General features: G+C 63.9%; 52 protein-coding genes, 2 tRNA genes and 2 pseudogenes (1 of these 56 running past the window's edge). 35 read left to right on the top strand and 21 right to left on the bottom strand.

Annotated elements, in window-relative coordinates:
• From ACZXDY_RS24195 to ACZXDY_RS24185, 3 genes are all read left to right on the top strand, one after another.
• Positions 1-317: the 3' end of a COG4223 family protein gene (locus ACZXDY_RS24195; RefSeq protein ID WP_464347220.1), read on the top strand. Its footprint begins 952 nt before the window's first position; 317 of the gene's 1269 nt are visible here — the last part of the coding sequence; its start codon lies beyond the left edge, outside the window; the stop codon is at positions 315-317.
• A 7-nt stretch (positions 318-324) separates the two neighbouring features.
• Complete coding sequence (locus ACZXDY_RS24190; RefSeq protein WP_464347219.1) at positions 325-2106, top strand: heme biosynthesis HemY N-terminal domain-containing protein; 1782 nt, start codon at positions 325-327, stop codon at positions 2104-2106.
• A 90-nt stretch (positions 2107-2196) separates the two neighbouring features.
• Positions 2197-2272 (top strand) — tRNA-Thr (locus ACZXDY_RS24185).
• A gap of 94 nt (positions 2273-2366) precedes the next feature.
• On the opposite strand, the gene ACZXDY_RS24180 is transcribed toward ACZXDY_RS24185, so the two are convergent.
• Positions 2367-3416 (bottom strand): polysaccharide deacetylase family protein, encoded by a 1050-nt coding sequence (locus ACZXDY_RS24180; protein WP_464347218.1) that lies wholly within the window; start codon positions 3414-3416, stop codon positions 2367-2369.
• 283 nt (positions 3417-3699) lie between these two features.
• Between ACZXDY_RS24180 and ACZXDY_RS24175 the strand changes: the two genes are divergently transcribed.
• Positions 3700-3924 (top strand): hypothetical protein, encoded by a 225-nt coding sequence (locus ACZXDY_RS24175; protein ID WP_464347217.1) that lies wholly within the window; start codon positions 3700-3702, stop codon positions 3922-3924.
• Between the two features lie 59 nt (positions 3925-3983).
• Here the strand turns inward: ACZXDY_RS24175 and ACZXDY_RS24170 are convergent, their stop codons facing one another.
• A complete protein-coding gene (locus tag ACZXDY_RS24170; protein WP_464347216.1) occupies positions 3984-5675 on the bottom strand; it encodes an MFS transporter in 1692 nt (563 codons plus the stop codon).
• 250 nt (positions 5676-5925) lie between these two features.
• Between ACZXDY_RS24170 and ACZXDY_RS24165 the strand changes: the two genes are divergently transcribed.
• From ACZXDY_RS24165 to ACZXDY_RS24145, 5 genes are all read left to right on the top strand, one after another.
• On the top strand, positions 5926-7311 hold the full coding sequence (locus ACZXDY_RS24165) for a cytochrome P450 (RefSeq protein ID WP_464347215.1): 1386 nt from the start codon (positions 5926-5928) through the stop codon (positions 7309-7311).
• 46 nt (positions 7312-7357) lie between these two features.
• The gene (locus tag ACZXDY_RS24160) at positions 7358-8767 is read left to right on the top strand and encodes a DUF5939 domain-containing protein (RefSeq protein ID WP_464347214.1); all 1410 of its coding nucleotides are present in this window, start codon (positions 7358-7360) and stop codon (positions 8765-8767) included.
• 235 nt (positions 8768-9002) lie between these two features.
• A complete protein-coding gene (locus ACZXDY_RS24155) occupies positions 9003-9506 on the top strand; it encodes a tellurite resistance TerB family protein (protein ID WP_028165197.1) in 504 nt (167 codons plus the stop codon).
• 229 nt (positions 9507-9735) lie between these two features.
• Positions 9736-10515: an SDR family NAD(P)-dependent oxidoreductase gene (locus ACZXDY_RS24150; RefSeq protein ID WP_464347213.1), complete on the top strand. Its 780-nt coding sequence runs from the start codon at positions 9736-9738 to the stop codon at positions 10513-10515.
• Between the two features lie 127 nt (positions 10516-10642).
• Positions 10643-11446, top strand: a complete 804-nt coding sequence (locus ACZXDY_RS24145; RefSeq protein ID WP_464347212.1) for a glutamine amidotransferase — start codon at positions 10643-10645, stop codon at positions 11444-11446.
• A 154-nt stretch (positions 11447-11600) separates the two neighbouring features.
• On the opposite strand, the gene ACZXDY_RS24140 is transcribed toward ACZXDY_RS24145, so the two are convergent.
• Positions 11601-11676: transfer RNA gene (locus tag ACZXDY_RS24140), tRNA-Ala, on the bottom strand.
• Positions 11677-11856: 180 nt separating this feature from the next.
• Between ACZXDY_RS24140 and ACZXDY_RS24135 the strand changes: the two genes are divergently transcribed.
• From ACZXDY_RS24135 to ACZXDY_RS24125, 3 genes are read left to right on the top strand one after another with little or no spacing between them, the layout of a single operon-like run.
• Positions 11857-12147, top strand: coding sequence for a YggT family protein (locus ACZXDY_RS24135; RefSeq protein WP_028165194.1), 291 nt, complete (start codon positions 11857-11859; stop codon positions 12145-12147).
• Between the two features lie 25 nt (positions 12148-12172).
• Positions 12173-12502 carry a DUF167 domain-containing protein gene (locus ACZXDY_RS24130; protein ID WP_464347211.1) on the top strand — a complete coding sequence of 110 codons (330 nt, stop codon included), beginning with the start codon at positions 12173-12175 and terminating at the stop codon, positions 12500-12502.
• Between the two features lies 1 nt (position 12503).
• The gene (locus tag ACZXDY_RS24125; protein WP_464347210.1) at positions 12504-13388 is read left to right on the top strand and encodes a bifunctional methylenetetrahydrofolate dehydrogenase/methenyltetrahydrofolate cyclohydrolase; all 885 of its coding nucleotides are present in this window, start codon (positions 12504-12506) and stop codon (positions 13386-13388) included.
• 142 nt (positions 13389-13530) lie between these two features.
• Here the strand turns inward: ACZXDY_RS24125 and ACZXDY_RS24120 are convergent, their stop codons facing one another.
• The 3 genes from ACZXDY_RS24120 to ACZXDY_RS24110 form a co-directional block, all read right to left on the bottom strand.
• Positions 13531-15012: a M20 family peptidase gene (locus ACZXDY_RS24120; RefSeq protein ID WP_464347209.1), complete on the bottom strand. Its 1482-nt coding sequence runs from the start codon at positions 15010-15012 to the stop codon at positions 13531-13533.
• Positions 15013-15075: 63 nt separating this feature from the next.
• The gene (ppa, locus tag ACZXDY_RS24115; protein WP_464347208.1) at positions 15076-15603 is read right to left on the bottom strand and encodes an inorganic diphosphatase; all 528 of its coding nucleotides are present in this window, start codon (positions 15601-15603) and stop codon (positions 15076-15078) included.
• Between the two features lie 168 nt (positions 15604-15771).
• On the bottom strand, positions 15772-16281 hold the full coding sequence (locus tag ACZXDY_RS24110; protein ID WP_028165189.1) for a GNAT family N-acetyltransferase: 510 nt from the start codon (positions 16279-16281) through the stop codon (positions 15772-15774).
• Between the two features lie 272 nt (positions 16282-16553).
• Between ACZXDY_RS24110 and ACZXDY_RS24105 the strand changes: the two genes are divergently transcribed.
• Both ACZXDY_RS24105 and ACZXDY_RS24100 read left to right on the top strand, forming a co-directional pair.
• Entirely contained in the window at positions 16554-17450 is an 897-nt protein-coding gene (locus tag ACZXDY_RS24105) for an alpha/beta hydrolase family protein (protein ID WP_464347207.1), read from the top strand.
• A gap of 44 nt (positions 17451-17494) precedes the next feature.
• Positions 17495-17902, top strand: a complete 408-nt coding sequence (locus tag ACZXDY_RS24100) for a thiol-disulfide oxidoreductase DCC family protein (protein ID WP_464347206.1) — start codon at positions 17495-17497, stop codon at positions 17900-17902.
• A 220-nt stretch (positions 17903-18122) separates the two neighbouring features.
• On the opposite strand, the gene ACZXDY_RS24095 is transcribed toward ACZXDY_RS24100, so the two are convergent.
• The 3 genes from ACZXDY_RS24095 to ACZXDY_RS24085 all read right to left on the bottom strand — a co-directional run bounded on the left by ACZXDY_RS24095 (position 18123) and on the right by ACZXDY_RS24085 (position 22451).
• The gene (locus ACZXDY_RS24095; RefSeq protein WP_464347205.1) at positions 18123-19373 is read right to left on the bottom strand and encodes a flavin monoamine oxidase family protein; all 1251 of its coding nucleotides are present in this window, start codon (positions 19371-19373) and stop codon (positions 18123-18125) included.
• A gap of 152 nt (positions 19374-19525) precedes the next feature.
• A complete protein-coding gene (gene typA, locus ACZXDY_RS24090) occupies positions 19526-21352 on the bottom strand; it encodes a translational GTPase TypA (RefSeq protein ID WP_028165184.1) in 1827 nt (608 codons plus the stop codon).
• A gap of 337 nt (positions 21353-21689) precedes the next feature.
• Positions 21690-22451 carry a Crp/Fnr family transcriptional regulator gene (locus ACZXDY_RS24085; protein ID WP_028165183.1) on the bottom strand — a complete coding sequence of 254 codons (762 nt, stop codon included), beginning with the start codon at positions 22449-22451 and terminating at the stop codon, positions 21690-21692.
• A 200-nt stretch (positions 22452-22651) separates the two neighbouring features.
• Here ACZXDY_RS24085 and ACZXDY_RS24080 point away from each other — a divergent pair, with 200 nt between their 5' ends.
• Positions 22652-23032 carry a response regulator gene (locus ACZXDY_RS24080; protein ID WP_464347204.1) on the top strand — a complete coding sequence of 127 codons (381 nt, stop codon included), beginning with the start codon at positions 22652-22654 and terminating at the stop codon, positions 23030-23032.
• A gap of 99 nt (positions 23033-23131) precedes the next feature.
• On the opposite strand, the gene ACZXDY_RS24075 is transcribed toward ACZXDY_RS24080, so the two are convergent.
• Positions 23132-24679 carry an alkaline phosphatase D family protein gene (locus tag ACZXDY_RS24075; protein ID WP_464347203.1) on the bottom strand — a complete coding sequence of 516 codons (1548 nt, stop codon included), beginning with the start codon at positions 24677-24679 and terminating at the stop codon, positions 23132-23134.
• 258 nt (positions 24680-24937) lie between these two features.
• Positions 24938-26380, bottom strand: a complete 1443-nt coding sequence (locus tag ACZXDY_RS24070) for a TAXI family TRAP transporter solute-binding subunit (protein ID WP_464347202.1) — start codon at positions 26378-26380, stop codon at positions 24938-24940.
• Positions 26381-26552: 172 nt separating this feature from the next.
• Here ACZXDY_RS24070 and ACZXDY_RS24065 point away from each other — a divergent pair, with 172 nt between their 5' ends.
• Both ACZXDY_RS24065 and ACZXDY_RS24060 read left to right on the top strand, forming a co-directional pair.
• Positions 26553-26852 (top strand): 4a-hydroxytetrahydrobiopterin dehydratase, encoded by a 300-nt coding sequence (locus tag ACZXDY_RS24065; protein ID WP_028165179.1) that lies wholly within the window; start codon positions 26553-26555, stop codon positions 26850-26852.
• Positions 26853-26963: 111 nt separating this feature from the next.
• Positions 26964-27353 (top strand): YkvA family protein, encoded by a 390-nt coding sequence (locus tag ACZXDY_RS24060; RefSeq protein ID WP_028165178.1) that lies wholly within the window; start codon positions 26964-26966, stop codon positions 27351-27353.
• 82 nt (positions 27354-27435) lie between these two features.
• Here the strand turns inward: ACZXDY_RS24060 and ACZXDY_RS24055 are convergent, their stop codons facing one another.
• From ACZXDY_RS24055 to ACZXDY_RS24045, 3 genes are all read right to left on the bottom strand, one after another.
• Positions 27436-28611 carry a TAXI family TRAP transporter solute-binding subunit gene (locus ACZXDY_RS24055; RefSeq protein ID WP_464347201.1) on the bottom strand — a complete coding sequence of 392 codons (1176 nt, stop codon included), beginning with the start codon at positions 28609-28611 and terminating at the stop codon, positions 27436-27438.
• 18 nt (positions 28612-28629) lie between these two features.
• Complete coding sequence (locus tag ACZXDY_RS24050; RefSeq protein WP_464347200.1) at positions 28630-29496, bottom strand: hypothetical protein; 867 nt, start codon at positions 29494-29496, stop codon at positions 28630-28632.
• Positions 29497-29849: 353 nt separating this feature from the next.
• Positions 29850-30824 carry an NADPH:quinone oxidoreductase family protein gene (locus ACZXDY_RS24045; protein WP_130227337.1) on the bottom strand — a complete coding sequence of 325 codons (975 nt, stop codon included), beginning with the start codon at positions 30822-30824 and terminating at the stop codon, positions 29850-29852.
• Between the two features lie 89 nt (positions 30825-30913).
• Here ACZXDY_RS24045 and ACZXDY_RS24040 point away from each other — a divergent pair, with 89 nt between their 5' ends.
• From ACZXDY_RS24040 to ACZXDY_RS24005, 8 genes are all read left to right on the top strand, one after another.
• Complete coding sequence (locus ACZXDY_RS24040) at positions 30914-31753, top strand: SDR family oxidoreductase (RefSeq protein ID WP_464347199.1); 840 nt, start codon at positions 30914-30916, stop codon at positions 31751-31753.
• A gap of 191 nt (positions 31754-31944) precedes the next feature.
• Entirely contained in the window at positions 31945-32496 is a 552-nt protein-coding gene (locus ACZXDY_RS24035; RefSeq protein WP_409334772.1) for an invasion associated locus B family protein, read from the top strand.
• A gap of 65 nt (positions 32497-32561) precedes the next feature.
• Positions 32562-33776: a dual-specificity RNA methyltransferase RlmN gene (rlmN, locus tag ACZXDY_RS24030; protein WP_464347198.1), complete on the top strand. Its 1215-nt coding sequence runs from the start codon at positions 32562-32564 to the stop codon at positions 33774-33776.
• A 142-nt stretch (positions 33777-33918) separates the two neighbouring features.
• Positions 33919-34410, top strand: coding sequence for a hypothetical protein (locus ACZXDY_RS24025; RefSeq protein ID WP_456644728.1), 492 nt, complete (start codon positions 33919-33921; stop codon positions 34408-34410).
• 179 nt (positions 34411-34589) lie between these two features.
• Positions 34590-35345, top strand: coding sequence for a phosphatase PAP2 family protein (locus ACZXDY_RS24020; RefSeq protein WP_028165171.1), 756 nt, complete (start codon positions 34590-34592; stop codon positions 35343-35345).
• Positions 35346-35446: 101 nt separating this feature from the next.
• Positions 35447-36784 (top strand): argininosuccinate synthase, encoded by a 1338-nt coding sequence (gene argG / locus ACZXDY_RS24015; RefSeq protein WP_464347197.1) that lies wholly within the window; start codon positions 35447-35449, stop codon positions 36782-36784.
• 193 nt (positions 36785-36977) lie between these two features.
• The gene (locus ACZXDY_RS24010; protein WP_464347196.1) at positions 36978-38735 is read left to right on the top strand and encodes an alkaline phosphatase; all 1758 of its coding nucleotides are present in this window, start codon (positions 36978-36980) and stop codon (positions 38733-38735) included.
• Positions 38736-38960: 225 nt separating this feature from the next.
• The gene (locus ACZXDY_RS24005) at positions 38961-39896 is read left to right on the top strand and encodes a homocysteine S-methyltransferase family protein (RefSeq protein WP_464347195.1); all 936 of its coding nucleotides are present in this window, start codon (positions 38961-38963) and stop codon (positions 39894-39896) included.
• Between the two features lie 226 nt (positions 39897-40122).
• On the opposite strand, the gene ACZXDY_RS24000 is transcribed toward ACZXDY_RS24005, so the two are convergent.
• Positions 40123-41046: an OmpA family protein gene (locus tag ACZXDY_RS24000; protein ID WP_464347194.1), complete on the bottom strand. Its 924-nt coding sequence runs from the start codon at positions 41044-41046 to the stop codon at positions 40123-40125.
• A gap of 283 nt (positions 41047-41329) precedes the next feature.
• On the opposite strand from ACZXDY_RS24000, the gene ACZXDY_RS23995 reads away from it, so the two are divergent.
• The gene (locus ACZXDY_RS23995; RefSeq protein WP_464347193.1) at positions 41330-41686 is read left to right on the top strand and encodes a hypothetical protein; all 357 of its coding nucleotides are present in this window, start codon (positions 41330-41332) and stop codon (positions 41684-41686) included.
• A 115-nt stretch (positions 41687-41801) separates the two neighbouring features.
• Positions 41802-42398: a hypothetical protein gene (locus ACZXDY_RS23990; RefSeq protein ID WP_464347192.1), complete on the top strand. Its 597-nt coding sequence runs from the start codon at positions 41802-41804 to the stop codon at positions 42396-42398.
• 197 nt (positions 42399-42595) lie between these two features.
• Here ACZXDY_RS23990 and ACZXDY_RS23985 read toward each other — a convergent pair whose 3' ends face one another.
• The 4 genes and pseudogenes from ACZXDY_RS23985 to ACZXDY_RS23970 all read right to left on the bottom strand — a co-directional run bounded on the left by ACZXDY_RS23985 (position 42596) and on the right by ACZXDY_RS23970 (position 46520).
• Positions 42596-42838: a hypothetical protein gene (locus ACZXDY_RS23985; RefSeq protein ID WP_464347191.1), complete on the bottom strand. Its 243-nt coding sequence runs from the start codon at positions 42836-42838 to the stop codon at positions 42596-42598.
• Positions 42839-42970: 132 nt separating this feature from the next.
• Positions 42971-43351, bottom strand: a pseudogene (locus ACZXDY_RS23980) (VOC family protein); the annotation flags it as partial.
• Positions 43352-43368: 17 nt separating this feature from the next.
• A complete protein-coding gene (locus ACZXDY_RS23975; protein ID WP_464347190.1) occupies positions 43369-44304 on the bottom strand; it encodes a glutathione S-transferase family protein in 936 nt (311 codons plus the stop codon).
• A 71-nt stretch (positions 44305-44375) separates the two neighbouring features.
• On the bottom strand, positions 44376-46520 hold the full coding sequence (locus ACZXDY_RS23970) for a hybrid sensor histidine kinase/response regulator (protein WP_464347230.1): 2145 nt from the start codon (positions 46518-46520) through the stop codon (positions 44376-44378).
• A gap of 225 nt (positions 46521-46745) precedes the next feature.
• Here ACZXDY_RS23970 and ACZXDY_RS23965 point away from each other — a divergent pair, with 225 nt between their 5' ends.
• From ACZXDY_RS23965 to ACZXDY_RS23930, 8 genes are all read left to right on the top strand, one after another.
• A complete protein-coding gene (locus ACZXDY_RS23965; protein ID WP_028165160.1) occupies positions 46746-47219 on the top strand; it encodes a nuclear transport factor 2 family protein in 474 nt (157 codons plus the stop codon).
• Positions 47220-47492: 273 nt separating this feature from the next.
• Entirely contained in the window at positions 47493-47771 is a 279-nt protein-coding gene (locus ACZXDY_RS23960) for a hypothetical protein (protein WP_028165159.1), read from the top strand.
• Between the two features lie 264 nt (positions 47772-48035).
• Entirely contained in the window at positions 48036-48920 is an 885-nt protein-coding gene (locus ACZXDY_RS23955) for a LysR family transcriptional regulator (protein ID WP_464347189.1), read from the top strand.
• Positions 48921-49033: 113 nt separating this feature from the next.
• Positions 49034-49468 carry a cupin domain-containing protein gene (locus tag ACZXDY_RS23950; RefSeq protein ID WP_464347188.1) on the top strand — a complete coding sequence of 145 codons (435 nt, stop codon included), beginning with the start codon at positions 49034-49036 and terminating at the stop codon, positions 49466-49468.
• 317 nt (positions 49469-49785) lie between these two features.
• On the top strand, positions 49786-50157 hold the full coding sequence (locus ACZXDY_RS23945; RefSeq protein ID WP_464347187.1) for a hypothetical protein: 372 nt from the start codon (positions 49786-49788) through the stop codon (positions 50155-50157).
• 97 nt (positions 50158-50254) lie between these two features.
• The gene (locus ACZXDY_RS23940) at positions 50255-51130 is read left to right on the top strand and encodes a hypothetical protein (protein WP_464347186.1); all 876 of its coding nucleotides are present in this window, start codon (positions 50255-50257) and stop codon (positions 51128-51130) included.
• Positions 51131-51224: 94 nt separating this feature from the next.
• Positions 51225-54569 carry an adenylate/guanylate cyclase domain-containing protein gene (locus ACZXDY_RS23935; RefSeq protein ID WP_464347185.1) on the top strand — a complete coding sequence of 1115 codons (3345 nt, stop codon included), beginning with the start codon at positions 51225-51227 and terminating at the stop codon, positions 54567-54569.
• 144 nt (positions 54570-54713) lie between these two features.
• A complete protein-coding gene (locus ACZXDY_RS23930; RefSeq protein ID WP_464347184.1) occupies positions 54714-55796 on the top strand; it encodes a GGDEF domain-containing protein in 1083 nt (360 codons plus the stop codon).
• Here ACZXDY_RS23930 and ACZXDY_RS23925 read toward each other — a convergent pair.
• Positions 55793-55882 (bottom strand): annotated as a pseudogene (locus ACZXDY_RS23925) (hypothetical protein); the annotation flags it as partial. The gene ACZXDY_RS23930 and the pseudogene ACZXDY_RS23925 sit on opposite strands and share 4 nt — an antisense overlap.
• A gap of 107 nt (positions 55883-55989) precedes the next feature.
• Positions 55990-56163, bottom strand: coding sequence for a hypothetical protein (locus ACZXDY_RS23920; protein WP_464347183.1), 174 nt, complete (start codon positions 56161-56163; stop codon positions 55990-55992).
• Positions 56164-56312 lie beyond the last annotated feature (149 nt).

Genomic DNA, 56312 nt, shown 5'->3' with positions numbered 1-56312 from the left:
CGCCCCCGCCGTCGGCCGCGGCCACCACCGGCACCGGCATCGTCGATCGCCTGCAGGCCGGCGCGGCCAAGCTCGTGCGCATCGAGCGCACCGATGCGACGGGTACCGATCGCGGCAGCGTGGTTGCGCGCATCACCCAGGCCGCACTGCGCAACGATCTCGGCGAGGCGCAGCGCGAACTGAAGACGCTGGCGCCCGCCGATCGCGCGGCGGCGCAAGCGTGGCTCGAAAAAGTCGAAGCGCGCGCCGCAGCGCTGGCGGCCTCGCGAACATTTGCCGACAACGCCATGGCTGGGCTCGCGAAGGCCGGACAGTAGGTTCTCCATGATCCGGATCATTCTGTTTCTCGTATTGATCGCGCTTGCCGCGGCCGGCGCGGCCTGGGTCGCCGACCAGCCCGGCGATGTCGTGCTGTCCTGGGGCGGCGGGCGCGCGGTAACCACGCTGCCCGTGTTTGCGCTGGGGCTCGGCATCGTCGCGGTCGTGGCCGTCATCGTCTGGTCGATCCTGTCCTGGCTGTGGCGGGTGCCGGCCCGCATCCGGCGCGGCCGGCGCGAGCGCCGTCATGCCCGTGGCCGACATGCGATCACTCAAGGGCTGCTCGCGATCGGCCATGGCGATTCGACGGCGGCGCGGCACCATGCGGAAACCGCGCGGCGTCACGCCGGCAGCGATCCGCTGACGCTTCTCCTCCATGCGCAATCGGCGCAGCTCGATGGCGATCGCGAGGGGGCGCAGCGCGCGTTCCGCGCAATGGCCGAGCGCGAGGATACGCGGCTGCTCGGCCTGCGCGGCCTGTTCATCGAGGCGCAGCGTTCGGACGATGCGGTCGCCGCGGTCATGATCGCGGAAGAGGCGCTGAAGGTTTCGCCGTCCTCGTCATGGGCCTCGCAGGCCGTGCTCGGCTTCTGCTGCGCCAAGGGCGACTGGGCCGGCGCGCTTTCGATCCTCGACAACAACCAGAGCTCCGGCCTCATCGACAAGGCGACCTATCGGCGGCAGCGCGGCGTGCTGCTCACCGCACGCGCGCTGGAGTTCGAGACCGTCGACCGCGATTTGTCGCGCGAGAGCGTGATGGAGGCGATCAAGCTCGCGCCGACGCTGATCCCGGCCGCGGCGCTTGCCGCCAAATATGAGAGCGAGGCGCATCAGGTTCGGCGCGCGATGAAGATCGTCGAGACCGCGTGGCTGTCGCAGCCGCATCCCGAGCTCGCCGATGCCTATGCGCATGTGAAGCTCGGGGACTCCGCGCGGCAGCGGCTGGTGCGGGTCGAGACGCTGGCGGCGAAGACGCCTGATAATATCGAGGGCGCGCTCGCGATCGCGCGCGCGGCGATCGACGCCGCCGAATTCGCCAAAGCACGCGAGGCGCTGACGCCGTTCATCGCCGCGCCGACCCAGCGCGTGGCGCTGTTGATGGCCGAGATCGAGCGCACCGAGCATGGCGACAGCGGCCGGGCCCGCGCCTGGACCTTGCGCGCGGTGCGCGCGCTGCACGATCCGGCCTGGACCGCGGACGGCTATGTCAGCGACCGCTGGCGGCCGGTCTCACCGGTCACCGGCCGGCTCGATGCCTTCCAGTGGCAGACCCCGGTCGCCGCACTCCCGTCCGACAAGGGCCCGGCGATCGAATCCTCGCCGTTCGAGGAAGCGATGCTGGCCTCGAAGCGGATTGAGCTGCCGAAGGAAGCCCCGCCCGCCCCGCCCGCGAAACCGCTCGAGCGAGTGGCCGAAAAGCCGGTCGACATCATAAAACCGGTTGAAGCAGCGCCGCCCGCCCCGCAGGACAACACGCCGCCGGCCGCATCCCCGGCCCCGGTGGAACCAGCGCCCGCCGCCCCGTCGGTGACGGCATCCGCCCCGCCAGCTCCACAGCCGGCCCCAGCCGAATCATCGCCCGAAGCGGTGGCGCCATTGTTCCGCGACCGCCAGGACATCCCCAAAACGCCGCCGGCGCCGATTCCGGCGGTAATTCCCATCGTCCGCGCCCCCGACGACCCCGGGATCGAGGAAGACGGCACCCGCGACGAATTTTCCGAGCAGATCGGGCCGCCAAAGGCCCAGGCCGGCGGCTGGCGCGGATTTCTGTCCCGCTGGGGGAGCTGAGACGCGGTCAAATGGCCGCGTCAATCTTGCCAATCGGGGCTACGCCCGATATCAGTGCGCACGCTTTCCGGCTAAGTTGCCGAACGGTTCGCCGCAATAGCTCAGTTGGTAGAGCACGTCATTCGTAATGACGGGGTCGGGGGTTCGAGTCCCTCTTGCGGCACCATCGCTCAAAAACATTTTCGATATTTCCGAGCGCCCTCAAAAACGTGGATGGCCGGGACGAGCCCGGCCATGACGACGATACGCTATTCGATCGGTTACTGCTGGGACACCGTCTGCACCACGCTGGAGAGCGGGCGGGCGCTTACTGCCGGGACCTTCATGTCCTTGACCATGAGGGCGTCGTATTCGGGCAGGGTTTCCAGCGGCTCCTTCGCCTTCATCTGGACGACCTTGTAGCCGCCGGCCTTCAGGCGACGCAGCAGCGTCGGCAGGGCTTGCGCGGTGTGCTTCTGCAGGTCGTGCATCAGGATGATGCCTTTGCCCTGCTTGTCCAGCTTGGTCATGACGGTCTGGATCACCTGGTCAGGCGAGCTGGACTTGAAGTCCAGGGAATCGACGTCGACGGAGAACATCGCGATGTTTCGGGAGCCGAGATAGCCGAGCGTCGCCTGGGTGTGGGCGAGCGCGGGGAAGCGGAAGAACGGCGAGGGCGCGGTGCCGAGCGCCATCTTCACGGCGCTGAATCCCTTTTCGATCTCGTCCTTGGCCTGCTGCTCCGTCAGCTTTTTGCTGTCGAGATGCGCGTGCGACCAGGTGTGCGAGCCGATGGTGTGGCCGGCGGCGGCGACCTGCTTCAGGATCTCCGGATGATAGGTGGTGTGCAGGCCGATCGGGAAGAACAGCCCCTTGGTGCATTCGTCCGCGAGCGCCTTCAGCACCGCCGGCGTGGTCGGCCACGGGCCGTCGTCGAAGGTCAGCACGACCTCCTTGTCGGTCAGGAAGTCGAACTGCTTGTACTGCAGGAAGCCGAAGCCCGGGCCGCCGGTGGTGTCGATGACGACCGTGCGGCTGACGCCGAGCGCATCGGGATTGGTGCAGGTCGATTTCGCCTGCATCGGGGTCGGCGCGGGAGCAGGGGCGGGCGCCGGCGCGGCAGCCGCCTGTTTGGACACCGTGGCGGTGGTTTCGACATCGTCCTTGGCGGCCGATTTCGCGGCGGCTGGCGGCAGCGAATCCGCCGGCCGGGCGGCGACGGTTTGCGGCGGCGCCGCATCGGCCCGCGGCGCGGCAGTCCAGAACCACACTCCGGCGATCACGACCGCCGCAACAACAACGGCCAGCATCAGGCCTATCGGATTACGCATCGCTACTCTCTTGGGAAACTCGGGGCTCGCTCGTAACGATCCATTAGTGCCAACGAGGTCTTAACGCGATCCCAACGCGCTTGCCTTTGCCGAAGAAATTTAGGCTGTTGTTCTGCGTGATGGTCATCACAGACGCTTGCGGCGATGCAGCACAGCGTCTTTGCAGGCTCGTCCGTTCGGCCGGAACCGAGCCGCGGGTGCCGTCGTTTGAACCTTTCTTCGAGGTGCGTGAACAATATAGCACGCCGTTGTCCTGCCTATTGCCAATATGAAGGCTTGAGAAATGACCAGATTGCTGTTCGTCATTCCGCTGCTTCTGGTGGCGTCCGCGGCCTCGGCGCAGCAGCAGCAGCAGCAGCAGGGGCGGGAAGCCTGCACGCGCGACGCGTCGCGATTCTGCCGAGCGTATCTCGACAAGGGTGATGATGCCGTGCTGGCCTGCCTGAAGGAGCACCGTGGCCGCCTGACCAAGGCGTGCCAGCAGACGCTGACCGCGCACGGGCAGTAACGGCTCCTGTCATTCCGGGGTTCGCGTCTTCGACGCGCCCCCGAAATGACGGCAAGGGGTCAGGTGCTGCTGCCGGCCGCCGTCGCGACGACCGGCAATACTTCGGTGGCTCCGGGGTCGGGCGTCTCGTCTTTCCAGCGCACCGAGCCGAACGGGCGCTCCAGCATGCGGCGCACCCGTATCGGTTCGGGACCGAGATGGAAGGCGATCGCCTTCAGATGCAATTCGCGCTCGGACTGGGTGGCGCGGTTGCGCTGGCGCAGGTAATCGAGCCAGGTCGGGCAGTGATAGCGCTCGGTCCACAATTCGGGATCGGCGATGTCGCGCGCGATTGACCAGCCATAGGCGCCGTTGCGCTGCCGGCTGAGCTGCACCTCCAGCATCACATTGTGGAAGGCGCGGGCGCTCTCTTGTGCGACGCGGTACTCGATCTCGACCACCAGCGGCCCGCTGCGCGGCGTGAGCGGCATGCGGACCTCGGGATCCGCGAGCATCTCGGTGGCGTCCTCATTGCGGGCGCCGACCGGTGGCATCCTGAGCCATAGTCCCAGCAGTGGCGACAGCAGCATCAAGGCGGCGGAGACCAGCAGCGCGATCTCGACGCCGGCGGCATCGGTGAGCCGGCCCCAGCCCCAGCTTCCGATCGCGATTCCACCGGCGATCGCGGCCTGAAACGCCGCCAGCGAGCGGCCGGCGACCCAGCGCGGCGCCGAGAGCTGCACGCCGATATTGAACAGCGCGATCGCCATCATCCAGACCGCGCCGGCCAGCACCAGCGCCGCGGCGGTCACCACCGCCAGCTTGCTGATCGCAACCGCGGCGATCGCGCCCGCCATGGAGATGGCGCAGACGCGCACCGCCGCTTCGCCGCTCATCCGCTTGCGCACCTCCCCGATATTGAGGGCGCCGAGCACCGCGCCCATGCCGAAGGCGCCGAGCATGATGCCGTAGGTCTGGGCGCCGCCATGCAAGAGGTCGCGCGCCACCAGCGGCATCAGCGCGGAGACCGAGCCGCCGATGATGCCGGTGACCAGCGTGCGCGTCAGCACGATCTTGATCGACGGCGAATGATTGATGTAGCGCATGCCCGAGACGATGGCGCGGTTGAGCCGCTCGCGCGGCAGCCGCGACGGCTCGCTGACGCGGTCCCAGAGGAACAGCACGATCAGGAGCGGCAGATAGAACAGGGCGTTGAGCGCAAAGGCGGCCACCGCGCCCGCGGCTGCGACCACGATGCCGCCGATCGCCGGCCCGAAGCTGCGGGCGATGTTGTAGCTGATGCCGTTCAGCGCCACCGCGGCGGGCAGCGTTTCGGGCGGCACCTGCTCGTTGACCGAGGACTGCCAGGCCGGGCCGAACAGCGCCATGCCGCTGCCGACGATGAAACAGAGCGCGAGCAGGATATTCGGTGTCACCAGGTCGAGCCAAGCCAGCGCGGTCAGAACCGTGGCGCCGACCAGCGCGATCAGAAGCGACACCATCGCCACAATCCGGCGGTCGTGCATGTCGGCAATGGCACCGGCCGGCATCGAGATCAGCATGACCGGCAGCATCAGGGCGGTCTGCACCAGCGCCACCTTGTCGGCTGCGGATGTCATCTGCGTCATCGCCCAGGCGGCACCGACCCCCTGGATCAGGATCCCGAGGTTGGAGAGCAGGCTCGCCAGCCAGATGCGCCGGAACACTGAATGCCGAAGCGGCGCCAAGATGCCGTCGGAGGCAGGGCTCGGGCGTCGCGGCGATGCTGTCATGGTGGTTCCGTGGTCCTCTGTTGGTTGGCTGTCTGATTCCGGCCGCCGAGTGATGCCCGTCAAACGCCCGCATTGTCCAGTCGTCATGCTGTCATTTCCGTTCCGCAAAAACACGGCCTGGGAGCGAGGAGCGGTCGCGAGGTAACAAATGCGCGTGTTCGGCGAACTCTCCCCGAGAACGCTGTTTTACGTCTTCATCACCCCCGGATGGAGAGCGTAGACTCGGTGGATCGAGACTGGAGCAAGCACCATGAGCATGGCCGAAGTCTACGAGCTGCCGCTTGCGCGAAACCGGCTGGTGCCGCCGGCTCCGCCACGGGCGCCCGACGATTTGTCCGCCTTCAGGCGCATGACGCTGATCAGCCGCAGCCCGATCGCAAGCTGGAGCCAGCGCGCCTATGAGGAGGAGATCGTCCGCGGCCGCTTCTTCGGCCGCAGCAGCTTCATCCTCAACACGCCCGATGCGATCAGGCATGTGCTGGTCGACAATTATGAGAATTATACGCGCACGCCGGCCGCCTTCCGGGTGTTGCGCCCGATGCTTGGCGAAGGTCTTCTGATCGCCGAGGGCCGTGCCTGGAAACATCAGCGCCGCACGCTCGCGCCGGCCTTCACGCCGCGCGCGATCACGCCGCTGGTGCCGCACATGGTGGCCGTGACCGACGAGACCATCGCAAAGCTCAGGGCCGCGAGCCATGGTCCGGTAGACCTTCGCGAGACGATGCAGCGGATGACGCTCGAGATCGCCGGCCGCACCATGTTCTCGTTCGGCATGGATCGCCATGGCGGCATCTTGCGCGATTTCGTCGTGGAATATGGCGAGCGATTGGCGCGGCCGCGCTTCCTCGACATGCTGCTGCCTTTGAGCTGGCCGAGCCCGCAGGATTTGGCGCGCGCCCGCTTCCGCAAGCGCTGGACCGCGTTCGTTGCCATGCTGATGGCGGAGCGCCGTGCCGCCGGCAAGACCAGCGATGCGCCGCCGCGCGATCTGTTCGATCTGATGGTTGCTGCACGCGACCCCGAGACCGGTCAGGCCTTTAGCGACGCGCAGCTCGGCGACGAGATCGCGACCATGATACTGGCCGGCCATGAGACGACCGCGACCGCGCTGTTCTGGGCGCTCTATCTGCTTTCGCTCGATCCGGCGACGCAGGAGGAGCTTGCCGCCGAGGTGAAGGCGGTCGCCGCAAGCGGTGGGCTCGAGATCGAGCGGTTGAAATTCACCCGCGCCGTCATCGACGAGACCATGCGGCTCTATCCGCCGGCCTTCCTGATCGCGCGCGCCGCAGCGGGGGCGGATACGATCGCCGGCATGCCCGTGAAGAAGCATGACGTGGTGATGATCGCGCCATGGCTGCTGCACCGGCATGAGAAGCTCTGGCACGATCCGGCGGCATTCGTGCCGTCGCGTTTCCTGACCGGCACGCCGCCCGATCGCTTTGCCTATCTGCCGTTCGGTGTCGGCGCACGGGTCTGCATCGGCGCGCATTTCGCCCTTGTCGAGGCGACGCTGGCGCTGGCGAAACTGATCGGCGCCTTCCGTATCTCGCTGGGCGACAGACAGCCGGTGATGCCGGTCGGGGTGGTGACGACCCAGCCCGACCGCTCGCCGATGTTCACGATCAAGCCGAGATAGCCAGACCTTGCGTTTCGGCGCGGGTCATCTCATCTAAGGTTGCGCCATGAGCGATACCCAGGCCCAGTTTGCAGTGTTGAAACAAACGGCCGATCCGGCCGTCGTCGACGAAATCGCGCGGCTGATTGCCGATGGCGATGATCGCGATCTCAACCGCATCAACGCTTTGGACTTCGCCGGGCGTACCGGGCTCGACGAGGAAAAGGTCATTTCCGGTTTCCTCCACTCGTCACGGCTCGGCCTGTTCGACATGAGCTGGAACGTGCTCTGTCCCGGCTGTGGCGGGGTGCTCGATGCGCACTCGACGCTCAAATCGCTGCGTCACGACGATTACAATTGTGCGCTCTGCGCCGCCGGCTACGAGGCTTCGGTCGACGAAATGGTCGAGGTCGCCTTCACCGTCAGCCCGCGAGTCCGCCGCATCGGCGCGCATGATCCTAACACGCTGCCGCTCTGGGACTATGTGCGGCAGATGTTCTGGAGTTCGGGTGTCGACATCAACGACGAATCGTTTTCGCGCCTGATCAACGAAGCGACGCTCGAAGCGCTGGAACTGCCCGCCGGCGAGAAGGCGATCCTGTCGCTGAACTTGCCCAGCCAGTACGTCATCGTGTTTGAGCCGGTGACGCATTCGGCCCACTTCCTTGACATTCAGGGCGAGCCGACCACCGATCGCCAGCAGCTTTCAATCGTCTACAACAAGTTGAAGGCGCCGACCGGCACGACGGTGCTGCGACCGGGGCCATTGCGGCTCACACTGGAAAACCAGGCCGGCGTCCGCGTGCTGCCATCGGTCTGGATTGCCGGCGACGCGCTGCACCAGATGCTGGGCAGGCGCAAGCCGATCCTCACGGCGAAGCGGATGCTGAGCAATCAGACCTTCCGTGATGTCTTCAAGGCTGACAATCTCAACGTCGACCAGCGATTGAAGATCACCTCGCTGACTTTTTTGTTCACGGATCTCAAGGGCTCGACCGCGCTTTATGAGCGGGTCGGCGACCTCGCCGCTTTCGATCTCGTGCGTGCGCATTTCCATGCGCTGCTCGAGATCATCGCGTCCGAGCACGGCGCCGTGGTGAAGACCATTGGCGATGCCGTCATGGCGACCTTCATCAAGCCTGAACATGCGCTCGCCGCCGGTCTACGCATGCGCGCGGCGATGAAGAAGCTCAACGACGAGCGCGGCAAAGAGGACCTGATCGTCAAGATCGGGATTCACGAAGGTCCTTGCCTCGCGGTGATGCTGAACGAGCGGCAGGATTATTTCGGCCAGACCGTCAACATCGCCGCGCGTGTTCAGAGCCTGTCGACCCAGCAGGAAATTCATATCACTGCGCCGGTGATCGATTCGCCGGAGGTGCTCTCCATTCTCAGGAATGCGGAGATCCGGCCGATCCAGAAGGAAGCGGCACTGCGCGGCATCGCCGACAAGATGGTGGTGTACGAGATACCGTGACGCGCTTGTCGTCCCGGCCTTGAGCCGGCACCCATACCTCGTGATCTATCTGTGAGGCGATCTGCTCGACGCCTTCGCCAAGTAACCGCTCCTTGTGGTTATGGGTCCGTCTTCGCGGGGACGACAAGGGAACAGATTGCCTAAACGTAATGCAGGCCGCAGAACCGGCGCGATTGCGCGGGTCGGGTTTCCACGCCATATAGGTCCCGTACCCTGTCAATCGATAGAGGCGTTGATGCTTGACGGACTTCGCCAGTTCATTGCCGATATTGTGTCGCCCGACGCGCAGGCGGATCGGGCATTCGATGACAATGATTATCGTCTTGCCGCCACTGCGCTGCTCGTCCACGTCGTCTCGATCGACGGCGAGCCGAGCGCGAACGAGAAGCGCAAACTGCACAGCCTGATCGAAAGCCGCTTTGGACTCGATCGTGGCACCGCGGACAAATTGATCGCGTCCGCAACGCGGATCGAAGGCGAAGCGGTCGATCTCTATCATTTCACGAGCGTCATCATGCGGCAGGTCAACGAGGAGGGGCGCCTGCGCATCGTCGAGATGATGTGGGAGTTGGTTTTTGCCGACGGCCAGGTCAGCGAGTTCGAGGACAACGTGGTGTGGCGAGCGGCGGATCTCCTGGGTGTCTCCTCGCGTGATCGCATCGATCTCAAGCGCCGCGTAGGCGAAAAGCAGGCGAGCCTGCCCCGGGGTCCCTGGGGTGTTGCCGACGCGGCAATCTGACACTGCGTTCGCGGGCTGTTCGCTTCCCGCCGTGCAGATGACGAAACTTTAATGTACATCGCGCAACCGGCCGGTTTGCGCGCTAAGCCCCAAAATGATGCATTCCGATCGCGAAAGCGGCCGGCGCTGCATGCGGATATGCCCGCGGGTGGCTTGCGCCCGACCACAAGCCTATGCTCTCGTTCGGCCGTTCGTAACGGGCCCTGTGATTCATTAAGAGCATTCGATCGTGACCGAGTGTGTGACGCTGATTACCGGTGCATCGGCGGGTATAGGCGCCGAGCTGGCGCGTGTTTTCGCATCCAACGGTCATCGTGTGGCGTTGGTGGCGCGCCGCGCCGATCGCCTCACGGCGCTCGCCAGTGAAATCGCTGGCAAGGGTGGTGCAGCGCCGATCGTGATTCCGTGCGACCTCGAGCAGCCAGATGCCGGGGACAAGATCGCCGCCGCGCTGGCCGAGGCCGGCGTCGAGGTCGAATATGTCGTCAACAATGCCGGCTTCGGCGTGTTCGGCTACGCGAACAAGCGCGACCGGGCCGACCAGCTCAACATCATCAACGTCAACATCCGCGCGCTGACCGATCTGTCGCTGCGATTTGCCGATTCGCTGATCCGCCATCGCGGCGGCATCCTCAATGTTGGTTCGATCGCGGGCTTCCTGCCGGGGCCGGGCATGGCGGTCTATTACGCTTCCAAGGCCTATGTGCTGTCGTTCACGGAGGCGCTGCGCAAGGAGCTCGAGCCGCACGGCGTCCGTGTCACCCTGGTCTGTCCGGGGCCGGTGCCGACGGAATTCCAGGCCCGCGCCGGCTTCGCACCCGGATTTGATTCCGCGATCCTCAATGTCTCGCCGGCGGAGGTCGCGCGGCAGGCCTATGGTGGCTTGATGGCAAACAAGCGGGCGGTGCTGCCCGGCCTCTTCATCAAGGTGGTGCCACTGCTGCTCCGATTTTTCCCGCGGTCATTCATCCTGACGGCGGTCGGCGGTTTCCAGCTACGTCGGCGCTGACGCAAACCAAAGGGCTCCAATCTGGCCCGCGATTTGCTTTAAAATTTTCGATGAGTTGGCGTGAACTCACCCGAAATTAAGAATTGCTTAGGCATGCTGCCAGCTTGCTGCATGCCGCTTGAGGTCGATGTCGTCACGATCTGAAAAAGCCAATGTCGTGCTGCCTTTCCTCGATGGAAGGCGCGCAGCCGTCACCCCAACCGGACCTGCCTCCCTGCTGCCGGTCCTGATCGTCCTGCACCAGGAGACTTCCAAGCCCGGCCGCGTCGGCAACGCCTTGCGCGCGCTCGGCCATCCCCTGGATATCCGCCGCCCGCGGTTCGGCGATGCGCTTCCCGAGACACTGGATGAGCATGCGGGCGCCATCATCTTCGGCGGCCCGATGAGCGCCAATGATGGCGATGATTTTGTGCGGCGGGAGATCGACTGGATCGAAATTCCGCTGCGCGAGCAACGGCCGTTTCTCGGCATTTGCTTGGGGGCTCAGATGCTCGCCAAACAGCTCGGCGCCAGCGTCGCGCCGCATCCGGAAGGCCGCGCCGAGATCGGCTATTATCCGATCCGCCCGACCGAAGCAGGCCGCGCGCTTTGCCCCTATTGGCCGCAGCAGGTCTACCACTGGCACCGCGAGGGATTCGAATTGCCTGACGGCGCCGAGCTTCTCGCCGAGGGCGGCGACTTTCCGGTGCAGGCGTTCAGATACGGACACGCCTTCGGCTTGCAGTTCCATCCTGATGTCACCTACGCGATGATGCATTGCTGGACCACGCGCGGCGGCGACCGCCTGGATTCGCCCGGCGCCCGCCCACGCCATCAGCATTTCGCCGACCGCGCCGTCTACGACGCGGTCGAGCGGGCATGGCTGAAGCATTTCATCGACGATTGGCTGGCGCGCGTGCCGATGGCGGTGATGTCGGAGGCGGCGGAGTAGGGGGTGCGCGCGGGGTAACGGCGCAATCCAGGCTTTCGTAGGCAGGTGGGTTGCGGAGAAAAGCCCGTCGTCGCCCTTCGGGCTATGCCGGGCACCACGCTTCACCCCTCGGGCTCTGCGCGGCTGCGCCACGCGTAGCCCGAAGGGCGAAGCGTGGTGGAGCCAGGCGGGATCGAACCGCCGACCTCATCATTGCGAACGATGCGCTCTCCCAGCTGAGCTATGGCCCCGTCCAGACCGGTCCGTGCTGAGCAGTGCGGCCGGCAATCGGCGCCATTTACCGTCCCGCCCAAGCCCAAGTCAAGAACAGTAAACGCCCGGTTTTTGGCCACGTTGATCCGGAAGTTCCCTTGTTTGTGCAGGGGCGAACCGATATTTAGCTCGTTGTCCCACCCGCGAGCCCCCACCACATGCGCGCCATCCTCGACATCGTCATCATTGTCCTTGACCTCTATGTCTGGCTCCTGATCGCCGCTGCGATCCTGTCGTGGCTGGTCGCGTTCAATGTCGTGAACACGCGCAACCAGTTCGTATCAGCGGTGGCCGAGTTCCTGTACCGGATCACGGAACCTGTGCTGGCGCCGATCCGGAAGATCATGCCGAATCTGGGCGGGCTCGATATCTCGCCGATCATCGTCATTCTGCTCATCATGTTCATCGAGCGGGTGATCATGTACTACGTCTATCCCAACGTGATCTGAGCGCCCTTCGGCCGGTGACCGATCCTTGGCAGATCTCCCTTGGCGCTATTCCACCGGTGGCATCAGCGTCGCACTCCGCGTGACGCCCCGCGGCGGCCGCGACGACATCGATGGGATCGAGACGCTGTCCGACGGCCGTAATGTGCTGAAGGTCCGGGTCCGCGCCATCGCCGACGGCGGCGAGGCCAATCGGGCGGTAGTGGGCCTGCTTGCCAAGGCGCTGGGCGTGCCCAAGGGGCGGGTGAAGATCCTCTCGGGCGCCACCTCGCGGCTCAAACAGGTGGCGATCGAAGGCGATCCACGGCAGCTCGGTGACACCTTGCGCCAACTGACTGCACCCAACGCGAAGGATTGAGATGACGGCTCACATCATCGACGGAAAAGCCATTGCAGCCGACCTCCGCGCACGCGTCGCGGAGGAGGTTGCCCGCGTCAAGCGCGAACACGGGCTGGTGCCGGGGCTGGCTGTGGTCCTGGTCGGCAACGATCCCGCGAGCGAAGTCTATGTCCGCAGCAAGCACACGCAGACCCAGGCCGCCGGCATGGCCTCGTTCGAGCACAAGCTGCCGGCCGATGTCGCACGGGCCGATCTGCTGGCGCTGATCGGCAAGCTCAACCGCGACCCGGCGGTGCACGGCATCCTGGTGCAACTGCCGCTGCCGAAATCCATTCACACCGAAACCATCATCAATGCCATCGATCCGGCCAAGGACGTCGATGGCCTGCATCCGAACAATGCCGGGCGGCTCGCTGGCGGCTTCGCCGCGCTGTCGCCCTGCACGCCGCTCGGCTGCATCATCCTGACCAAGAGCGTGCATGCCTCGCTCGAAGGCATGAATGCGCTGGTGATTGGCCGCTCCAACCTGGTCGGCCGGCCGCTGGTGCAGTTGCTGCTGAACGAAAATGCGACGGTGACGATCGCGCATTCGCGCTCGCGCGACCTGCCGAAGCTCGCCGCTAGCGCCGACCTGCTCTATGCGGCGGTCGGCAGGCCCGAGATGGTGCGCGGCGACTGGATCAAGCCGGGCGCGACCGTGATCGATGTCGGCATCAACCGCATCCCCGTAGAGGGCGGAAAGCCGCGTCTGGTCGGCGATGTCGCCTATCAGGAGGCGCTGAGCGTCGCCGGCGCGATCACGCCGGTGCCGGGCGGCGTCGGGCAGATGACGGTGGCCTGCCTGTTGGTGAACACGCTCCGCGCCGCTTGCGCGATCGCCGGCCTGCCAGCGCCGGGGGTTTAGGCCAACCCTGTCATTCCGGGGCGTCCGAAGGACGAGCCCGGAATCCATTGCTCCACTGGCGCCTGCGGCCCGATGGATTCTCTGATGTGCAATTGCACATCAGAGCTCGCGCTCCGCGCGCCCCGGAATGACGGCTGGGTGCTTATCCCGCGCTGTTCTCGATGAATCGCCGATAGAACCGAATCATGTCGGCGTAGCCCTCGATGCTGAGGCGCTCATTGGTGCCGTGGAAGCGCTTCAGGTCGTCGCTGTTGGCGCGCACCGGAGAGAAGCGGAAGATGTTGTCGGCGATCCCGGCATAGTGCCGCGAATCGGTTGCGGCGATCATCAGGCCGGGCGCGACGATGACGTCGGGATAGATCTCGCGGATGGTGCGGTTGAGCGTCTGGTAGGACGCGCTGGCTGTGCCGGTCACCGATGGCGGATCGGTATTGCCGGGAAACTGCTTGATCGAGATGCGATCGTTGCCGACGGTGGAGCTGACGTGATCAGTCACGCTTGCCTGGGTGTCGCCGGGAAGCAGCCGGAAGTTGACGGTGGCCTCGGCGCGGCCGGGCAGCACATTGTCCTTGTCGCCGGCATTGAAGATGGTGAGCGCGGTGGTGGTGCGAACCATCGCTTCTGTCGGTCCGGTCTTCTCGAACTCGCGCAGGAGCAGTGGCTTGAACAGCCAGAGATTCGACAGGATCACGCGGTTGGCGCCGCTCATCTCGGGCGCCAGCGTGTCGAACATCTCCGACACCGTGGCGCGGATTTGCATCGGCAGGCGGTGATCCGCAAGCTTGACCAGCGCCGCGCTCATCATGCCGATCGCGGTCTCGCGCGGCGGCATCGAGGAGTGGCCGGGCGTCGCCTGCGCCGACAGCACCAGCGTGGCATAGCCTTTTTCGGCCACGCCGATCAGGGCAGCTTGCCTGGCAAGCCCCTTCATGATGCCGTCGGTGATCAACAGGCCTTCGTCGAGCACGAAGTCGAGCTTGATCCCGCGCGAGGCGAGCGTCGCGGCGATCGCCTTGGCGCCGCGCGTGCCCGCGACCTCCTCATCGTGGCCGAAGGCGAAATAGATCGTCCGCTTCGGCTGAAAGCCGGCTTTTGCGAGCGTCTCGGCGGCCTCCAGCATCGCATAGAGGTTACCCTTGTCGTCCCAGGAGCCACGGCCCCAGATGAATCCGTCGGCGATCACGCCGTCATAGGGCGGCTGCTGCCAGTCCTTGTCGGTGCCGGGCGCGACCGGCACCACGTCCTGATGCGCGAGCAGGGCGATCGGCTGTGCCCTCGGATCGCTGCCTTCCCAGGTGTAGAGCAGGCTCAGGCCGGCGATGACCTCGCGCTTGGCGGCGGCATGAAACGCCGGGAAGCTTTTCTCGATATGGGCCTGCATGCCGCGCAACGCCGGGGCATGCTGTTCGGGCTTTTCGAAGCTCGAGATGGTCCTGAAGCGGATTGCCTCGGCCAGCCGGGTGGCGGCGGCTTCCGCATCAACGGCCGCGCGCGGGATGGCCGCGACCTGGAGCTGCCGCGAGCCGCGGCTGAAGACATTGAAGGCGAGCACACCGGCAAGGACGAGCGCTGCTGCAACCAGGAGCAGCACGGCCTTGCCGATGATCTTGATGAGCCGGCGCAATCGTTCCCCCTCGACACTTTCATGCCCCGGAGGCGCCGCACTGCGCGTACGGGACGCGGCTATTTATTTCTTCGCGCGTGCGATCCCTTCGGTGATCAGCCTGCGCGCTTCTTCCGCATCGCCCCAGCGCAGCACCTTCACCCACTTGTTCTTTTCGAGATCCTTGTAGTGTTCGAAGAAATGCTGGATCTGGTCCAGCGTGATCTGGGGAAGGTCGCTGTAGTTCTTCACCTTGTCGTAGCGCTGGGTGAGCTTTGACGAGGGCACTGCGAGGATCTTTTCGTCACCGCCGGCTTCGTCTTCCATCAGGAGCACGCCGACCGGGCGCACGCTCATCACCGCGCCGGGCACGATGGCGCGGGTGTTGACGATCAGGACGTCGCAGGGGTCGCCGTCGTCGGACAGCGTGTGCGGGATGAAGCCGTAATTGCCGGGATAGCGCATCGGCGTATAGAGGAAACGGTCGACCACCAGCGTGCCGGCTTCCTTGTCCATTTCATATTTGATCGGCTCGCCGCCGACCGGCACTTCGATGATGACGTTGACGTCATGCGGCGGATTCACTCCGATCGATACCGCATCAATACGCATAGAGAACTCCGTGATTGCCAACGCGGGTGCGCCGGGCAGGACCAGTGATTGCTGCTGTCATACGCGGGCTGGGCCCGCCCATCCATCTAACTTTCGAGGAAAAATGATGGATTTTTGGGCTATTGGTTGACGCGCGCCCGTGGCGCCGTCCCGGAGACGCTCGCAGCCTCAGTTGGTCCAGGCAAAAGCGACCTTGTCGAGCGATTTCGGCCCGAACCTTTCGGAGGAGCGCGCCACCATGCGGCCGCCGAGCGCGCGATAAAACTCCGTGGCCGGGTCGTTATCCGACAGCGCCCAGACCACCATGCTCTTCAGCCCGCTCTGCGCGAGGTCGCGGCGGGCGGCGTTGAACAGGCGGCGGCCGAAGCCGAGGCCCTGGAATTCCGGCCGCAGATAGAGCTCGTAGATCTCGCCTTCGAAGTGCAGGCTGCGGGCGCGGTTACGACCGTAATTGGCGTAGCCTGCGATCTTGTCCCCGAACACCAGCACGCTGACGCGGCTGCCCTTGCGAATCGCGCTGTCCCACCAGTGCGGACCGCGCCGGTTGATCAGCTTTTCCAGTTCGGCGCCGGGGATGATGCCCTGATAGGCTGAACGCCAGGCTTCGTCATGCGTAGCCGCCACCGCGGCTGCATCCGCAACCTTGGCCGGCCGGACCTCTATCAGGGTTGTGCTCATGATCCAATCAAAGCAAGTCGGCGCGCCGCCTTCAAGCTCTATCGTTAATTATCGGTTAACCTGTGGATTTTTTGCATCAGTTTTCGAACGACTTGTACCGAAAGAGGACAGTGCGAACTTCAATCGGCCAGTTCGTGATGCGGGGGCAGGCTGGCGTCACGCCGATGACATATGGTCAGCAGGCGTGTCGTGAAAAACTGCGCCGGGGTTGATTCGCGAGATCGTCTTTCGGCGTATCCGGTTTTGCCCAGCATGGTCGCATCAGGCCAAGAATGCATTCACTTAAAGTGATTTTCGCGCTGCTTGTTGCCGCGGCGCTCGGCTCCGAGGCAGCTCTGGCGCAACCCATCCTGGGGGCGCAAGGCGAGGAGGGCGAGCCGAGCCGGCGGCAGCAATGGCTGGTGCCGTCACCCGATCCCGCACGGCCGGTGCGCGCCTTGCTGTTTCGCCCACCGGGCGCAGGGCCGTTTCCGCTGGCCTTGATCGCGCACGCCACGACGCAGAATGTGCTGCGCCGGGCGCAGATGCCGCAGCCCGAATACCGCGCCCTGGCCGGGTTTCTGGTCGCACGCGGCTTTGCCGTGCTGGTGCCGGAGCGGCTCGGCCATGGCGCAACAGGCGGAACATACCTGGAAGACCAGGGCGGCTGCGACGAGGCGAATTATTCACGCGCGGCTCGGGCGACCGCCGGGCAGATCAGGTTCGCACTCGATTACCTCAGCGATCAGCCTTTCATCCGGAAGGATCACGCTGTCGTCATCGGCCATTCCGCCGGCGGCTGGGGTGCGCTGGCGCTTGCCGCCGAGAGCCCAAATGGCATCTTGGCGATCATCGCCTTCGCGCCGGGGCGCGGCGGCCGCGCCAATGATTTTCCGGACCAGGTTTGCGCGCCGTACACCCTGCTCGCTTCCGCGGCCGAGTTCGGCCGAAGTGCGAAGGTGCCGGTGACATGGCTCGTTGCCGCCAATGACAGTTATTTCTCGCCGGCGCTGTCGCGGCAGCTCGCCGATGCCTTTCGCGAGGCCGGCGGGCGGGTGGATTTTTACGTGCTGCCGGCCTATGGCGGCGAAGGCCATTGGCTGCCCGAAAGCGAGAATGGCGTTAAGCTCGCCGCGGCAGACATCGACCGCGCGCTGAGAGCGCGGCGTGCTGCTCGGGCTAAACCATGACGCTCGCTTCGTCGTCGCGCAAGAATGCGTCAACTGGAAACAGAATGCGACTCTGGCCGGACGATGACGTGATCCTCTATGACGGCGTCTGCATCTTCTGCTCGCGCTGGGTCCGCTTCGTCATCGCGCGCGACGCGGACCGCCGCTTCCGCTTCACGCCGGTCCAATCGGGCTATGGCACGCGGCTGGCGCGGGCATTCGGCATCGATCCTGCTGATCCTGACACCAACGCCGTCGTGCATGGCGGTGTCGCGTATTTCAAATCCGACGCCGCGCTCACGGTGCTGAGCCACCTGCCGGGCTGGCGCTGGACGCGAGCACTGTTCGCGGTGCCGAAGCCGCTGCGCGACGCCGTCTACAATCTCGTGGCACGCAATCGCTATCGCATTTTCGGCAAATACGAGACTTGCTTTGTGCCGGATGCCGAGATGCGGACGCGGGTGATTGAATGATGGGTTTCGCTGCGCTCTACCCATCCTACGACTGTCGTCCGTGCGAAAGCAGCGACCCATAACCACAGCCTCGTAGCCCGGGTGGAGCGTCAGCGTAACCCGGGGCCGCTCGCAAGGCGGATGGAGATGTCCCGTGTTGCGCGGAGCCTGTCATCGCGCGCGCGTTCACGCGACCCGTTGGCTCCACCGGGCTACGCTGCTCGCGATGACTGGAAAGCGGTTAGCGCTTCGCCTTTGAAGCCAGCACTTCCTGTGCCGCGCGCTCGCCGGAGTCGCGCGCGCCATGTGCGGTGGAGAAGAAGTTCGGCGAGGTCGCTTCACCCGCGAAGAACAATCGTCCATCGACGGGCGCGGCCAGCACGGCGCGTTTGCCGGCATGGCCGGGGAGCGCGTGCGAATAGGCGCCGCGGGCGAATGGGTCGCGCGCCCAGCGGGATTCCGCAAGCGGCGTCAGCTTGCGCCGGATGTCATTGCCGAGAAAGCCCGCGATTTCGTCGATGCTGTGCGCGGCAAAGGCGCCGTCGCCGGCATCTTCCAGCTCTTTTGCGAACCGGCCGCCGAAAAAGCCCTCAATGCAGGGCTGGCCGAACGGACGGATGTGATAGGTGCCCATTTCGGTGCGCATGGTGGCGCCGCGCAAATTGCCTTCCTTCGGAAATGCGTCCGCGTCCGCGAGCGCCAGCGCCAGCACCACCTTGTCGTCGACGCCGAGCGGCAGTCCGCGCGCGGCGTCGACCTTTGCCGGCAGCGCGGGCGAGAAGCGGATCGCTTCATCCGCGATCAAATTGGTCGGCACGGTCACGATCACATGGTCGGCCGCAAGGGTGCCCAGCGACGTTTCGAGGCGCAGGCGTTTTCCGGAATGGTCGATCAGCGTGACATTGCAATTGAGCGCGACGGGACATGAGGCACCATATGCGGCGACCAGCGCGCCATAGCCGCGCCGCACGCGCCAATTGATGTTGGTGTCCTCATAGGCCTCCATGTCGAGGATCGAGACCTGATCGAGCTCGCAGCCGTTCACATAGGTGGAGATCGCATCGATCATCGGATTCCAGCGATTACCCGGCTCGAGATAACGATTCGCAGGCGCGTCCTCGCCCTTTTGCGCGGCCTTCCAAGCGCGCTCGTAGAATTCATCGAGCGAACGCATGAAATCGTCGCGATCGGCTTGCGGGAACGCCTTGCCATAGGCGCGCTCGCGCCAGGGCGGCAAGGTCTTGTTGATCTCGAAATTCAGTTGTTCGGCGACGGCGACGAAACTGTTCTTGTCCGCCGAATGCAGCCAGCCGCAGCCGACGTCGAACACCACATCGGGCGCGGCCTGGACCGTATGCGCCCGCCCGCCGAGGCGGTCGCGCGCTTCCAGCACTACCACCGACAGGCCGGAATCCTTCAGCGCATTGGCTGCGCCAAGGCCGGCTGCGCCAGCGCCGATGATGACGACATCGACTGAGGAGGGGAGGGACATCGGGTCGTCCACTTCATCGTCATGCCGGGGCAAAAGCGCGAAGCGCGTCTTCGCGCAGATGTCCCGGGCATCCACGCTCTTGGTTCCCAGTATCGAAGACGTGGATGGCCGGGACAAGCCCGGCCATGACGGTTCCCTTGTAGAGCGAGAGGTTAAGCCACCGCTTCCTTGGCCTTTTCGGCGCGCTTGCGGTCGTTTGGATCGAGGTGCTTCTTGCGCAGGCGGATCGACTTCGGCGTCACTTCGACGAGCTCGTCGTCCTCGATATAGGCCAGCGCCTTTTCCAGGGTCATCCGGATCGGCGGGGTCAGGCGCACCGCTTCGTCCTTGGAGGTGGTGCGGATGTTGGTGAGCTGCTTGCCCTTCAGCACATTGATCTCGAGATCGTTGTCGCGGGTGTGCTCGCCGACGATCATGCCCTTGTAGACCTTCCAGCCCGGCTCGATCATCATCGGGCCGCGATCTTCCAGCTTGAACATGGCATAGGCGACGGCCTCGCCCTGATCGTTGGAGATCAGGACGCCATTGCGACGGCCCTGGATCTCGCCCTTGTAGGGCGCATAGCCGTGGAACAGGCGGTTCATGATCGCGGTGCCGCGGGTGTCAGTGAGCAGTTCACCCTGATAGCCGATCAAGCCGCGGGTCGGCGCGTAGAACACGAGCCGGAGCCGGTTGCCGCCGGACGGGCGCATCTCGATCATCTCGGCCTTGCGCTCGCTCATCTTCTGCACGACGACGCCGGAATGCTCCTCGTCGACGTCGATCACGACTTCCTCGATCGGCTCCAGCGCCTGGCCCGTCGCCTCGTCCTTCTTGAACACGACGCGCGGACGCGACACCGAGAGCTCAAAACCTTCGCGGCGCATGGTCTCGATCAGGATCGCGAGCTGCAATTCGCCACGGCCGGAGACTTCCATCGAGTCCTTGTCGGCGGCTTCGATGACGCGCAGCGCGACATTGCCTTCGGCCTCGCGCATCAGGCGATCGCGGATCATGCGGCTCGTCACCTTGTCGCCTTCGGTGCCTGCGAGCGGGGAGTTGTTGACGATGAAGGACATCGACACCGTCGGCGGATCGATCGGCTGCGCCAGCAGCGGCGTCTCGACGGTGGGATCGCAGAACGTATCGGCGACGGTGCCCTTGGTGAGGCCGGCAATGGCGACGATGTCGCCGGCTTCAGCTTCATCGAGCGGTGTGCGCTCGATTCCGCGAAACGCCAGGATCTTTGACACGCGTCCCTGCTCGACCAGCTTGCCTTCCGCATTCAGCACTTTCACAGCCTGGTTCGGCTTGACGATGCCGGAGGTGATGCGGCCGGTGATGATCCGCCCCAGATAGGGATTGGCCTCGAGGATGGTGCCGATCATGCGGAACGGGCCTTCCTCGACCTTCGGCGGCGCGACGTGCCGCACGATGAGATCGAACAGCGGCTGCATCCCTGCTTCCTTCGGGCCTTCCGGACTCTCCGCCATCCAGCCCTGCTTGGCCGAGCCGTACAGGATCGGGAAATCGAGCTGCTCCTCGCTGGCATCGAGCGCCGCGAACAGATCGAACACTTCGTTGATGACTTCCGTCGGTCGCGCGTCGGGGCGGTCGACCTTGTTGATGACGACGATCGGCTTCAAGCCGACCTTGAGCGCCTTGGAGACCACGAACTTGGTCTGCGGCAGCGGGCCTTCGGCGGCATCCACCAGCACCAGCGCACCGTCCACCATGTTGAGGATGCGCTCGACCTCGCCGCCGAAATCGGCGTGGCCGGGGGTATCGACGATGTTGATGCGGATGTCCTTCCACTGCACCGAGGCGGCCTTGGCCAGGATGGTGATCCCGCGCTCGCGCTCGAGATCGTTGGAATCCATGGCGCGTTCGGCGACCTTCTGATTCTCGCGGAACGTACCGGATTGCTGCAGCAGGCGGTCCACCAGGGTGGTCTTGCCGTGGTCGACGTGGGCGATGATGGCGACGTTACGAAGATTCATGGCTCTGCTTTTCAGTCGTGCACAGGTCTTGAGCGATCTCGCCGGAAAGCCGGGATCGATCTTTGGCAACTACGGCCCCTCCGGGTCCGGATCACACTCAAACCTTTGAAATCTCGCGGGGCGCGGCTCGCCTCAAAAAGCAAGCCCGGCCAAAAGGGACCGGGCAAAGCTTGCGCGTTTGCGCCGCAATATAGTCAGAAACCGTCAAAAAACAATGCGTTGTTTGCCGGGTACCCGCCGTTTTTGGAACCCCTTTGGGGTCCTCCTTCACCTCCCCGCGAGCGGGAGAGGGGGCGCACCGTGGCCGGGGATGCAATTCAGCCTGATTTCATGATGCCTATCCGGCTTCCTTTTCCTCGCTCGGATAGACCCCACGGAGCACTTCCTCAAAGTGGTCCTTGACGGCCTCGTTGCACAGGCAGGAGCGGAGGCGCAGGAGGTCGAGGTTGCGGACCAGGATCGCGCCGCGGCGCGTCTCCAGCACGCCTTCGGCCTTGAAGGACTGAATCACGCGGCTGGCATAGCTGCGGCCCACCCCCAGCAGGGTGGCGAGCTGCTCATGCGTGAGCGGCACAGCGCCATCGCCATTGGTGCGCTCCATCGCCGAGATGATCCATTTGGCGGTGCGCTGCTCGATCGAGTGGATCGCGTTACAGGCCGTCGACTGAAAGATCTGCGCCAGCATGCAATCGGCGTAGCGCGCGAAGACGTTGCGGATCGACGGCGATTTCAGCTTGGCCGCTTCCAGCCTGCCGACCGTCATCCGCGCGAACGGCCCGCCGAATTTGACGATGATGCGGGTGTAGGCGGGAAGAGATCCCTGGCTGACGATGCCACCGACAGCACCCTCGCGGCCGACCAGAATGGTCTCGACGTCGCGGCCGTCCTCGTTGGTCACGAGGTAGGAGACGAGGCCGGGCCCGCAGGGAAAATACACGGTCTCGACGTCGTCGCCGGGGCTGTAAAGCAGGTCGTTGGCATTGGCCTCGGCGCGCGCGAGGTGCGGTGCGATCAGCCCATAATCGGCGTCGCTCAGACGGCGCAACAGGTTGTTAAAGGGCCGGTCAGCTCTGTCCGGTTGGCTGCGTTGTTGAAGCATCGGGTCTCCCCCTCACCAACCGCGACGATAGTCAACCCGTTCCTCCTGTTGTGTGCACAAGTGAACAGACGCCGGGACCGCAGTGTGGTGGTTTCAATGCGGGAACCGCCGGTGTGCTTCAGAGGCGCCGGCAGCGTGCCGACTGGCGGCTCATGTCCGGACCATCAGATCAATGCCTCAAAACAGGACCTGGCGCGCATATGAAACCGGCCCTCTTCAGCCGCATGCCTTCCGACGTGTTGATCGTCGAGGACGACCCGATCATCGCCATCGATTTCGAGGATACGATCCTCGGCTTCGGGGTGAAGACGGTGCGGACAGCGACCAGTGTCGCGCGAGCACTTCAGATGATCGCCTATCGCCGGCCCGACTTCGCGCTGCTGGATGTCGTGCTGGCCCGCGAGAACACCTTTGCGCTCGCCGAGGAGCTCGACGCGCTACGGATCCCCTATCTCTTCGTCACCGGCTATGGCGCTGACGTCCAGCTTCCCGCTGCGCTGGCCGGCAAGCCGCGCCTGGTCAAGCCATGCTCGACCGAAGCGCTGGAAGCAGCGCTGCGAATGCGGGTTTCGGATTCGTAGCCCGGATGAAGCGCAGCGCAATCCGGGGTCCTGGGTTCGCGGATAGACCGTCCCGGATTGCGCTCCATCCGGGCTACGTTACGTCACTACGTTACGATGTTACACCGGCTTCGGGTCGAGCGTGGTCGACCACAGCGCGACGTCGGCGCGGTCGCGCAAGGTTACTGTCATCTGTCCGGTCGCGCCGTCGATCTTGACGTGGCCGAAGAACTGCATGCCCGCCGATGGCGGCAGGTTCTGCTTGTCGGCTCCGGGCGCCTTGATGAACTTCACCTCGGGTCCAAACGTGTTGTCGAGCTCGTTGGGGCCGAAAGTGCCGGCATGCAGCGGGCCGGAGACGAATTCCCAGAACGGGTCGAAGTCCTGGAACTGCGCCTTGTTCGGATTGTAGTAGTGCGCGGCGGCGTAGTGCACGTCGGCGGTCAGCCACACGGTGTTGACGATCCCGGCGGTCTTGATGAAACGCAGGATCTCGGCGATCTCGAGCTCGCGGCCGCGCGCCGGGCCGTCTCCTTGCGCGAACGCTTCGGAGCCTTTGCTGTTGGCCGCATCGTCATAGACGATGAGGCTGAGCGGCATGTCAGAGGCGATCACCTTCCAGGTGGCGCGCGAGTTGAGCAGTCCGCGCTTCAGCCAGGCGAGTTGGTCCGGGCCGAGGAAATAAGCATCGGGGCCGTAGCTGGTCTGCTGGTTTGGCCCGTTGGGTCCGCGATAGCTGCGCTCGTCCAGCATGAATACGTCGAGATGCGGTCCGTAGCTGAGCGTGCGATAGACGCGGCCCGGCTCGACGATGCTTTCGCGCATCGGATACATCTCGTGGAAGGCGCGCGCCGCACGCGCCGCCAGCACGTTGATGTCGCGCTCCTTGTAGGCGGCAGGAAGCTGTTTCGACAGCGACCAGTTGTTGGTGACCTCGTGGTCGTCCCATTGCACGAAGATCGGCACTTCTGCATTGAAGCCGCGCACATGCTCGTCGAGCAGGTTGTACTTGTGCGCCGCGCGGTACTCGTCGAGCGTCTCGGCGACCTTGGCCTTCTCCGGGATGGTGAGGTTCTTCCACAGCTTGCCGTCGGCGAGTTTCACCTCGGACGGAATGACGCCGTCGGCATAGATGGTGTCGCCGGAATGCAGGAAGAAATCCGGCTTGTATTTGGCCATGGTGGCGAAGGTGAACATGCCGTTATCGTCGGGATTGATGCCCCAACCCTGGCCGGCGACGTCGCCGCCCCAGACAAAGCTGACATCGCGCCGGTCGGCGGGCGCGGTGCGGAAGCGGCCGGTTACGGGCTCGCCGAGGACGTTGACATGGGCGAGGTCGCGGAAGCGTACGCGGTAGAAGATGTCCTGGCCTGCGGGCAGGTTTTCCAGGAGCATCTTGGCGGTGAAATCGCTTTCGGGCAGGGCCGCGATCGGCGGCAGTGCGCGCGCGTCCTTGAAGGATTCGGTGGTCGCGACCTCGACCATCATCTGCGACGGCCGGTCGGCGCGCGCCCAGACCACGCCGCCGTCAACTCCGACGTCGCCGGACTGCACGCCATGGGTGACGGCCGGCCGGTCGGCGGCGCGGGAGAGGTGGGGCATCGCGATGACGCCGGCGCCGACAGCGGCTGAAGAGAGGAACTTTCGGCGGGAAATCCTGATCGTCATGGCAAGCCTCCGTCGGTCCGGCACCGGATGCGCCGAAATGTCGCAACAGACCTAGAAGGATTCTATGACGAAGCGATTACGGCCTCTAGCCGTCATTCCGGGGCACGCGAAGCGTGAGCCCGGAATCCATTCATCCACATCGTTTGCGGCCGGATGGATTCCGGGCCTGCGCCTTCGGCGGATCCCGGAATGACGGAAGAGAGGTCGCGTGCCCCGCAAACAGGGAACTGAAGCGAACCCGATTGCGTCCCGCCGTGGCTAAGCGGTCCCTGCCGCGCGGAATTGCGCGCTGGCGCGCTGCAGGTTTTGCGGCATGCTGATCAACAGCAGCTTGCGGTCGGTGACCGCGTTGTGGAATTGCTCGAGCGCGATGTTGAAGGCGGTCAGCGTGCCCTGCTCGATTCCGCCGTGCTCGAAACAGATCAGCGCTTCGCGCAGGATGTTGTCGGCTTCGGCCTGCATCTGGTCGAGTTCTTCCATCGAATCGCTGTGGCGCGCGGCAGCGAGCATGTCGAGCAGCCGGTCGCGCTGCGACGTGTTGATGCTGCGTTCGTCCTTCTTCAGGTAGCCGGCAAACCAGGCGCCGGCCGAACCCATTGCGGAGACCAGCATCAGCCCCCACCAGATGTAATCGCTGTAGCGGTCGAGGAAGGTCTTCTCGTCGCCATCGACGAAAGCCGCAGCGCCAGGGTGCACGGGAATCGTGGCGTCCTTGTCGGTGTCCGGCGTCTCGATCCTGGCGGCCGGCGGGAAATCGTTCTTCAGCGACTGCCGGATCGAGAACAGCTGTCGGGTGAAGATGGCGATGGTCGATTCGGAAATGCCCCTGCGCGCCACGATATGGTGCGAGAAGCTGATGGTCTTGACCTCGTCCGCAGGGCGGTCGACGCCGCCGAGCGAGCCGGCGGGGATTTGCGAGGCTTCATAGGCGGGATGGTTCTGCGCGATCGCTTCCGCCGCGTCGATGGCGAGGAAGGTCGGCGTGCCGCGGGTCGAAGCCGCGATCGCGTCGGTTGTGATCTTGCTGTTGACGGGTCCGGCGGCGAGATAGGCGTCCGCTTTCTGGCCCTTGATGGTCTCGGCCGTCTCATTGGCGGGAAACTGGACGATCTCCACCTTGGCGGGGTCGACGCCATATTGCTGCAGGATCACCTTCAAGAGGTTGACGTTGGCGGGCGTGCGGCCGACGACACCGACGCGGTGGCCGGCGAGCTGCGCGATCTTGGTGATTTTTGGCGCGGCTTTGCTGCCCCTGCCTTTGCCCTGCGGCGGCACCCAGATCGCCACCACATTCTTGCGCAGCGTCGCCACCGCCTGCGCATTCTTGGGGACATCCAGATCGCCGCGGATAATGGCGAGGTCGGCCTTGCCGCCGACCAGCGCCTCGGCGCTCGCTACCGCGCCGTCCGTCTGGATCAGACGCAGCCGGATTTGGCTGTTGCCATGGTTGTAGGCTTGGGCGAGCGCGTGGACCACTTTGAGGTCGTCACTGTTGGCCGGTCCGACCGCGATTTTCAAGTTCACCGGCCGCATCGCGAAGTAATAGCCGGCGGCCAGTGCGCCGATGATGGCAAGCGCGCCGGCAATCATCACGAAACTCAGCCGACGCCGCGCCGAACGCGGCGGAGGCGAAGCTGGAGCGGCGACGAAGTCAGGCTCGGTCATCGATCGCGCAAACAGCCGTTTGAGGTTCTGGGTCATCCCGCCGACGCGTTTATCCTTTGCATTGTAACAAAATTCCGGCAGCAGCTAGGTTACAATCCCGTCATGGTTACCAGCGGCGATAGGACGCGCTTTGCGGCCGCGTCGTGAGCATGGATCCCGCTGGTGGCTGCCGGTGTTAGGGTGTGAACGAGTGAAGTGGAGATTTGCCATGGCAGGACGGTTATCGGCGGAGGCGCGGAAATCGGCGCTGAAGGAACTATCCGGCTGGTCCGAGGTGCCGGGACGTGAGGCGATCGCCAAGACTTTCACGTTCAGGGATTTCAACGAGGCCTTCGGCTTCATGGCGCGCGTCGCGCTGATCGCGGAGAAACGCGACCATCACCCGGAATGGAGGAACGTCTACAAGACGGTCGATGTGGTGCTCGCAACCCATGACGCCGGCGGCGTCACGGCGCGCGACATCGAATTGGCCAGGGCGATGGAGGCGATCGCGAAGCAGGCTGGCTGAGAGAGGCGACTTCTCCTTGGATGATCTTGCAGGGCAGGCGGGAGGTCCCCACCTTTTGCGTCATGGGTCGCGGGACCGTTTGGCGGCTGTGGTCCGAGGGAGCTTCTTCCGATGACATCATCCGAACACACTGTCGGTTTCGAGCCGGCCGATCGGCTGGCGCAGGACCGCGAGAGCGTGCGACGGCGTTTCTGGATCAAGTTGAAGCGGGTGGCGGCGAAACTGCCTTTCGCCGAAGATCTACTGGCGGCCTATTATTGCGCCTTCGACAAAGAGACGCCGCGCCATGTGCAGGCGGCGCTGCTTGGCGCCATCGCCTATTTCGTCCTGCCGTTCGACTTCGTGCCGGACGTGATGCCGGTTCTCGGCTTCACCGATGATGCTGCGATCCTGGCGACCGCGATCCGCATGGTCGCAAGCCACATCACGCCGGAGCACCGCGAAGCCGCCCGTGCCGCGCTGAAGCGCGGCATCGAGACGGCTGAAGAGGTGCAGAGCTAGAGCATGACCCGGAAAAGTGGGCACCGGTTTTCCCGCGACAAACGCGAAGCGTTTGCGCAGAGGTCATGCTCAAACAAGACATCTAGCGCTTCTCGCCTGTGCGCACCTGCGCGCGGGCATTGTTCTCCGCTTCCCAGGCCTGGAACTGCTTGAACAGCGCCTCCTTGTCGGCGTCCGTCTGCAGCTTGGCTGCGCCCGGCGATTGCTTCAGGAACTCATCGAAACGACTGCGCGTCACCGCTTCCACGCTGTGCTTCTCGAGCCATTGCTTGGCCGACGGCAGCCGGGTCCAGTCGGGCAGCGGTGCAGCCAGCGAGACCTCCTTCCACTTCGGATGGAACGGCGGATTCTGGAAGGCCGGGAATTTCGTGAAGAAAGCGTCCACGAACAGCGCCAGCTTGCGCGAGCGCTCGGTGTTCGGCGCCCAATTATAGGCCGCGAGCACGGCAGGAACGGCGATGGTGTCGACGCGCTCCTGATCCGAAATCAGGTTCGGATAATCCTTCGAGGTGAGCGTCGCCGGCAGATAGTCGTTCTGCAGCGGCTTGTCATAGTCGACGGTGACGAGATGGAAGCGGCCGTCATTGTTGAATGTGCTGACGGATTTGTACGGCTTGCCGCCGGTCACGATCACGGCGTCGATTTCACCGGCCTTCAATTTCTCCATTGCGATGCGCTGCTCGATGTAGAGGAATTTCGCCTTCATCCCGAGCCGCTCGAACACCGTCAGCGCGGTGACGAAGGTGCCGCCATTGGGCAGGTCGACACTGACGATCCTGCCGTCGAGATCCTTCAGGGTCTTGATCGTCTTCGGCGCGACGACATGCATCTCCTCGTTATAGAGCTTGGTCACATAGGCGAACTGCCTCTTGATGTCCTTCGCAAAGCCCTTTCTTTCGAGATAGTCGAGCGTGTCCGCGCGGACGATGCCGAGATCGACGCCCTGCAGGAACAGGATATCGGCGACGCTCTGCACGGAGCCGCGCCCGACGATCGGCAGTACGCGCAACTTGTTGCCGTCGTCGAGCACGGAAGCGAGGTCGGCGCCGAACTGGACGTAGGTGCCGCCGATCGTGCCCGTGATCAGCGTCACCGTGTTGGCGTTCAGGTTCTGCTTGGTGGCGGCCGAGCCGAACTGGAAGATGGCCCTCAGGCTGTCGCTGACCTTGGCCGGATCATATTCGGTTTCCTCAGCCCGTACTGTCGGGCCACAAATCATCGTCAGGGCGAATAACGCCACTCCAAACAATCGCAGCATGTGCTACCCCAAAAAGGTTCAATCTTGCATTTGTGTGAGACGTTGCTGGGCGTGTTGCGAGCCAAGCTCGGCCGCCCGGCGGTACCAGATCCGCGCCTGAGCCGGATCGGGCGTGATGGCGCGCGCATCCTTCGTTCCCAGCACCAGGGGATCGTAGGTCCGGGCCAGCAGCAGCGCCGCGTCGGCTTCCTGCGCATCGGCGGCGCGCTCGAGCAGCAACCGTGCGGCTGCGATATCGCCGATCGCAAGCAGGCTGTTCGCGCGCTTCATGAGGGCGCTGAGCTCGTCGGGACTGACCTGTCTTACCTGCGGCGCAGCGGGCGGTGCCGCTTGCGCTGCGGGGGGCGGTGCGGGTGGAGCGGCAGATGGTGCCGGTTGAGCGCCAGATGGCGGTGCCACCGACCGGACCACGGCTTGGCCGCCCTTGATCGCCTCCTGATACGCGGCCGTGATTTGCTCGCGCGACGGCGGACCTGAATTGGTCGATGGTGGCGGTACAGGCTCGCTCATGGGTTGCGGGAGCCTCGCCATGACGGTTCGCGCCTGCACCTGCGAGGTGCCGAGCAGCCACGTCTTGGCGGTGGCCGTGATGTTATGCGTGACGTCCAGCGAAACCAGCAGGACAGCCGCCGCTGCGGCGGCAGCGATGAGAAGACCGCTCGTGAGCAACGAGCGGCCGAGCGAACGTTCGAGAGAACCTCGCCGATATTTCGCACCGCTGTCCTCGTCGAGAGGGTATGACAGGAACAGCGGGGCGGGCTCGTCTGTGTCGATGTCGGTATCCGATCGATACGACCGCTGGTAGCGATACTCTGCCAGCTCAGGATCATCGATATCTACGTCATGCGCCTGTCTCGGCGTGACGCGTGATGAAATATCCACCATTTTGACGCTTCCCGTTACACAATACGCAACGCATGGGGCATCTCTGGTTGTCTCTTGCTTCTTGTCGGCTTTCCCCGAGTGCCCGCTAGCGGGAACTTACGCACTGCGAATGAGCCCAAAAAACGGCCCTGACCTGCGCGAATTAGGACTTATTTTGGTTCGATTATGGCAAAAATGCCTTATTCACTAAATTAAAAATGGTAATTTTGGGAATAAGTTCCGCATTCGGAACTAACCCGGTCAGTTAATTCACATAGTTAAATGAATTGGGGGCACGGGGTAAGTGCGCGTGATTCCGTAATAGGAGAGCGCGGCGCCTGGACGGCGCCACAACTCACGCGCGTGTCGCCTCTTTATGGATGCAGGATCACCTTGCCCATCGCCTTGCGGCCGGCGAGCACCTTCAGTGCTTCCGCCGTTTGCGACAGCGGGAAGGTGCGATCGACATGCGAAGAGATTTTTCCTTCGGCGGTCCACTGCACGAGCTTCTGCAGGTTCTTGCGGTTCTTCTCGGGGTTGAGCCGCGTCCACGCGCCCCAGAACACGCCGCGGATATCGCAGCCTTTGAGCAGCGCAAGGTTGAGCGGCATCTTCGGAATGTCGCCCGCGGCAAAGCCGATGACCAGAAAGCGGCCTTCCCAGGCGATGGCGCGGAGCGCAGCTTCGGCGTAGGTCCCGCCGACGGGATCGAAGATGATGTCGACGCCCTTGCCGCCGGTCAGCGCCTTCAGGCCCTCTTTCAGATCTTCCTTGGCGTAATTGAGCGTCAGCTCGGCGCCATGCTGCTTGGCAAACTCAAGCTTCTCGTCCGAGGAAGCGCAGGCGATCACCTTCAGGCCCATCAGCTTGCCGAGCTCGCAGGCCGCAAGCCCAGTGCCGCCGGCGGCGCCAAGCACGGCCAGCGTCTCGCCCGGCTTCGGGCTCGCGCGATCTTCCAGCGCGTGCAGGGCGGTGCCGTAGATGATGATGATCCCGGCGGCGCGATCGAAGTCGAGATTGTCGGGAATCTTCACGATCGAATTCGCCGGCAGCGCGATCTTCTCGCGCGCGCCATTGTGGCCGCAGGAGGCGACCACGCGATCGCCGGGCTTGAGATCAGTGACGCCGTCACCGACGCTCTCGATCACGCCGGCGACTTCCGCCGCGGGCGAGAACGGGAACGGCGGCTTGATCTGGTACTTGCCCTGGATCATCAGGATGTCGAAGAAATTCAGGGCCGCGGCTTTGATCGCGATCACCGCTTCGCCCGGTCCGGCCACGGGATCGGGCACGTCAGCCAGCACGAGATCGTCGGGTTGGCAATATTCCGTGCAGAGAATGGCTTTCATGGATGCACCTGATTTTCGGACACAGAAGGATTGCTCGCTTCATGCCGGATTTGAAGCCGGGCGACAATACAATGCGGAGGGATCAAACAATGTTTGAAAAGAGCCTGCTGGCGCACAAGCGGATCCTCGTCACCGGCGGCGGCTCCGGGCTTGGCGCAGCGATGGGGCGACGCTTTGCCGAGCTCGGCGCCGAACTGATCATCTGTGGCCGCAGGACGGAATTACTGCAGCACACGGCGACGAGATTGCGCGACGATCTCGGCGCCAAGGTCACTACAATCACATGCGACATCCGCGACGGCGCGGCGGTGGATGCGATGATGGACGCGATCTGGCAGGAAGCGCCGATCGACGTGCTCGTCAACAACGCGGCGGCAACCTTCATTGCACAGACTGAGCATCTCTCATTCCGTGCCGCGGACGCGATCCTGGCGCCGACGCTGCACGGCACGATGTATTGCACGCTTGCCGCCGGCAAGCGGTGGATCGAGAGCGGGCACAAAGGCGTCATCCTCTCGATCCTCTCGACCTCGACGATCACCGGGCGCGCCTTCACGGTGCCGTCCGCGATGGCGAAGTCGGCGGTGCTTGCGATGACCAAGAGCCTTGCCGTGGAATGGGGGCCAAAGGGCATCCGCACTGTCGCGATCGCGCCGGGCGCATTTCCGACGCCGGGAGCAACCGGCCAGCTCCGGCCCGAAGGGCGCGAGGAGAGCTGGGCGCACCGCAACCCGCTGGGCCGTCCCGGCGAGCACGGCGAGCTCGCCAACCTCGCGAGTTTCCTGATCTCCGACCAGGCCGGCTACATCAATGGCGAGATGGTGGTGCAGGACGGCGGGGCGCATTTGCGCAGCTCCGGGGCGGAGGACCTCCTGCATTGGACCGACGCGCAATGGGAACAGCAGCGCGCCTCGCGTACCAAAAGTTAATGCGGCGGAACCGCGCGCCACGCCCCTAACTACCTTCCCAAAAAGGCCTTTTCCGGCTATTGCATCGCGCCGGGGACGACGCCGGTTGGGCCATCTTCCAGTCACAATGATAGGGGAACCAGTTGTCCGTGCGGCAAATACTGACATCTCTGGTTGCAGGAGCCCTGCTTTGCGGGACGACTTCCCTTGCCATGGCGCAGGGCGGTTCCCCCAAGGCGGCCACCAAGGGCGCGGCAAAGTCTGCGGCCCCGGCCAAGCCGGAGGGCGCTGCTGCGGCTGCCGCGGCCGGGGGCGCCGAACCGACCCTGATTGGCCAGTTCGGCACCTGGGGCGCCTATACCGCGACTCCGAACGGCAAGAAGGTGTGTTTTGCGCTGGCAAAACCGTCGTCGTCGAAGACCAATCCGCCGAATCGCCCGCGCGATCCGGCCTACGCCTTCGTCTCGACCCGTCCGGCGGAAAAGGTCATCAACGAAGTCTCGATCATGATCGGCTACACCCTGAAGCCCGGGTCGGAATCGACGCTCGAAGTCGGCGGCGGGTCGTATGCGATGTACACCCAGGGCGACGGGCTCTGGATCAAGAACGCCGCAGAAGAAGAGCGCATGGTCGAAGCCATGCGCAAGGCTGCGGACCTGACCGTGAAAGGCGTCTCGGCCAAGGGCACCGAGACGACGGACACGTTCTCGCTCAAGGGCCTGTCGCAGGCGCTCGATCGGCTGGCGCAGGACTGCAGGCGCTAATTCAGCCTGAAATCCGCGCATTTCCCGCCTTTCCAGCGCCTGCTGGAAGGCCTATTTGATGTTTCATGACCGACACCCTCACCAGCCAGAGCGATCGCGCCAGCACCGCGCTCGTGGAGAAAGTTCCGCTCGAGACCTATGTGCCGCCGGCCAAGCCGTCGCTGATCGGGCTGTCGCGCGCGGAGATCGCCGAGCGGCTCGGCGAGATCGGCGTGCCGGCTTCGCAACGCAAGATGCGCACCCAGCAGCTCTGGCACTGGATCTATTTCCGCGGCGCCAAGAGCTTTGCCGAGATGACCAACGTCTCGAAGGAGATGCGCAGCGAGCTGGAGAAGCATTTTACCGTCGACCGGCCCGAAGTGGTCGCCGAGCAGATATCGAACGATGGCACCCGCAAATGGCTGTTGCGGCTGCCGAGCGGCAACGATCTTGAGAAGCCGCATGAAGTCGAATGCGTCTATATCCCCGAGACTGACCGCGGCACGCTCTGCGTCTCCTCGCAGGTCGGCTGCACGCTGAATTGCGCCTTCTGCCACACTGGCACGCAGCGCCTGGTGCGTAACCTCACGGCCGGCGAGATCGTCGGCCAGGTGATGGTGGCGCGGGATCGGTTGAACGATTGGGCCGACCGCGAGAGCGGCGGCCGCCTCGTCACCAACGTCGTGATGATGGGCATGGGCGAGCCGCTCTACAATTTCGATGCGGTGCGCGATGCGTTGCTCATCGTTGCTGACAACGAAGGCATCGGCATCTCCCGCCGCCGCATCACGCTGTCGACCTCGGGCGTGGTGCCGAACATCATCCGCACCGGCGAGGAGATCGGCGTCATGCTCGCGATCTCGCTGCATGCCGTGCGCGACGAGTTGCGCAACGAATTGGTGCCGCTCAACCGCAAATTTCCGATTCAGGAATTGCTGCAGGCCTGCCGCGACTATCCCGGGGCCTCCAACGCGCGGCGCATCACCTTCGAATATGTGATGCTGAAGGGCATCAATGATTCGCTCGATGACGCCAAGCTGCTGGTGAAGCTGCTGAAGGGCATTCCGGCGAAGATCAACCTGATCCCGTTCAATCCCTGGCCGGGCACGCGTTACGAATGCTCGGATTGGGAGCAGATCGAGAAGTTCTCCGAATATATCTTCAACGCCGGCTATTCCTCGCCGGTGCGCACCCCGCGCGGCCGCGACATCCTCGCCGCCTGCGGCCAGTTGAAATCGGAGACCGAAAAACTCTCCGCCCGCGAGCGCCAGGCGCTGCGCGCAATGGCGATGACGGATTGAGACGATCCATGCACCGAAACTCGTCATGGCCGGGCTCGTCCCGGCCATCCACGTCTTTCCGAAGCTTCGAGGCAGGCGTGGAAGCCCGGGCATGACGGCAGAGATTCGTATCGCGGGTGCGGTCTGACGGTGGAATGAAGCCATGGCGCTGATCGGCCGCGTCTTCCTGATCCTGTTCGCTTTCCTTGCCTCCTGTCTGGTGGCGGGCATGATCATCGTCGTCGCAGTGCTTTATCCCGAGCTGAGCGATATCGGCACCGGTCAGATCGATCAGAACGCCATCAACATCGTGCTCGGCTTCGGCTTCATCTTCATTTCCGGATTCGCGCTGCTGCCGGCGCTGATCGTGGTGCTGATCACGGAAGCCTTCAATGTCCGGGGCGCGCTGAGCTATGCGATCGGCGGCGCGATCGTCGGGGCCGCCTGTTATCTCGGCCTGGTTCCGTTCGACCCCGATACGTTCCGGTTCGAGGGCATCGTGCATCGCCATCTCGAGATCATGACCGGCGCCGGCATCGTCGCGGGTCTGGTGTACTGGCTGATTGCGGGCCGCACCGCCGGCGCCTGGCGCGAGCCGCCGCGCAAATTGCCGCCGCCCCCGCCACTGCCGTCACAATCGCGGCCGCAGCCGTGAATGGAGCCGTCATTGCGAGCCACCGGGTCGGCGCGAAGCGCCGCCCGACGACAGGCTCCGCGAAGCAATCCATGCAGCCGCGCGTGCGGAGAGGTGGATTGCTTCGTCGCTATCGCTCCTCGCAATGACGGTTGAATTCGGGGTTTCCACATCCCGCCGCCTCGGGTAAACCGCGCGCCATGAACCGGACCGGACTTTTCATCGCGCTGGGGCTTGCGGTCGTGATCGGGCTGCTGTTCGGGCTCTTTCCCGAACTCGACCTGAAGCTCGGTGCGCTGTTCTACGATGCCGCGCAAAAAACCTTTCCGCTGAAGCTGAACGCCGTCGCGTCATTTGCGCGCGATGCGGCGATGTGGATCGCATGGGGATTTGCGCTGCCCGCGATCGCTGCGTTCGTCGTCAAGATGATCCGGCCCGACCGGCCGATGCTGATCTCGGGCCGCGCCGCGACGTTTCTCCTGGTGACGCTGCTGCTCTCCGCCGGCGTCCTCACCAACTTCACCTTCAAAACCTATTGGGGCCGGCCGCGACCGGTAGCGGTGACCGAGTTTGCCGGCGACAAGAGCTTCGTGCCGTGGTGGGATCCGCGCGGTACCTGCGGCCGCAACTGCTCGTTCTTCTCCGGCGAGGGGGCGACTGCGTTCTGGACCTATGCGCCGGCAGCGCTGGCGCCGCCGCAATGGCGCGCCCTGGCGTTTGCGGCGGCGACCGTGTTCGGCATCGCCACCAGCGCCCTGCGGATGGCCTTTGGCGGGCATTTCTTCACCGATGTCGCGATTGCCGGCATTGTGACCTACCTGGTGATCTGGCTCGCCTATGCCCTGATCTACCGCTGGCCGTCGACGCGGGTGACGGATGCCCAGGTTGATGCCGCGCTGACCCGGTTCGCGCGGCGGTGGCGCCGGCGCGAGACGGACCCCAGGCCGTCGGTATGAGCGACCCCATAAAGGTCGCCATTAATCGCGTGCCCATCAGCGCGAAATTTGATATTCGCGCGACTTAACAGCAAACGACTTTACGACCGATTGGACGCTCCATGAGTACGATTTTGAAAAGCCTGCCCAAGGGCGAAAAAGTCGGCATCGCTTTCTCGGGCGGTCTCGACACCAGCGCAGCGCTGCTATGGATGAAACAGAAGGGCGCGCGCGTCTTTGCCTACACCGCGAACCTGGGCCAGCCCGACGAGTCCGACTACAACGAAATTCCGCGCAAGGCTATGGAGTTCGGCGCCGAGAAAGCACGCCTCGTGGATTGCCGCATGCAATTGGTCCACGAAGGCATTGCCGCGATCCAATCCGGCGCCTTCCACATCTCGACCGGCGGCGCCACTTATTTCAACACCACCCCGCTCGGTCGCGCCGTGACTGGCACCATGCTGGTCTCGGCCATGAAGGAGGACGGGGTCAACATCTGGGGTGATGGCTCCACCTTCAAGGGCAACGATATCGAGCGGTTCTATCGCTACGGCCTGCTGACCAATTCGAACCTGAAGATCTACAAGCCCTGGCTCGACCAGCAATTCATCGACGAACTCGGCGGCCGCTCGGAAATGTCGGCGTTCATGACCGCGCAAGGGTTCGCCTACAAGATGAGCGCCGAAAAGGCGTATTCGACCGACAGCAATCTCCTCGGTGCAACCCACGAGGCCAAGGATCTCGAGAGCCTGCAAAGCGGCATCAAGATCGTCAATCCGATCATGGGCGTGCCGTTCTGGCGCGACGATTGTGTCGTCAGGGCCGAACAGGTCACCGTGCGCTTCGAGGAAGGCCAGCCCGTCGCGCTGAACGGCCAGACTTTCCCGGACCCGGTGGCGCTGTTCCTCGAGGCCAACGCCATCGGCGGCAGGCATGGTCTTGGCATGAGCGACCAGATCGAGAACCGGATCATCGAGGCAAAGAGCCGCGGCATCTATGAAGCTCCCGGCATGGCGCTGCTGCACATCGCCTATGAGCGCCTGATCACCGGCATCCACAACGAAGACACCATCGAGCAATACCGGATCAACGGCCTGCGCCTTGGCCGGCTGCTCTACCAGGGGCGGTGGTTCGATTCTCAGGCTCTCATGCTGCGCGAAACCGCCCAGCGTTGGGTGGCGCGCGCCATCACCGGTGAGGTGACGCTCGAGCTGCGCCGCGGCAACGACTATTCGATCTTGAACACCGAGAGCCCGAACCTGAGCTATCAGCCGGAGCGGCTGAGCATGGAGAAGGTGGAGGATGCGGCGTTCACGCCGGCGGACCGTATCGGCCAGCTCACAATGCGCAACCTCGACATCGCCGATACCCGCACCAAGCTGGATCTCTACGCGGAGACAGGCTTGCTGTCGCTCGGCGAGGGCTCGAACATCTTGAGGCTCGATAGCGACAAGAGCTGAACCGTGTGAACTCCGTAGCCCGGACTACGCTTGCGCTCCATCCGGGCTACGGACTGCGACGATCCATCGCCGGTATCCAGACTCGATGTGTAATGGACGCGTCATTTGGCGCGGCTAGTCTCGTCGCCTGCGCGACCGTGGTCTTCGGAATTGCAGCCGATCGGCGCGCTCGAACAATCGTGGGGCACAGATCATGATCAAGCCATTTGCCGGTGCCGCTCTCCTCGTCCTGTTGTCCGGATCGCCGACGCTAGCCCAGACGATCTATCCGATCGACCGCGCCGACATCCTCGCCGGCGCCCATTTCGACTTCAAGGTCGAGTTTCCCGATCGCGTTGATCCGGCGAATGTGAAAGTCACGGTGAACGGCGCGGATTATTCCGCAGCGTTCGGCCAGCCCGGCACCTTCGTGGAGCGCGAAGACGGCAAGGAGCATTCGGCGCTGATCGTTCGCGACGTCGCATTGACCAAGCCTGGAAACGTGAAGGTGGAAGTCTCTGACGGTGCGCGCAGCCGCACGGTCGTGTGGTCGGTTTACGATACCGGACCGCGCAAGGCCAAGAACGTGATCCTGTTCATCGGTGATGGGCTGTCGCCTGCGCATCGGGTTGCGGCGCGTATGCTCTCGAAGGGAATTGCGGAAGGCAAAAGTCTCGGCAAGCTCGCCATCGACGACATGCCGCATATGGCGCTGGTTGCGACTGCGGGCTCCGATTCGATCATCACCGACTCGGCGAATGCGGCCAGCGCCTACGCCACGGGCCACAAGACCGCCGTCAACGCGTTGGGCGTCTACGCTGATCGCTCCATAAGCCCGTTCGATGATCCCAAGGTCGAAACCATCACGAGCGTCGCGAAGCGGCGGCTTGGTCTGGGCATCGGGATCGTCACCAATACCGAAGTCGAGGATGCCACACCGGCGGCAATGGTCGCGCATAGCCGCCGCCGCGCCGCCTATGATGAGATCGTCGCGCAGCTCTTCGCCGCCAAGCCCGATGTCCTGATGGGAGGAGGCAGCGCGAATTTCCTGCCGCAAGCAGCAGCGGGAAAGCGCAAGGACGACATCGATTACATCGCCCGCTTTCGCGATGCCGGCTATCAGGTGGTGACGACAAAGTCCGAGCTTGATGCCTCGGCTGCAAAACCTGACACGAGCAAGCTGCTGGGACTGTTTGCCTCGGGCAACATGGACGGTGTCCTGGACCGCAAGTTCCTCAAAGGCGGCAGCGTCGGCAAGTTTCCCGAACAGCCCGACCTGACCGAGCAGGTGCAGGCCGCGCTGAAAGTGCTGTCGAAGAACAATGCCGGCTTCTTCCTGATGGTGGAATCGGGGCTGATCGACAAATACGCTCATCTCCTGGACATGGAGCGCGCGGTCTACGACACGATCATGCTCGACAATGCCGTTCGTTTTGCGCGCGACTGGGCGCAGGCCCGCGGCGATGACACCTTGATCCTGGTGGTGGCGGACCACAATCATCCCAACAGTCTTGTCGGCACCATCAATGACGACATGACCAAGACACCCAACGTCCCGTTCCGCGAACGCGTCGGCGTCTATGACAAGGCGGGATTCCCCAACTATCCGGCTGCCGATGCGGAAGGCTATCCCTCGCGGGTGGATGTCAGCCGGCGGCTCGCGATTTTCTCGGCCAGCCTGCCGGACCATTACGAAACCTTCCGCCCCAAGCTCGATAACCCGAATGATCCGACGGCGAAGGGCGATGAGCCTGGGACTTTCAAAGCCAACGACAAATACAAGGACGTTCCGGGCGCCGTGCTACGCCCCGGCAATCTGCCGGCGATGATCGGCGCCAGCGTGCATTCGGGAGAAGACGTCATCCTGACAGCAACCGGCCCAGGCAGCGAACGCGTTCATGGTTCGATGGACAACACGGAAGTCTTCCGTGTCATCGCCGATGCGCTGGGACTTGCCGCACCGGCGCCGTAGCGTCGCGAGCTCTTGTAGCGTGGGCGAAGCGAAGCGTGCCCGCGATCAACACTCCGCTCGGAGGTGGGCACGCTACGCTTTTGCCCATCCCGACAGGTTCTGCGCTCACGCCTCTGCGCGCGGGAGCCATCTGGAAGTCGCGACAATATGAGGCACCAGCCGGCCCAACCAAACCCGGCATTGGCCGACCTACCGGTGACAGCCCTTTTGATCATGGAGGCATCAATGGCCAAGTATCGGCACGACCTGCCGCAGCGGCGCGGCGGCATCTTCCTGACCGACGGCGGCATGGAAACGACGCTGATTTTCCACCACGGCCTCGAGCTGCCGCACTTTGCCGCTTTCGTCCTGCTCGACTCCGCGGATGGTCGTGAGCACCTCAAGCGCTACTACGAGTCCTACCTTGCGATTGCGCGCGAGAAGGGCACCGGTTTCGTGCTCGACAGCCCGACCTGGCGCGCCAATCCGGATTGGGGCGTCAAGCTCGGCTACGACGCGGCTGCGCTGACATCGATCAACGTCCGTTCGATTGAGTTCCTGAACCAGCTGCGAACCGGCTGGGAGCGGCCGAACATGCCCTGTGTCATCGATGGCGCGATCGGTCCGCGCGGCGATGGCTACAAAGCCGGCAACATGGATGCATCGGAGGCGGAAGCCTATCATGCGCCACAGATTGCCGCCTTCGCGGAAGGCGGCGCCGACATGGTGACGGCGTTCACGCTGAACGGAATCAATGAAGCGATCGGCATCGTCCACGCGGCCAAGGCACACAGTATTCCGGTGGCGATCTCCTTCACCGTCGAAACCGATGGTCGTCTGGTGAAGGGTGAAACGCTGCGTGAGGCGATCGAGGCTGTCGATCACGCCACGCAAAACGGGCCGGAATATTTCCTGATCAACTGCGCGCATCCGTCCCATTTCGCAGGCGCGTTGAGCGCGGGCGACACGTGGGCCGGGCGCATCCATGGCGTCAGGGCCAATGCGTCGGCCAAGAGCCACCAGGAGCTCGACGAATCCGAGACGCTCGATGCCGGCGATCCCACCGATCTCGGCCGCCGCTATGTCGACCTCCGGCGCTCGTTTCCCGGCATGCACATTCTCGGCGGCTGCTGCGGCACCGACCATCGCCATGTCGCAGCGATCTGCGAAGCCTGCATGTAGTAGGGTGAACTGGTGCGCTTATCGAACCCGTCATTGCGAGGAGCGAAGCGACGAAGCAATCCATGCCTCCGCAAGTGGAGAAATGGATTGCTTCGCTTCGCTCGCAATGACGATGGGCAGAGCGAAGCGAAGCAAAACCCATCAAACGTTCGAAGCGAGTTTGTCGTAGTTGGTGCAACAAAAATGGCCGGGATCGCTCCCGGCCATTTGTTCGAAATAGCTCGCCTCAGCGCGGTGTGCTGGGTGGTGGCAGTGAAGCGGTGCCGCCGTTGAGCAGCGGGGTGATGCGGCGGACAGTGACGCGCCGGTTGATGCGACTCGGTCCGTCCGTCTGCTCCTTCAGATACTGCTTGCCGTAGCCCTGCGACGTCAGGTTCTCCGCCGGCACACCGAACTGCTGGGTCAGCAATTCAGCCGCGGACTGCGCACGGCGATCCGACAATGACAGATTGTCGACGTCGTTGCCGACCGCGTCGGTGTGTCCCTCGATCAGGAACACCTCGCGCGGGTTGCGCTGGATCGCGCGGTTGAGGCCGTCGGCGATCACCTGCAGCCGAGCCGCCTGGTCCGGCGGGATAGTCCACGACCCCGTCTCGAAGTTGATCGTGTTGACGTCGATGCTCGGCATTTGCATGCGAACATTGGGGCTGTAGCGGATCTCGTCGAGCGAATAGCGCCGTTCGATCCGTTGTACCGGCGGTGCCTCCATGGTCTCGTAGATCACGTCCGGCGACGCCTCCTGGGCGTCGACGATGTAGCGATCGTAGGGAATGTTGACCACCGGCGGCGGCACGTCGACATAGAAGCCGCCGACCGCCCGCGGATCGCGGTAGCTGTTGTCGATGATGACGATCTCGCGCCCGCCGGGGTCCCTGCGGATTCGCCGCAGCAGCGTGCCGTCCGCACCAACCACGGTGATCACCTCGCTGCCGTCGGGACGGACCACGACGGTGCGGGTTTCGCCGCCGATCGTCTCGCTCCGGATGTCGCGAGCGCCATAGCGGAAGCGATAGAGATCGTTGCCGCGGACGTACTCCTGCCCACTCGGGTCGCGGATGATGATGCGATCCGGCTCGGTGTAGACGGTACGGCCGCCTTCGACGACTTCCTGTCGCTGGTTGCGGAGGTCGGCGATTGTCGCGCCGATCACGGCGCCAGCCACCACGCCTGCGCCGATCGCGAGCGGCGTCAGGTCACGCTGCGGCGGACGCGGCGGTGGTGGCAGCGGCGCTGCGACCGTAGGTGCCGCCCGGAAGGCCGGCGCAATCGTCGGCGGCGCGTATTGCGCCCTGTTGGGAGGTGGCGCTGCGGCGGGCGTGCCAGGGACGACGGTCGGCGCAGCGGCTCCGGGGGGAGGAGCTGCAGGCCGGGGCGGGAGGCCGGCCTGGGGCGGCGCAGTCGGAGTTCCGGCAGCGGGTGCGCCGGCAGGCGGCGTGCCTGCAGCCGGAGGCGGGCTCGCCGGCGTGCCGGCGGCAGGAGGTGTCGTCGTCGCTGCGCCAGGCCGCACCGGCGAAGGCGTCGGAGACGGGCTTCCCGCGGCCGGCGGCGTTGCGGGTGTCGGCGTTGCCGCAGGCGCAGGCCGGGTCTGCGTCGGCGTGGTGGTGGGGGCCGCCCCGGGCTGCTTGGCGCCGGCGGCAGGCGTGCCTGCAGCGGGAGGCTGGCTCGCCGGCGCACCGGCGGCGGGAGGTGTCGTCGTCGCTGCGCCAGGCCGTGCCGGCGAAGGAGTCGGAGACGGACTTCCCGCGGCTGGCGGCGTTGCAGGTGTCGGCGTTGCCGCGGGTGCAGGATGAGGCTGCGTCGGCGTGGCGGTGGGTGCAGCCGCGGGCTGCTTGGCGCCGGCGGGCGGCACTTCCTTTTGCGCACCGCGCGGTGGCGTCGGAGTGGCCGGGGTCGTGGGCGTAGCCGGTGGCGTCGCCGCGGATGGAGGCGTGGGCGGCTGCGTGCGCGCCGGCGGCGCTGCAGTGGGCGGCGTCGGAGTGTGCGGCGCTGCTGCCGGAGGCGGCGTCGGACGCGCTGGAGGAGCAGCAGACGGAGGTGGAGCTGTTGGTCGTTCCGGAGCAGCGGCTGGCGGAGTCGGCCGTGCCGGGGCGGCAGGCGGGGGCGTTGGCCGCTCTGGAGCAGCGGCTGGAGGCGGAGTCGGCCGTGTCGGCGCGGCAGGCGGAGGCGTTGGTCGTTCCGGAGCGGCGGCCGGCGGCGGTGTCGGACGAGGCGGCGCAGCAGCCGGAGGCGGTGGTGCCGGTCGCGCTGGCGCAGCGGCTGGTGGAGCGGACGGATGAGCAGGCGGAGCGGCGCCAGGCGGCGGTGCGGGCTGCTTTGGCGCGCCGGCCGGCGGCGCTGCCTTCGGCGGCTGCTTCGGCTTTCCGTCGGGGCCGAGTTCTTCCTTCGGCGCCGCTGCCTGTGCCACGACGAGTGGCGCGGTTTGCGCACGCGATGCGAAGCTGGCTAGCTGCGTCACCGTCAATGCGGTCGTGGCAAGCAGCACGAGGCGGAGGTTTGTCATGATTGCAGGTCCCGGGAAAGTTCTTGGCAAGGAAGGAGGATGGGCGGGGGCCGAATAGCTCGGCGGTCGGATCAACGGTTATTCGTTAGGCCGCAATGTGGCGGGCGACAAAGGGGAAAGGCTTTTTATTTCAGCGTTGCAATGACTTGCAAGCAAACTTGTTCATTGCTCATTCAGACGAGACTTGCAAATCGCGATCTCACCATTGTTGCTTGCGTGGTTCCGCGGCATCGGTCGGATTCGGCGGACGCGGTCCGTCCGGCCCGCGAATCGGCAATTCATCCGGCAGTTTGCCGGGCAGTTCGTCAGGTACTGGCGGTTCGCCGGGCTCACGTGCCGGCGGTGGCACCTCAGGGCGCGGACTCCCCGGAGGGATTCCGGGAGGTGGTTCGCTCGGCGTGCCTGGTGTCGGCGGCGGAACCTCGGGCGGTTCGATCGGCATCTAGGTAACCGTGCCGTTGTTTCCGATCGCGGCGCGCGGATCATCACGCGTCATGGTTCGCTCCGTTTCTGTTTCGGAAGAACGATAACGGCACGCATGCTGTGATGTTCCGGCAGTCCAAGCCCGGAACTGTTCCGGCGCGTGGCAGACCGCTTCGATGTTGTGGCCGTCGGGGTCGAGCACGAACGCGCCGTAATAGTTGGGATGATAGTGCGCGCGGATACCGGGCGCGCCATTGTCGCGTCCGCCGGCTGCGATCGCTGCCTTGTAGAAGGCATCCACGGTTGCGCGGTCCTTTGCCACGATCGCGACATGCAGCGGCTTCTCAAGCCCGCCTTCGCCGCCGATCCAGAAATCCGGCTTGCCGCCCGCGCCGAAGCCGGCCGCCTGGTCAGCGCCGTTCTCCTGCGTGACTTCCATGATCAGCGTGTAGTCGAGCGGCGCGAGCGCCCGCTGATAGAACGCCAGGGAACGCTGATAGTCAGAAACCGGAAAACCGATGTGATCGATCATCAAGCAACTCCTTCGGCCTATCTGCCCTGATCAAACACCAGAAAGCCGGCCCGCGGGAAGTGCACCACCACCTCGCCGGCGCGGGGGTCGTGCCTGCGGATCGCGATATGCTGCGCAGACAGGGAAACGATCTCGCCGCTCACTTTGATCTTGCCGTAGTCATCAGGCATCACCTCGACCTGGTCGCCCGGCTTGCGGTGGTTGGGATCGTAAGGGTCGGCCAGCACGGTGGTCCGCGGCGCAGCATTGGCGGCGATTTCAAGCGCGGAGGCGGGCGAGATTTCCTTGCATGGCTTGTGCTCGATGGCGCGAATGCGCGCCTCCCATGATCGCGTTGCAGGGAATTCGAACAGCATCTTGTCGAGGTCGGGAAGGTTGGTGCGCACGTACCAGATGTTCATGTAGGCGTTGACGTCGCACAGGCTGGCGCGATCGCCGCACATCCAGCTATGGCCGTTGCGAAGCTGGGCTTCGATCCATTGCAGGTGGGCACGAAACTGATCGCGCATCTGCGGGATCGCTTCCCGCATGGCGGCAACATCAAATTTGGCGCCGCGCAGCTTTTCGCGGTCGTCGATGAACTCCTGCGGCACATTATCGGCCACCGAGCCGAAGATCAGGTTGACGGTGTTCTGGAAGAACGGACGGTCGGTCCACATCGCGGTCGCGGCGGCAAGCCCGTAATACCCGCTCGGGAACAGCGTCGGCTGCGGATAGCGCCGTTCCAGTTCGCGGACGATGCATTGGGTGTCGCAGTAGATATCGGCGCCGATCTGCAGCACCGGGGTCCGCCGGTAGCCTCCCGTCAGCGGCATCAGATCCGGACGGGGCATGATCCGGGAAATCAGCACCGAGGTCCATGTCACGTTCTTCAGCGCCAGGATCAGGCGGATCTTCTCCGAGAACGGCGATTGAGGAAAATGATGGAGGATGACCGGGTAGTCGGGACTCATCGTTCCCTCCTGGATAGACGCCGACGGAAGGCTAACCCCGGCCTGGACCGGTTACAATGGACCGGCGCGCGTCAGGACGACGCCGCCGTCGGTGTTCGTGTTGGTTTCGGCCGGGAGACCTTGTGCAGCGCGTGCGAGAGCTGCTCGATCGAATACGGCTTTTGCAGGAAGTCGAACCCATAGCTGCCTCGCTGCGCCAGCACCTGGCTGTAGCCGCTGGTCAGCACGACCGGCAGGTCCGGGCAGCGGCGGCGGATTTCCTGGGCGAGCTCGACGCCGCTTATGCCGGGCATCGCGACGTCGGTGAACACCACGTCGAAGCGGGCGGCGTCGTCGGCCAGCGCGTCCAGCGCCTGCGTAGCGTTCTCGACCAGGGTCGCGGCGTAGCCGAGCTCGGCGAGGGCATCGGCCGTAAATCTGCCGACCTCGATATTGTCCTCGACCACCAGCACCGACATGCCGCTGCCGTCGACCGGCGGCGCATCCGCGGCCGCGAACTGCAATGTCGGACCCGTGGCCGCGGCGCGAGGCAGATAGAGCGTGAAGGTAGAGCCCTTGCCGACCTCGCTGACGACGACAATCTCGCCGCCGGACTGCTTGGCGAATCCGAATACCTGCGACAGCCCGAGCCCCGTGCCCTGACCGACCTGCTTGGTGGTGAAGAACGGCTCGAAGATGCGCCCGAGCTGATCCTGCGGAATGCCGATGCCGACGTCCCCGACCGCCACTGCGACATAGCCGTGCGGCGCCGGCGGATGGCCATCGGCAACGGGCAGTTCGGCTGCGCGACGCACCGCGATCGTCAGCCGGCCGGCACCATTCATGGCGTCACGGGCATTGACGGCCATGTTGATGATCGCGGTCTCGAACTGGCCGGCATCGGCGTTGATGAAGCAGGGTTCGTCCGGCAGCCTGGTGACGATCTCGATCCGCGGCCCGACCAGCGTTCCGATCATCTCGCCCAGCACCTGCACGCTCTGGCCGACGTCGAATAGTTCAGGCTTGAGCGTCTGTCGTCGGGCGAAGGCGAGCAGTTGGCCGGTCAGTTTCGAGGCCCGGTTGACCGTCTCCGAAATCGCATCGATGTAGCGCAGCCGCCGCTGCTCCGGCAGGTTCGGCCGCCGCAACATGTCGATGGAGGCGCGGATCACGGTCAGCAGATTGTTGAAGTCGTGCGCGACGCCACCGGTGAGTTGGCCGAGGGCCTCCAGCCGTTGCCCATGCTTCAGCGCCTCCTCGGCTTCCTCGCGTCTTTCGGCCTCCTCATGCAGGCGTCGCGTCCGCCGCAGCGCCAAGGCGAGCAGCAGGAACAACAGCGCGGTGGCGGGCACGCCGAAGATCAGGTGCTGGCCGATGGTCGCGAGCCAGCGCGCGCGGATCGCCGAGGTCTCGAGCCCTGCGCTGACATAGATCGGATATTCGGCGAGCCGCCGATAACCGAGACGGCGTTCGATGCCGTCGGCCGGCGAGGTGACGGTGATCAGACCGCCGTCGGGCACGGTGGCAAGCTTCTGCCCGACAGGTCCGTCAGGGTCGAGGCGGAACTCGCGGTCGGCCTTCGGATAGCCAGCCAGCATCGCGCCGTCGGTGCGGCCGAGCGCGAAGAAGCTGCCGGGTTCGCGGCCGATCCGCGCGTAGAAATTCTCGAAATACTCGGGCAGAACCGATGCCTGGATCACGCCGGCAAAGTCGCCTGTCTCGGTCGACCGCCGACGGCTGACGCCGAAGAATGGTGCGCCCCGGTAGGGCGGCCGCGGCGTCAGCACGTCGCCGATATGGGTGCCAACGTCGCCGGCGGCATGTGCCCTGAAATACGCTCGGTCCGAGAAATCGATGTCGGGCGCCGGGGCCACCAGGCTGTTGACCAGAGCATGGCCCCTGACGTCGAAGACCCACGCCGATTTCACCTGGGGCAGCGATGCCGTGAGCTGCTTCAGCCGCTCGTGCAGGCTCTCTTCACGCGAACGGATCGCGTCGTCGGGAAGGCCGCGAATGATTTCCGCGATCTCCGACAGGCTGCGGTCGATGGTCTCGAACACTTTCAGCGCGTGCTCGTGCGCGACATCGAGCGTGCGCTCGATTTCCCCGTCGGCGGCCTGGTTGATTGAATTCCAGGAGATCACCGAAGCAAAAACAAAGAGCGCCAGCGGAAGGGCCAGGGAAGCGGCCATCATCCATTGCAACAACTTCAGCGAATGGCGTTGTGCGGTCTGCACGGGCACTCCGGATCCTCCGCAACCTTAACGCAAAATTCGGCTCGGAAGGAAGGGGAGCTGACGCGGCTTGCTGGCCGCCGTCGCCGCCAGTTCCGCCTCTCGTATCACAAGCTATCGTGCATTATGGAAAGCTGGCGCGTGCTTCGGAAAGATAAGGATGAGCCGCCCGGGCACACTCGCGTGCCATGCACCGGACCCGGGCCGAGCTAGAAATGGAGATCGTACATGGCTGAGAGCCGTCCCCCCTTTCCACCCTTCACCCATGAGACTGCCGTGCAGAAAGTGCGCGGCGCAGAAGACGGCTGGAATTCCTGTAATCCGGAAAAGGTGTCGCTCGCCTACAGCCCGGACAGCTACTGGCGAAACCGGTCGGAATTCATCAACGGCCGCGCCGAGATCGTCGCGTTTCTCACGCGGAAATGGGTCAAGGAGCTCGACTACCGTCTGATCAAGGAGCTCTGGGCGTTCACCGAGAACCGGATCGCCGTACGTTTCGCCTATGAGTGGCACGACGATTCCGGAAACTGGTTTCGCTCCTACGGCAACGAGAACTGGGAATTTGCCGAGAACGGGCTGATGCAAAAACGGTTCGCCTGCATCAACGATCTCCCCATCAAGGAGTCCGATCGCAAATACCACTGGGACCGTTCGGGACCTCGCCCCGCCAATCACCCGGGGCTTTCCGACCTCGGGCTTTGAACGTCTCTGTTCGGAGTGGCAACCCACGATCCATGGCACGCGTCGATGATCTATCGACGCGCCGGAGTGCCTATTGCTTAGGCGGTGCAAGAACAGATCGTCGGGTCGTTCGCCCGCAGTTCATCACGGCTAGCTGGTCGGTTCTTACAACCGCAACTCTTCTCCCGAATGATTGAAATCACGCTGTAGCAAGCCGCGCCGATTCTGACCGCTCCATATCGGAAGGAGGTCAGCCGATGACACCAACGGCAATCGAAGCTTTGGAGAGCAATCATGCGTGAGATGATCGGAGCAGTGCTTCTGGCAGCTTTACTCTCTGGTCGCACGGCCACGGCCGAGACGGTGGGGCTGGCGAAACCATCGCCCTCTGCTGTCTCGTCAGGCATGTCCGATGCCTCATCACGGACGTTAGGTCTGCCGTGGCCCGCGCCGGTCGGCCATCGTCAGCCCCATGCGAAGGACCTGCCGTCGCAGAACACGAACGAGCTCGAGCAAATCAGCGAAGAGGATCGCGCTGTCGATCGCAAGCTCACGATCTGCCACGGCTGTTGAGTTTCGTGCGCCGCATTTGTGGTCCCGTGCGTCCTGGCCGGTGTGGCGCACGGGACAACATTTCGAATGTAACTCATCTCCGATTCGTTGAAACGATCCTGTAGCTCCGCAACGTCATTGAAGCCGGCAACCACATCAATCCTCTTCCGCCACGACGTGCTTCGTCCGTCTGCCCGCAGATCGCGGATAAATCATATGACATGCGTGATTTCGGCCCGGCCGATGCGACGACATCCGAATTTGGCGTGACAAAAGGCGCGCCGAATGGACCTCAACTCTCTTCAAACCTTTGTCGCTGTCGTGCGGGCCGGCGGATTTGCGGCGGCCGCACGTCAGACCAACACCCCGCGCTCGTCCGTCAGTTTGCGCATCCGGACCTTGGAAAGGACACTCGGCGTGCGCCTTTTCAAGCGTTCGACTCGCGCTTTCTCGCTCACCACGGAAGGCGCCGAACTGTACGGACGCTCTGCGGAGGCTCTGGCCTCCCTCGCCGGCGCGCTCGACGGCCTGGGCAAGGCAGGCAGCCCCTATGGCGGTGGAATCCGTCTTACGGTGCCGGCGGATTTTCCGCCCGGGCTCATTGCCGGCGCCGTTTCCGAATTCCGTGAAGCGCATCCCGCTGTGCGGTTCGAGGTGCTGCTCACGAACGACGTGCTCGACCTCGTCTCCGAAAACATCGACGTCGCCCTTCGCATCGGCGCTTCCAACCCGCGGGAAGCGCTTGTCAGGGGCGTTCTGGACATGGAGTTCGGCCTCTATGGCAGCGCCGAATATCTGCGCAGGAACGGCGAGCCGGCCAACATACACGAGGTGAGCACGCTGATTGGTCCCGAACGGCCCGAGCTGCGTCGCCTGCTGTCCCGTGCTCTCAAGAACGGGGTCGAGTTCCCGCAATTCCAAGTCGCGGTGGACAGTTTCGCCCTGGTGCGTGAGTTCGTCTTGCTGCATCAAGGCGTCGGGCTGTTGCCGCAATCGCTGTGCCAAGCCGAGCTTGCGTCGAAAGCCGTTTTACCCGTGCTGCCGAACCTGTTCTCGGGATCGATCCGGCTGCATCTCACTTTTCCCTCGCGCGCCGACCTCAATCCCAAGGTCAATGCGTTCGCGCAAGTCCTGGCGCGCCACCTGGAGGCTGCGGCGGGCGGACAGTGACGCGCCCGATTGGCCAGTATCCTGGCCGCTCTGTCCGGACCGGCAGGGCTACTCAGGGCGGGCGCGGTCGCTACATGCAGTTTGTCAGATCGCAACCTTGCCCTGGAGCGAACATGCAAGCCGATATCACCACGGAATTCGAAACGACAGAATTCGCCGGGATCACCACCGGGATCATCAACCCCTATCCGAGCCCCTTCACGATCCTCGACATGACGATCAAGCCTGGCACCGGCGCACCTGCGCACATCTCCGCCACCGAAGACAAGCTCTTCATCGTGATCGCAGGCCAACTGAAGTACCTCATCGGCGACCGCACCGCCGTGGCAGGGGCGGGCGCACGCGTCCTGGTCCCGAGAGGCACGGTTCACGGCTTCACCAATGTCGGGGACGCTGACGCGCGACATATTCTGGTGTCCACGCCGCGCCGCCACGAAGAATTCTTCCGCGACCTGCACGCCATTCCCGATCCCCGGGAGGAGCATATGGATCTCTTGCCCGGCATCGCGGCACGCCACGATCAGGCGATCGTCGGACCTCTTCCTTAAGTTCTCTGCGCTCGGCCTGCGCCTGATGGCCGCAGGCGCGGGCTGGTTTTCACTATCGGTTTTCTACCGAAGTTGGAAAACAGCTGGGCAGGAAGATCGGCGAATTGATCGTAGCCACCCAGCTTCACGGCGTGGAAGCCGCAGCGAAACCCTGACGGCGAGGGGTTCGGCCGCGGCCAGCTTTCATCGTCGACCGCCAAATGCTTACAGCCTTTTCGGTGGCGCTAGTCTGGCTTGCCACCGCAGAGTTCTACAACTAAGCTACCAAAATACCGGGCGTCAGAACGGCGCCCCTGTATTTTACGGAGGGCTTCGCTATGGCAGGTATCTTCCGGGACGCTAATCTCCAAGAAAGAGTTGCCGATTTTTCTTATCAGAACGATGCCCTCGCACAGTTGATCGTCGAGGCGTGGACCGATCCAGATTTTGAAAAGTGGTTGACGACGCGGCAGTCGGACGGCACCTCGCCAAACGCCAAGGCGTCGCTCGAGGCCCGGGGCATATTCCTCGCGAACCCCATCGTGTTCACGGAAGAAGAGTATAATAGCGGCTGTCACAACCCGGACCCTGATGGGACCGGAGTCATTTTCGTGGTGCCGGACCGATCGCGCGTCGAGCAGCCTCCGCATCACCTGTCTCTGCTCGAGACAGCGCGCTTGCTGATGGCCATTACGCCGAACGGAATCTAGCGCAGTCGAGATTGGCCTGAGCTTTATTTTTGGCGAGTTTCGCGCGCACCGTGCGGGAAACGTTGCGCGCGCGACCGCTCGGATATGGAGGTGTGGAATGGCGCCCCTGGTCACGGAGTGGGTCAGCCTTAGCGGCAATATTTCGATCATCGCTCGCGAGTCCGGGGAGGTCTGGTTTCATCTCCCGGGCGGCACAAAGGAATACGCAGATCCGTTTGCGACGCCGATGACGGGCGTCGGCGCCAGGGGCAGCACGATCGGGCTGCTCGACGGCGCGATCAATCTCGGATTTTCCAGAATTGAAAAGCGCCTCGCCAGCCCGGCGCCGACGCTTGTCGGCTACATCATCGCCATCGTGGGCGCCTACCACACGTCTGTCCACACGCCGCGAAATCTCCAGCGCGCCGCCAGGCGATTCAACGAACTGGGGCGGCCGGAAGTGGCGGCTTATCTTGAAGAACGTGCGCGCGAGGAGACCGGTCACGACCGGCTTGCGCTCAAGGATCTTCGCGCGCTGGGCCTGCCCGCCGAGCGATTGGTCGCCAACTTCATCCCCGACGGCATCAAGCCGCTCTGCGAGCGGTTCGATGAGCTCTGCGTCGAGGACTACCCGATCGGCTGCATCGGCTATTCCTACTGTCTGGAACGCATCGCCGCGCTCAAGCAGAAGACCGATATCGAGAAGGTGCAGGCACTATGCCCTGACGGCGTCGATGCGACCCGCTTTCTGCGAAGTCACAGTTGCCTTGGGAGCGAGGTTGCCCATGTGGAAGAGACGATCGAGTTCGTCGCGTCGCTTCCTCCGAGCGACCGCATCAGGGTCGTCCAGGAGACGTATGAATCGGCATTGATCATGGCGGAGGGATATAATCACGAGCTCCTCAAATCCGAGGCGGAGATGCTCGACGAGCTTCAGCAGGCGGTCGGAGAGGCGGCGCTTCCGTATCGTCTGAGCAGGGCCTTCGTACAGTAAGAGGCGCGGTGCTCGGCCCTCGGCGTGAGCAGAACGGCACGGCAGTCGTCGCAGTCCGGCGTGCCTCGAGCGACAAGAGACGAGGGCCTCTGCAATGGCGAGGACAACCACCGAGGTTACCGACTGGCTGTGTGGACACGGTCTGGGGCAGTACGCTCAGACCTTCGCCGAGAATAATATCGAATACTCCGTCCTTCCGGATCTGACCGAGAATGATCTCAGGAAGCTTGGCGTTATTTCCTTAGGCCATCGCAAGAAGCTGCTGAAGGCCATCGAAGCATTGACGGCAGCGAAGTTCGGCATCGCGTCCGCCTCGGTCGTGCCGCAGCGCGAGGCCGAATTCCGTCAGATCACGGTGATGTTCAGTGATCTGGTGGGGTCCACGCAGCTTTCGGAGGCGCTGGACCCCGAGGATCTGCAAAAACTCATTGACGCGTATCGGGGGGAATGCAGCACCGCGATCCGGCGCTACGGAGGCGAGGTCGCGCGCTACTTCGGCGATGGCGCGATGGCGTTCTTCGGTTGGCCCTATGCGCATGAGGATGACGCCGTTCGCGCCACGCATGCGGCACTGGAGATCGTTTCCAGAGTTGCGACCATTCCAGGGCCGGTCACCCTGACGTGCCGGGTGGGTGTCTGCTCCGGCCCTGTCGTGGTCGGCGAAACCGGAGAGAGCGGCACGTGGTCGATGGACGCGGTGGGCGAGACGCCGAATATCGCAGCGCGTCTGCAGACGCTTGCGGCCGCCAATACGGTGGTCGTTTCGGAATCGACCAGACGGCTCGTTTCGGCCGCGTTTGATTTTCAGGACCTCGGTCTCCAGGAGCTCAAAGGTGTAACTGAATCCGTTCACGTCTATCGCGTGCTCTCGGCAAAGCACACCACGAGCCGCTTCGAGGCGGCGCATGCGGGTTCCCTTACGCCGCTGATCGGGCGCTCGAGCGAGCTTTCCCTGCTGCTCGACAGGTGGCAGAAAGCCAAGGAAGCCGACGGCCAGGTCGTGTTTCTTTCGGGCATTCCCGGAGTCGGGAAATCGAGGCTTCTCCACGAACTGAAATCGCGTGTCGAGGATGAGCCGCACGTCCTGCTTCACCATCAGTGCTCGCCCTATCACAGTCAGAGCGCGTTCTTTCCCGTGATCGAGCAGATCGAACAGGCGGCCCAACTGACGTCTCGCGAGCCCGATACCGACAAGCTTGCAAAGCTCAAGGCCTACCTTCCGCGCCCGATTGACGGCTCGGCAGAGCCGGTCGCCCTGATCGCTAAACTGTTGTCGATCCCGCTGGAAGATGACCTCGAACTGTCAGGACTGACGCCGCGGCAAGTGAAGAACAGGACGATCTCTACGCTTGTCGACATCCTCTTGGCATTTTCCGTCCAGCGCCCGACGCTGTGCATTTTCGAGGACGCGCATTGGCTTGACGCGTCGACCCTTGAGCTGCTCGAACTGGCCACCAGCCGCATCGACCGCGCCCGCGTGCTGCTGATCGTATCCTGCCGGCCCGAATTTCGCCCCGCGTGGATCACTCACGCGAACACCACTCTGCACTCGCTCACCCGGCTGTCGCATAGCGAGGTCAGGGCGATGATCCGGGAGCTCCTGAGCGGCGCGAGCATGCCCCAGCCGTTGCTCGACCAGATCGTCGAAAAGGCCGATGGCGTCCCGCTATTCATCGAGGAACTGACAAATAGCACGTTGAGCGCGCCTTTGCGAAGCAGAGGTGCCGTCGAGCGCAAGGCGCAGCCGGCCTTGCTCCGCGTTCCGGACACGCTAAGCGACGCCTTGATGGAACGGCTCGACCGGGTCGCGCCGAGCCGCCGGCTTGCGCAGGTCGCGGCCGTGATCGGACGGGAATTCTCCTATGACCTTTTGTCGGCTGCATCGCAGGTCGACGAGGAGGATATGCTATCGGCGCTCTCATTGCTCGAACGCGCCGATATCATTTACCGGGTCGATGTTTCGCCGTTCGTCCGTTTCGCCTTCAAGCACGTGCTGCTGCGCGATGCGATCTACGACTCCCTGCTCAAAAGCAAGCGGCTGCAGTTTCACGCCGACATCGCGGCGATCCTGGAGCATGATTTCCCGGAGCTTGCCGAAAATCAGCCCGAGGTTCTCGCCTATCATCATCAGGAGGCCGGCAATCATCCGCTTGCCATTCGCTGCTGGTTCAAGTCCGGGCAACGCGCGCTTGCGCATTCGGCCAATGTCGAGGCCATCGCCAATTTTCGAAAAGCCCTTCAGCTTCTGAGCGCCCTGCCTGATACGCTCGAACGGACCAGGCAGGAGATCGACATTCAACTGGCGTTGGGCATACCGCTCATCGCGGTGCAGGGCTATGCCTCCGCCGATACCCGCGAAGCCTTTTCCCAGGCGCGGACCCTCTGCCTGCGGCTCGGCAACATTCCCGAATATTTCCAGGCGCTGTTCGGGTTGTGGGGGAATTTGTGGATGTCCGGGAAGAATGATGACGCGCTCTGCATGGCCGAAGAATTCCTCTCGCGGGCCCAGGCGCTATCGGACGCCGTGCCGCGAATGGTCGCTCACAGGATGATGGGCAGCACGCTATTGACGATCGGGGACTTTCGATCGTCGGCGGATCATTTCGAGCAGTCGATCAAGCTTTCGATGAACGAGGGACGGCCGCCGCTATACCAGCTCTACATGGTCGAGCCGCAGGCGGCCTCGCTCCTGCTGCTGTCCTGGGATTTGTGGTTCCTCGGCTATCCCGACCAGGCGCTCGCGCGCGTCTCGGAGGCGCTTGCCTTGGCACGGGATCTTCGCCACCCCTACACCATAGCGTTCGCGCACTACATGACCTCGGTCGTGCACCTGTTGCGCGGGGAGGCCGATCTCGCTTTCGCGAATGCCGAAAAGAGTTTTGAGGTGTCGCGAGAGCAGCGGTTTTCGCTCTATGCGATCCTGTCGCGAATTTCGCGCGGCCGGGCCGTCGGCGACCTCGGCCGGATTGAAGAGGCCCGTGCCGAGATCGCCCGCGGGCTCGACGAGGCCCGGCAGAACAACGTCGGCTTCATGCTGCCGATGATGGAGAGCTGGCTTGCGGAGATGCACGCCAGGGCGGGAGAAAATGAGTACGCGCTATGGATCGTCGAGCAGACCCTGACCAATCTCGATGACGTGACCGGCAGGTCATGGGAATCGGAATTGCATCGGCAAAAGGCGCAGCTTCTTCTGGCGATCGACCCCTCGAACATTCTGGAAGCCGAATCGTGCCTGACGAAGTCCATCGAAGTGGCCTGCGGTCAAAGCGCGAAATCCTTGGAGCTGCGCGCCTCGATGGATCTCGCCGAACTCTGGCGCACGCAAGGAAAGCTTGAGGCGTCGCGCGCGCTATTGGAGCCGATCTGCCGCTGGTTCGATGAGGGCGCCGAGACGGCCGACCTCAGAAGGGCGCGCGCCGTTCAAGCTGCGGTGCGCTGATCCTCACGCGCGATGGCCGCGGATGTGGGGAACGGAGGATTTCAAGGTACTGCTTGCACCGACGACGCGCCCCATTGAGGGGAGCAAAGCAAAATGGCAAGGAGAGGAACAGGTCGACTTTCACGGTAGGGGCTTCTTGGCGGTATGTTCGGTTCTCTCGTCCTGCTCGCGCATGGCATCATCTATTTCATTGTCATGGGGAGCATTTTCAGAGCAAGGCAGAGCATTGGAGTTGGCGTTTTCTTCTGCCTCCTCGGCACGATGCACTTCCTCGAGACTTATTTGGCGGCCACCTTCTTCATCGAACTGCCCTTCGGTCTGATCTCGCCAGGATCCACCGTGATGTTCACGGGCAAGCTTGCCTTTTTCCTGCTGCTTTACATCAAGGAAGACGCCGAGGTGATGCGGCAGCCGATCTACGGACTCCTGAGCGGCAACATTCTGATGATCGCGCTGGGGCTTCTCTTGCGCCTCTATAGCAATCCGGCGAGCTTGCCAGGCTATAATCCGGATCTCCGCTTCATCGACCAAATGGGCTTGCTCATGGTCTGGGGCAGCCTATTGCTGTTCATCGATCTGATCGCCCTTGTCATCATTTATGAACGGCTTGGAAAATTGGTGACGACCACCGTCCCCGGGCGGATCTTCATCAGCCTGGCGCTTGTGTTGAGCTTCGACCAGGCTTTCTTCTACCTGGGGCTGCATCATCTTACCGGCGTGCCAGAATCGGCATTCTACGGCGGGTGGATCGCCAAGGTCGCCGCGGCTGCCTTCTTCAGCCTCATGATGACCGCATATCTCCGCATCTTTGAACGAGAGCCTCTTCCCGTGCAATCGCGTCGCGCCGCGGACGTGTTCGATCGCCTGACTTACCGGCATCGCTACGAGAAGCTTGCTGAGCGAGTTGGCAGGGATGCGCTGACGGGACTTCAGGATCGTGGGCAGTTCGATGCGAAAGGGGTGGCAATGCTGCAGGCTGCTTCGCAATCGGGCCTGTCGCTTAGTCTCATGATGATCGACATCGACCACTTCAAATCGATCAACGATAGCCGTGGCCACGTCGTCGGCGATGGAGTGATCCGCAAGGTGGCCGAGACGATTGTCGCCTCAAAGCGTGAGGGTGACGAGCTGTTTCGATATGGCGGGGAAGAGTTCGCATTGCGCAGTAGTTCACCGTGCTTGATGCAAAAAAGCGTGCCGGAAAGCTGGTGCTGGCGACGCCAATAAGTTTCGCCGAATCCTTCCATATCTTCTTCGAGACAAAGAGCGCAAAACCTGAACAACTTCGGCTCCGCGACGCTGGAATTGGCCATGCCTAGGGCGGCCGAGCCACGCGATCGGCTGAATATAAGCAAAATGCCGGGCAAATACGGAATATATCAATTCATCCGGGTATGGCTTCGGAAGTGCCAAATGCATGTTACTGCTCCATTAGAGCATCGATGAGCCCGGCGGCTTTTAGTGCCTCAATGGGATCGGCATTCGTTGCCTCGGCTTGCCTGAGCGTTTCAACGAGTTTGTTCGGCGCCTTCGGCGGAAGACTCTCCGCTGCTGCTTTCGTCGCACCTGAAGGCGCCAGAACTTGATCGACCAAGTCACCTACGATCCTTGGACTGCCGCCCGCATGAAGCAGGTTTGAAGTCAGATGGATGCGCCTTTCGCTGATTAAAGCGTGATGGCATTAGGTTCGATAACCTGAATTTTCGAGATAGTTCGCGCATTCTTCAGAGGTGAATGCTGGCA

It is taken from the genome of Bradyrhizobium sp. LeoB3 (genome assembly GCF_055456055.1).
This window is presented reverse-complemented; position numbering and strand designations above follow the sequence as displayed.

Excerpts from the sequence above, each read along its gene's own strand:
- ACZXDY_RS24190 (WP_464347219.1), top strand. The coding sequence starts at position 325 with ATGATCCGGATCATTCTGTTTCTCGTATTGATCGCGCTTGCCGCGGCC.
- ACZXDY_RS24180 (WP_464347218.1), bottom strand. The coding sequence starts at position 3,416 with ATGCGTAATCCGATAGGCCTGATGCTGGCCGTTGTTGTTGCGGCGGTC.
- ACZXDY_RS24175 (WP_464347217.1), top strand. The coding sequence starts at position 3,700 with ATGACCAGATTGCTGTTCGTCATTCCGCTGCTTCTGGTGGCGTCCGCG.
- ACZXDY_RS24170 (WP_464347216.1), bottom strand. The coding sequence starts at position 5,675 with ATGACAGCATCGCCGCGACGCCCGAGCCCTGCCTCCGACGGCATCTTG.
- ACZXDY_RS24165 (WP_464347215.1), top strand. The coding sequence starts at position 5,926 with ATGAGCATGGCCGAAGTCTACGAGCTGCCGCTTGCGCGAAACCGGCTG.
- ACZXDY_RS24160 (WP_464347214.1), top strand. The coding sequence starts at position 7,358 with ATGAGCGATACCCAGGCCCAGTTTGCAGTGTTGAAACAAACGGCCGAT.
- ACZXDY_RS24155 (WP_028165197.1), top strand. The coding sequence starts at position 9,003 with ATGCTTGACGGACTTCGCCAGTTCATTGCCGATATTGTGTCGCCCGAC.
- ACZXDY_RS24145 (WP_464347212.1), top strand. The coding sequence starts at position 10,643 with ATGTCGTCACGATCTGAAAAAGCCAATGTCGTGCTGCCTTTCCTCGAT.
- ACZXDY_RS24135 (WP_028165194.1), top strand. The coding sequence starts at position 11,857 with ATGCGCGCCATCCTCGACATCGTCATCATTGTCCTTGACCTCTATGTC.
- ACZXDY_RS24125 (WP_464347210.1), top strand. The coding sequence starts at position 12,504 with ATGACGGCTCACATCATCGACGGAAAAGCCATTGCAGCCGACCTCCGC.
- ppa (WP_464347208.1), bottom strand. The coding sequence starts at position 15,603 with ATGCGTATTGATGCGGTATCGATCGGAGTGAATCCGCCGCATGACGTC.
- ACZXDY_RS24110 (WP_028165189.1), bottom strand. The coding sequence starts at position 16,281 with ATGAGCACAACCCTGATAGAGGTCCGGCCGGCCAAGGTTGCGGATGCA.
- ACZXDY_RS24105 (WP_464347207.1), top strand. The coding sequence starts at position 16,554 with ATGCATTCACTTAAAGTGATTTTCGCGCTGCTTGTTGCCGCGGCGCTC.
- ACZXDY_RS24100 (WP_464347206.1), top strand. The coding sequence starts at position 17,495 with ATGCGACTCTGGCCGGACGATGACGTGATCCTCTATGACGGCGTCTGC.
- ACZXDY_RS24095 (WP_464347205.1), bottom strand. The coding sequence starts at position 19,373 with ATGTCCCTCCCCTCCTCAGTCGATGTCGTCATCATCGGCGCTGGCGCA.
- typA (WP_028165184.1), bottom strand. The coding sequence starts at position 21,352 with ATGAATCTTCGTAACGTCGCCATCATCGCCCACGTCGACCACGGCAAG.
- ACZXDY_RS24085 (WP_028165183.1), bottom strand. The coding sequence starts at position 22,451 with ATGCTTCAACAACGCAGCCAACCGGACAGAGCTGACCGGCCCTTTAAC.
- ACZXDY_RS24080 (WP_464347204.1), top strand. The coding sequence starts at position 22,652 with ATGAAACCGGCCCTCTTCAGCCGCATGCCTTCCGACGTGTTGATCGTC.
- ACZXDY_RS24075 (WP_464347203.1), bottom strand. The coding sequence starts at position 24,679 with ATGACGATCAGGATTTCCCGCCGAAAGTTCCTCTCTTCAGCCGCTGTC.
- ACZXDY_RS24070 (WP_464347202.1), bottom strand. The coding sequence starts at position 26,380 with ATGACCCAGAACCTCAAACGGCTGTTTGCGCGATCGATGACCGAGCCT.
- ACZXDY_RS24065 (WP_028165179.1), top strand. The coding sequence starts at position 26,553 with ATGGCAGGACGGTTATCGGCGGAGGCGCGGAAATCGGCGCTGAAGGAA.
- ACZXDY_RS24060 (WP_028165178.1), top strand. The coding sequence starts at position 26,964 with ATGACATCATCCGAACACACTGTCGGTTTCGAGCCGGCCGATCGGCTG.
- ACZXDY_RS24055 (WP_464347201.1), bottom strand. The coding sequence starts at position 28,611 with ATGCTGCGATTGTTTGGAGTGGCGTTATTCGCCCTGACGATGATTTGT.
- ACZXDY_RS24050 (WP_464347200.1), bottom strand. The coding sequence starts at position 29,496 with ATGGTGGATATTTCATCACGCGTCACGCCGAGACAGGCGCATGACGTA.
- ACZXDY_RS24045 (WP_130227337.1), bottom strand. The coding sequence starts at position 30,824 with ATGAAAGCCATTCTCTGCACGGAATATTGCCAACCCGACGATCTCGTG.
- ACZXDY_RS24040 (WP_464347199.1), top strand. The coding sequence starts at position 30,914 with ATGTTTGAAAAGAGCCTGCTGGCGCACAAGCGGATCCTCGTCACCGGC.
- ACZXDY_RS24035 (WP_409334772.1), top strand. The coding sequence starts at position 31,945 with ATGGCGCAGGGCGGTTCCCCCAAGGCGGCCACCAAGGGCGCGGCAAAG.
- rlmN (WP_464347198.1), top strand. The coding sequence starts at position 32,562 with ATGACCGACACCCTCACCAGCCAGAGCGATCGCGCCAGCACCGCGCTC.
- ACZXDY_RS24025 (WP_456644728.1), top strand. The coding sequence starts at position 33,919 with ATGGCGCTGATCGGCCGCGTCTTCCTGATCCTGTTCGCTTTCCTTGCC.
- ACZXDY_RS24020 (WP_028165171.1), top strand. The coding sequence starts at position 34,590 with ATGAACCGGACCGGACTTTTCATCGCGCTGGGGCTTGCGGTCGTGATC.
- argG (WP_464347197.1), top strand. The coding sequence starts at position 35,447 with ATGAGTACGATTTTGAAAAGCCTGCCCAAGGGCGAAAAAGTCGGCATC.
- ACZXDY_RS24010 (WP_464347196.1), top strand. The coding sequence starts at position 36,978 with ATGATCAAGCCATTTGCCGGTGCCGCTCTCCTCGTCCTGTTGTCCGGA.
- ACZXDY_RS24005 (WP_464347195.1), top strand. The coding sequence starts at position 38,961 with ATGGCCAAGTATCGGCACGACCTGCCGCAGCGGCGCGGCGGCATCTTC.
- ACZXDY_RS23985 (WP_464347191.1), bottom strand. The coding sequence starts at position 42,838 with ATGCCGATCGAACCGCCCGAGGTTCCGCCGCCGACACCAGGCACGCCG.
- ACZXDY_RS23975 (WP_464347190.1), bottom strand. The coding sequence starts at position 44,304 with ATGAGTCCCGACTACCCGGTCATCCTCCATCATTTTCCTCAATCGCCG.
- ACZXDY_RS23965 (WP_028165160.1), top strand. The coding sequence starts at position 46,746 with ATGGCTGAGAGCCGTCCCCCCTTTCCACCCTTCACCCATGAGACTGCC.
- ACZXDY_RS23960 (WP_028165159.1), top strand. The coding sequence starts at position 47,493 with ATGCGTGAGATGATCGGAGCAGTGCTTCTGGCAGCTTTACTCTCTGGT.
- ACZXDY_RS23955 (WP_464347189.1), top strand. The coding sequence starts at position 48,036 with ATGGACCTCAACTCTCTTCAAACCTTTGTCGCTGTCGTGCGGGCCGGC.
- ACZXDY_RS23950 (WP_464347188.1), top strand. The coding sequence starts at position 49,034 with ATGCAAGCCGATATCACCACGGAATTCGAAACGACAGAATTCGCCGGG.
- ACZXDY_RS23945 (WP_464347187.1), top strand. The coding sequence starts at position 49,786 with ATGGCAGGTATCTTCCGGGACGCTAATCTCCAAGAAAGAGTTGCCGAT.
- ACZXDY_RS23940 (WP_464347186.1), top strand. The coding sequence starts at position 50,255 with ATGGCGCCCCTGGTCACGGAGTGGGTCAGCCTTAGCGGCAATATTTCG.
- ACZXDY_RS23935 (WP_464347185.1), top strand. The coding sequence starts at position 51,225 with ATGGCGAGGACAACCACCGAGGTTACCGACTGGCTGTGTGGACACGGT.
- ACZXDY_RS23930 (WP_464347184.1), top strand. The coding sequence starts at position 54,714 with ATGTTCGGTTCTCTCGTCCTGCTCGCGCATGGCATCATCTATTTCATT.